The sequence below is a fragment of the Streptococcus australis ATCC 700641 genome (genome assembly GCF_000186465.1).
Classification (GTDB): Bacteria; Bacillota; Bacilli; order Lactobacillales; family Streptococcaceae; genus Streptococcus; species Streptococcus australis.
Genome location: NZ_GL636091.1, coordinates 970236 through 1027906, shown reverse-complemented (window position 1 = coordinate 1027906; position 57671 = coordinate 970236). Strand labels below are relative to the sequence as shown.

At 42.5% G+C, this 57671-nt stretch carries 50 protein-coding genes, 2 pseudogenes and 1 riboswitch (1 of these 53 only partly in view); of the genes and pseudogenes, 9 read left to right on the top strand and 43 right to left on the bottom strand.

The genetic code is table 11. The features are described from left to right. Positions 1-253, top strand: the final stretch of a protein-coding gene (ald, locus tag HMPREF9421_RS04740) for an alanine dehydrogenase (RefSeq protein ID WP_006595857.1). 860 nt of this gene lie to the left of the window's left edge; the window shows 253 of its 1113 coding nt (coding positions 861-1113); its start codon lies off the left edge, out of view; the stop codon is at positions 251-253. A gap of 499 nt (positions 254-752) precedes the next feature. Here the strand turns inward: ald and HMPREF9421_RS04735 are convergent, their stop codons facing one another. The 8 genes from HMPREF9421_RS04735 to rplK all read right to left on the bottom strand — a co-directional run bounded on the left by HMPREF9421_RS04735 (position 753) and on the right by rplK (position 9491). Then, on the bottom strand, positions 753-1751 hold the full coding sequence (locus HMPREF9421_RS04735) for a PhoH family protein (protein ID WP_040802991.1): 999 nt from the start codon (positions 1749-1751) through the stop codon (positions 753-755). A gap of 91 nt (positions 1752-1842) precedes the next feature. Beyond that, positions 1843-2058 carry a YozE family protein gene (locus tag HMPREF9421_RS04730; protein WP_006595855.1) on the bottom strand — a complete coding sequence of 72 codons (216 nt, stop codon included), beginning with the start codon at positions 2056-2058 and terminating at the stop codon, positions 1843-1845. Between the two features lie 10 nt (positions 2059-2068). After that, positions 2069-2923: an RNA-binding virulence regulatory protein CvfB gene (cvfB, locus tag HMPREF9421_RS04725; protein WP_006595854.1), complete on the bottom strand. Its 855-nt coding sequence runs from the start codon at positions 2921-2923 to the stop codon at positions 2069-2071. A gap of 106 nt (positions 2924-3029) precedes the next feature. After that, the gene (gene frr / locus HMPREF9421_RS04720; RefSeq protein WP_006595853.1) at positions 3030-3587 is read right to left on the bottom strand and encodes a ribosome recycling factor; all 558 of its coding nucleotides are present in this window, start codon (positions 3585-3587) and stop codon (positions 3030-3032) included. An 18-nt stretch (positions 3588-3605) separates the two neighbouring features. Then, positions 3606-4337: a UMP kinase gene (pyrH, locus tag HMPREF9421_RS04715; protein WP_006595852.1), complete on the bottom strand. Its 732-nt coding sequence runs from the start codon at positions 4335-4337 to the stop codon at positions 3606-3608. Between the two features lie 450 nt (positions 4338-4787). Further along, positions 4788-8123, bottom strand: coding sequence for an accessory Sec-dependent serine-rich glycoprotein adhesin (locus HMPREF9421_RS10135; RefSeq protein WP_050786736.1), 3336 nt, complete (start codon positions 8121-8123; stop codon positions 4788-4790). Between the two features lie 155 nt (positions 8124-8278). Next, positions 8279-8968, bottom strand: coding sequence for a 50S ribosomal protein L1 (rplA, locus tag HMPREF9421_RS04705; RefSeq protein WP_006595851.1), 690 nt, complete (start codon positions 8966-8968; stop codon positions 8279-8281). Positions 8969-9065: 97 nt separating this feature from the next. Beyond that, positions 9066-9491 (bottom strand): 50S ribosomal protein L11, encoded by a 426-nt coding sequence (gene rplK / locus HMPREF9421_RS04700; RefSeq protein ID WP_006595850.1) that lies wholly within the window; start codon positions 9489-9491, stop codon positions 9066-9068. A gap of 160 nt (positions 9492-9651) precedes the next feature. Between rplK and HMPREF9421_RS04695 the strand changes: the two genes are divergently transcribed. After that, positions 9652-9996: a DUF3397 family protein gene (locus tag HMPREF9421_RS04695; protein WP_006595849.1), complete on the top strand. Its 345-nt coding sequence runs from the start codon at positions 9652-9654 to the stop codon at positions 9994-9996. 53 nt (positions 9997-10049) lie between these two features. On the opposite strand, the gene HMPREF9421_RS04690 is transcribed toward HMPREF9421_RS04695, so the two are convergent. The 5 genes from HMPREF9421_RS04690 to HMPREF9421_RS11040 form a co-directional block, all read right to left on the bottom strand. After that, complete coding sequence (locus HMPREF9421_RS04690) at positions 10050-12395, bottom strand: HAD-IC family P-type ATPase (protein ID WP_006595848.1); 2346 nt, start codon at positions 12393-12395, stop codon at positions 10050-10052. 84 nt (positions 12396-12479) lie between these two features. Then, entirely contained in the window at positions 12480-12866 is a 387-nt protein-coding gene (gene gloA2 / locus HMPREF9421_RS04685) for an SMU1112c/YaeR family gloxylase I-like metalloprotein (protein WP_006595847.1), read from the bottom strand. Between the two features lie 101 nt (positions 12867-12967). After that, positions 12968-15319 carry a DNA translocase FtsK gene (locus HMPREF9421_RS04680; protein WP_006595846.1) on the bottom strand — a complete coding sequence of 784 codons (2352 nt, stop codon included), beginning with the start codon at positions 15317-15319 and terminating at the stop codon, positions 12968-12970. A gap of 100 nt (positions 15320-15419) precedes the next feature. Continuing rightward, on the bottom strand, positions 15420-15962 hold the full coding sequence (locus HMPREF9421_RS04675) for a hypothetical protein (protein WP_006597182.1): 543 nt from the start codon (positions 15960-15962) through the stop codon (positions 15420-15422). Positions 15963-16040: 78 nt separating this feature from the next. Further along, positions 16041-16391 (bottom strand): hypothetical protein, encoded by a 351-nt coding sequence (locus tag HMPREF9421_RS11040; protein WP_231911635.1) that lies wholly within the window; start codon positions 16389-16391, stop codon positions 16041-16043. 606 nt (positions 16392-16997) lie between these two features. On the opposite strand from HMPREF9421_RS11040, the gene HMPREF9421_RS04665 reads away from it, so the two are divergent. Beyond that, complete coding sequence (locus HMPREF9421_RS04665) at positions 16998-17822, top strand: peptidylprolyl isomerase (protein WP_006595843.1); 825 nt, start codon at positions 16998-17000, stop codon at positions 17820-17822. 312 nt (positions 17823-18134) lie between these two features. Here the strand turns inward: HMPREF9421_RS04665 and HMPREF9421_RS04660 are convergent, their stop codons facing one another. Further along, the gene (locus HMPREF9421_RS04660; RefSeq protein WP_006595842.1) at positions 18135-19676 is read right to left on the bottom strand and encodes an ABC-F family ATP-binding cassette domain-containing protein; all 1542 of its coding nucleotides are present in this window, start codon (positions 19674-19676) and stop codon (positions 18135-18137) included. Between the two features lie 207 nt (positions 19677-19883). Here HMPREF9421_RS04660 and HMPREF9421_RS10310 point away from each other — a divergent pair. Together HMPREF9421_RS10310 and HMPREF9421_RS04655 are read left to right on the top strand one after the other, a co-directional pair. Next, a pseudogene (locus tag HMPREF9421_RS10310) lies at positions 19884-20114 on the top strand (YkgJ family cysteine cluster protein); the annotation flags it as partial. Positions 20115-20321: 207 nt separating this feature from the next. Then, positions 20322-22157, top strand: a complete 1836-nt coding sequence (locus HMPREF9421_RS04655; protein ID WP_006595841.1) for an LPXTG cell wall anchor domain-containing protein — start codon at positions 20322-20324, stop codon at positions 22155-22157. A gap of 324 nt (positions 22158-22481) precedes the next feature. On the opposite strand, the gene HMPREF9421_RS04650 is transcribed toward HMPREF9421_RS04655, so the two are convergent. The 7 genes from HMPREF9421_RS04650 to tmk are packed head-to-tail and all read right to left on the bottom strand — an operon-like array spanning position 22482 to position 26634. After that, entirely contained in the window at positions 22482-22835 is a 354-nt protein-coding gene (locus HMPREF9421_RS04650; protein ID WP_006595840.1) for an arsenate reductase family protein, read from the bottom strand. 9 nt (positions 22836-22844) lie between these two features. Next, positions 22845-23333: a methylated-DNA--[protein]-cysteine S-methyltransferase gene (locus HMPREF9421_RS04645; protein ID WP_006595839.1), complete on the bottom strand. Its 489-nt coding sequence runs from the start codon at positions 23331-23333 to the stop codon at positions 22845-22847. Beyond that, the gene (locus HMPREF9421_RS04640; protein WP_006595838.1) at positions 23326-23898 is read right to left on the bottom strand and encodes a GNAT family N-acetyltransferase; all 573 of its coding nucleotides are present in this window, start codon (positions 23896-23898) and stop codon (positions 23326-23328) included. Before HMPREF9421_RS04640 ends, HMPREF9421_RS04645 begins: the two co-directional genes overlap by 8 nt. After that, positions 23888-24772, bottom strand: coding sequence for a 16S rRNA (cytidine(1402)-2'-O)-methyltransferase (gene rsmI, locus HMPREF9421_RS04635; RefSeq protein ID WP_006595837.1), 885 nt, complete (start codon positions 24770-24772; stop codon positions 23888-23890). Before rsmI ends, HMPREF9421_RS04640 begins: the two co-directional genes overlap by 11 nt. A 2-nt stretch (positions 24773-24774) precedes the next feature. Further along, a complete protein-coding gene (gene yabA, locus HMPREF9421_RS04630) occupies positions 24775-25095 on the bottom strand; it encodes a DNA replication initiation control protein YabA (protein WP_006595836.1) in 321 nt (106 codons plus the stop codon). A gap of 4 nt (positions 25096-25099) precedes the next feature. Further along, positions 25100-25999, bottom strand: coding sequence for a DNA polymerase III subunit delta' (locus tag HMPREF9421_RS04625; RefSeq protein WP_006595835.1), 900 nt, complete (start codon positions 25997-25999; stop codon positions 25100-25102). Next, a complete protein-coding gene (gene tmk / locus HMPREF9421_RS04620) occupies positions 25996-26634 on the bottom strand; it encodes a dTMP kinase (protein WP_006595834.1) in 639 nt (212 codons plus the stop codon). The genes HMPREF9421_RS04625 and tmk overlap by 4 nt, the downstream gene beginning before the upstream one ends. 172 nt (positions 26635-26806) lie before the next feature. On the opposite strand from tmk, the gene HMPREF9421_RS04615 reads away from it, so the two are divergent. Continuing rightward, positions 26807-27694: a YitT family protein gene (locus HMPREF9421_RS04615; protein WP_006595833.1), complete on the top strand. Its 888-nt coding sequence runs from the start codon at positions 26807-26809 to the stop codon at positions 27692-27694. A 194-nt stretch (positions 27695-27888) separates the two neighbouring features. Here HMPREF9421_RS04615 and HMPREF9421_RS04610 read toward each other — a convergent pair whose 3' ends face one another. The 13 genes from HMPREF9421_RS04610 to HMPREF9421_RS04550 all read right to left on the bottom strand — a co-directional run bounded on the left by HMPREF9421_RS04610 (position 27889) and on the right by HMPREF9421_RS04550 (position 42396). Then, complete coding sequence (locus HMPREF9421_RS04610) at positions 27889-28545, bottom strand: CBS domain-containing protein (protein WP_006597187.1); 657 nt, start codon at positions 28543-28545, stop codon at positions 27889-27891. A gap of 195 nt (positions 28546-28740) precedes the next feature. Continuing rightward, entirely contained in the window at positions 28741-29451 is a 711-nt protein-coding gene (locus HMPREF9421_RS04605; protein WP_006595831.1) for an ABC transporter ATP-binding protein, read from the bottom strand. Continuing rightward, positions 29451-30215, bottom strand: coding sequence for an ABC transporter ATP-binding protein (locus HMPREF9421_RS04600; RefSeq protein WP_006595830.1), 765 nt, complete (start codon positions 30213-30215; stop codon positions 29451-29453). Before HMPREF9421_RS04600 ends, HMPREF9421_RS04605 begins: the two co-directional genes overlap by 1 nt. Then, entirely contained in the window at positions 30215-31162 is a 948-nt protein-coding gene (locus tag HMPREF9421_RS04595) for a branched-chain amino acid ABC transporter permease (RefSeq protein ID WP_006595829.1), read from the bottom strand. Before HMPREF9421_RS04595 ends, HMPREF9421_RS04600 begins: the two co-directional genes overlap by 1 nt. A gap of 3 nt (positions 31163-31165) precedes the next feature. Next, a complete protein-coding gene (locus tag HMPREF9421_RS04590; RefSeq protein ID WP_009731472.1) occupies positions 31166-32035 on the bottom strand; it encodes a branched-chain amino acid ABC transporter permease in 870 nt (289 codons plus the stop codon). A gap of 81 nt (positions 32036-32116) precedes the next feature. Continuing rightward, positions 32117-33274 carry an ABC transporter substrate-binding protein gene (locus HMPREF9421_RS04585; protein ID WP_006595827.1) on the bottom strand — a complete coding sequence of 386 codons (1158 nt, stop codon included), beginning with the start codon at positions 33272-33274 and terminating at the stop codon, positions 32117-32119. A gap of 94 nt (positions 33275-33368) precedes the next feature. After that, positions 33369-33653 (bottom strand): DUF2129 domain-containing protein, encoded by a 285-nt coding sequence (locus tag HMPREF9421_RS04580; protein ID WP_006595826.1) that lies wholly within the window; start codon positions 33651-33653, stop codon positions 33369-33371. Positions 33654-33790: 137 nt separating this feature from the next. Then, positions 33791-34381 carry an ATP-dependent Clp protease proteolytic subunit gene (locus tag HMPREF9421_RS04575; RefSeq protein WP_006595825.1) on the bottom strand — a complete coding sequence of 197 codons (591 nt, stop codon included), beginning with the start codon at positions 34379-34381 and terminating at the stop codon, positions 33791-33793. A 164-nt stretch (positions 34382-34545) separates the two neighbouring features. Next, a complete protein-coding gene (gene upp / locus HMPREF9421_RS04570; protein ID WP_006597185.1) occupies positions 34546-35175 on the bottom strand; it encodes a uracil phosphoribosyltransferase in 630 nt (209 codons plus the stop codon). Between the two features lie 100 nt (positions 35176-35275). After that, positions 35276-37936: a magnesium-translocating P-type ATPase gene (gene mgtA / locus HMPREF9421_RS04565; RefSeq protein ID WP_006595823.1), complete on the bottom strand. Its 2661-nt coding sequence runs from the start codon at positions 37934-37936 to the stop codon at positions 35276-35278. Positions 37937-38158: 222 nt separating this feature from the next. Continuing rightward, positions 38159-38313: riboswitch (M-box (ykoK) riboswitch) on the bottom strand. A 40-nt stretch (positions 38314-38353) separates the two neighbouring features. Next, positions 38354-39523 (bottom strand): MalY/PatB family protein, encoded by a 1170-nt coding sequence (locus HMPREF9421_RS04560; RefSeq protein ID WP_006595822.1) that lies wholly within the window; start codon positions 39521-39523, stop codon positions 38354-38356. 9 nt (positions 39524-39532) lie between these two features. Then, positions 39533-40627, bottom strand: a complete 1095-nt coding sequence (locus HMPREF9421_RS04555; RefSeq protein WP_006595821.1) for a cystathionine gamma-synthase — start codon at positions 40625-40627, stop codon at positions 39533-39535. Between the two features lie 140 nt (positions 40628-40767). After that, positions 40768-42396, bottom strand: a complete 1629-nt coding sequence (locus HMPREF9421_RS04550) for a putative polysaccharide biosynthesis protein (RefSeq protein WP_006595819.1) — start codon at positions 42394-42396, stop codon at positions 40768-40770. 86 nt (positions 42397-42482) lie between these two features. Here HMPREF9421_RS04550 and HMPREF9421_RS04545 point away from each other — a divergent pair, with 86 nt between their 5' ends. Further along, on the top strand, positions 42483-43928 hold the full coding sequence (locus tag HMPREF9421_RS04545) for a UDP-N-acetylmuramoyl-L-alanyl-D-glutamate--L-lysine ligase (protein ID WP_006595818.1): 1446 nt from the start codon (positions 42483-42485) through the stop codon (positions 43926-43928). 36 nt (positions 43929-43964) lie between these two features. Here the strand turns inward: HMPREF9421_RS04545 and HMPREF9421_RS04540 are convergent, their stop codons facing one another. From HMPREF9421_RS04540 to pflA, 4 genes are all read right to left on the bottom strand, one after another. Beyond that, positions 43965-44615 (bottom strand): DUF1803 domain-containing protein, encoded by a 651-nt coding sequence (locus tag HMPREF9421_RS04540; RefSeq protein WP_006595817.1) that lies wholly within the window; start codon positions 44613-44615, stop codon positions 43965-43967. Then, positions 44599-45111: a YiiX/YebB-like N1pC/P60 family cysteine hydrolase gene (locus tag HMPREF9421_RS04535; protein ID WP_006595816.1), complete on the bottom strand. Its 513-nt coding sequence runs from the start codon at positions 45109-45111 to the stop codon at positions 44599-44601. The genes HMPREF9421_RS04540 and HMPREF9421_RS04535 overlap by 17 nt, the downstream gene beginning before the upstream one ends. A gap of 63 nt (positions 45112-45174) precedes the next feature. Continuing rightward, complete coding sequence (locus HMPREF9421_RS04530) at positions 45175-46110, bottom strand: manganese-dependent inorganic pyrophosphatase (protein ID WP_006595815.1); 936 nt, start codon at positions 46108-46110, stop codon at positions 45175-45177. Between the two features lie 127 nt (positions 46111-46237). Further along, complete coding sequence (gene pflA / locus HMPREF9421_RS04525; RefSeq protein ID WP_006595814.1) at positions 46238-47032, bottom strand: pyruvate formate-lyase-activating protein; 795 nt, start codon at positions 47030-47032, stop codon at positions 46238-46240. Between the two features lie 215 nt (positions 47033-47247). Here pflA and HMPREF9421_RS04520 point away from each other — a divergent pair. Continuing rightward, positions 47248-47433 (top strand): annotated as a pseudogene (locus HMPREF9421_RS04520) (UTRA domain-containing protein); the annotation flags it as partial. 264 nt (positions 47434-47697) lie between these two features. Continuing rightward, the gene (locus HMPREF9421_RS10130; RefSeq protein WP_081453574.1) at positions 47698-52554 is read left to right on the top strand and encodes a glycosyl hydrolase family 95 catalytic domain-containing protein; all 4857 of its coding nucleotides are present in this window, start codon (positions 47698-47700) and stop codon (positions 52552-52554) included. Between the two features lie 419 nt (positions 52555-52973). On the opposite strand, the gene HMPREF9421_RS04510 is transcribed toward HMPREF9421_RS10130, so the two are convergent. The 5 genes from HMPREF9421_RS04510 to HMPREF9421_RS10125 all read right to left on the bottom strand — a co-directional run. Next, positions 52974-53777: an ABC transporter ATP-binding protein gene (locus HMPREF9421_RS04510; RefSeq protein WP_006595811.1), complete on the bottom strand. Its 804-nt coding sequence runs from the start codon at positions 53775-53777 to the stop codon at positions 52974-52976. A gap of 13 nt (positions 53778-53790) precedes the next feature. Next, a complete protein-coding gene (locus tag HMPREF9421_RS04505; RefSeq protein ID WP_006597286.1) occupies positions 53791-54684 on the bottom strand; it encodes an ABC transporter permease in 894 nt (297 codons plus the stop codon). Between the two features lie 10 nt (positions 54685-54694). Beyond that, entirely contained in the window at positions 54695-55669 is a 975-nt protein-coding gene (locus tag HMPREF9421_RS04500) for an ABC transporter substrate-binding protein (protein ID WP_006595809.1), read from the bottom strand. Between the two features lie 427 nt (positions 55670-56096). Further along, positions 56097-57071 carry a polyadenylate binding domain-containing protein gene (locus HMPREF9421_RS04495; protein ID WP_006595808.1) on the bottom strand — a complete coding sequence of 325 codons (975 nt, stop codon included), beginning with the start codon at positions 57069-57071 and terminating at the stop codon, positions 56097-56099. A 446-nt stretch (positions 57072-57517) separates the two neighbouring features. Continuing rightward, positions 57518-57671, bottom strand: a 154-nt coding sequence (locus tag HMPREF9421_RS10125) for an IS3 family transposase (protein ID WP_006595807.1), incomplete at its 5' end; no start/stop codon positions are given.

Below are 57671 nucleotides of genomic sequence, written 5' to 3'. Positions count from 1 at the left end.
TTACGAAAAACATGGTGTGCTCCACTATGCCGTTGCTAATATCCCAGGGGCTGTCGCTCGCACTTCTACTATCGCCCTTACCAATGTAACCCTTCCTTATGTAGAAGCTTTGGCTGACAAAGGCTTCCATAAGGCCATCGCACTTGATGAAGGCTTACGCCAAGGGGTCACTACTTACCAAGGCCATATCACAAGCCAACCAGTTGCAGAAGGTCTAGAACGCGACTTCACTCCAATCGACGAATTGGTTTAAACTATCATATATTTAAAGAATTATCATCGAAAAAAATAAGCAACTTATTTTTTCATATGAACTAATAAAAAAGTTTTGAAAAAAACAAGTTGTTTTGAGTTTTTTAAATCATTTTCAGAGATTTTCCGCTGTGAGAAAAGTGTCTGAAACAATTTAGTTTCAAGCACTCGGAATAATTAAGAGTAAAACAGTTTGGGAAACTGTTTTAGCCTGAGCCCAGAAATTAAAGAGCGAAGGGGCTCAATAAAAATTGAACACGGGCTGCGGATTGTGTCAAAAAGATAAGTTTTTCTAGAATCAAAAGATTCTGCGTCAAACTTCCTATTTTGACTTTATCCGCAGACGCCCTTTGTATCTTGATTTAGTCATGGAACTTCCTGGATTGCTGAAATCATCCACTGGATAATTTCACCTAACCTCCGTTCTCACCTAAGGAAAGTCTAGAAAATGATTTTATCGTCAATTTAAGGCAAAGATCCTCTGATCTTTGCCTCTTTTTTTATTCCGTTTCTTCTTCCACATCCAGTTTTTCTTTGATTACTAGATGTGGGAGGGGCTCATAGGCCCGGATAATTTCTGCTACAACAGGATGGCGAACAACATCCTTAGCAGAGAAGTGCACAAAATCAATCTGAGAAATATTTTTTAACTTCTCCTGGGCATCAATCAAGCCGGATTTGACATTTCGAGGAAGGTCAATCTGGCTAGTGTCTCCATTGACAATCATCTTGGAGTTGAAACCAAGACGGGTCAAGAACATCTTCATCTGCATGATGGTTGTATTTTGCGCTTCATCGAGAATGACAAAGGCATCATCCAAGGTCCGGCCCCGCATATAAGCTAAGGGAGCTATCTCAATAATCTCCCGCTCCATCATACGAGTGGTCTGGTCCTTGCCCAAGATTTGATAGAGGGCATCATAGACTGGACGTAGATAAGGGTCTACCTTTTCCTTGAGATCCCCTGGAAGGAAACCAAGGCTCTCTCCTGCTTCCACGGCTGGGCGAGTCAAAATAATGCGCTTGACTTGACCACGCTTGAGGGCGGTCACGGCCAAAGTTACTGCCAAAAAGGTCTTCCCAGTCCCTGCTGGTCCAATCCCGAAGGTCACATCATGGTGCTTGACACTATCTACATAAATCTTTTGACCTAGCGTTTTTACCCGAATGGGCTTGCCGTAGCTATCCTTGATGATTTCTTCTTCATACAAGGCCACGAACTTATCCAACTCATCATTACGAACCATTTGAATAGCTGTTACAACATCCGGCGTCCCGATAGTCATGCCACGATTCACCAAGATAAGCAAAGCCTCAATAACTTGTCTGGCTTTTTCACAATCTTCTTCTTGACCGATGACCTGGACAATTTCTGTTCGGGCATGGATGATCACATCCAACTCCTGCTCCATCAAACGCAAGTGACGTTCATTGGATCCAAATAGATGGAAGAGATCATCTGGATGACTTAATTGAATATCAATTGAATGTTCTTTCAAATAAAGAACCTCTCTATTTCTGTAAGTTTTCTCTATTATAACAAAGAGACCGAGAATTGACCATCCCCGGCCCACTTTGATTCTCTTGTACTTAATGACCTAGGTATTCTTCCCAAATTGCATCAAAATCTCCTAGATTAAAGGAGAAACTGGCATGCTCTTCCAGAAAGCGACTGACTTCATCAAAATCATCTGTATGCTTTGGAAAGGCTGTCTCATGAAAGACCAGATCAGCTAGAAGAGCCTTGGGAGCATTGCTTTTGGGATTGCGCTCTGTCATCAACCAAGTATAAAATGATTTTCGCATAGGACTCCTTTTATTTTAATTCTGTACCAAAGGCATCCTGTGTGATTTTCCCTGCTTTCATCAAGCCTCCCAGAGCTTTTTTGAACTGCCCCTTGGAAATGCCAAAGGTTGCCTTAATTTCTTCTGGGGAGGACTTATCATTCAAGGTCATAAAGCCTCCATTGTTTTCTAAATATGCCAAAATCATCTGTGCATCGTTTTCCAGCATTTCAAACGAGCGTGGCTTCAAGGATAAATTCAAGGTCCGATCCACCTCTCGGAAACCAATAACCCGGGCATCTAGGACTTGTCCCAAACGAGGTTCGGCAAAGCGCTCACTTGGATGGATAAAGCCTAACATATTGTTCTCAGGTAAGTAAACAAAGGTCCCTGAAAGTTTTAAGCGATAGACGATAGCCGGCCAGTTCTGATTCTGCATATTGTTGTAGGCTGGACGAGCAATCCGTTGGAAGTCTTCTTGGTAGGCCAAGACACCCCAGATTCGATCTTTTTTATCGACTTCCAGGCGAACAAAGAGTTTATCTCCTTTTTTAGGCCATAGTTCCTTGATCTCTGGCAGAATATCCAGAGATACGACAATCTCCTTGTCTGGTAGACCAGTATCGACAAAAACACCCAGGTCCTTACGAACTTCTGTCACTGTCCCCCAACCAAATTGGTCCTGACGAGCTGTGACTTCAAGTGTGGTCAGGCGCAAACGTTGCTTCATATCCGTATAGGCAAAGCCCTTGACGGACTCTCCAAGAGCATGCTCTCCTTCAGACTTGTCCAAGGCATAGGTTTGCCCATCCTTTTGGACAAAGTAAAAACGGTCATTCTCATCCGTAACAAGGCCCACGATATCATGTGCGAGATTGGTATTCATTTCTTCCTTCTTTCTAGCTAATGATGATCAATAGCCCCTTAATGGAAATAAAACCCAGCCAGCAGTGCCAACTGAGTTCATTTCCTCTGTAAACTGCTGGAAATGATTAGACTTCAAGCAATTCTTTTTCTTTGTGAGCTGTCATTTCATCGATATGTTTCACAGCATCATCCGTTACTTTTTGTATTTCTTTTTCAAGACCCTTCAATTCATCTTCAGTGATTTCTTTTGCTTTTTCTTGTTTCTTAGCTTCATCCATAGCATCACGACGGATGTTACGGATCGCTACCTTAGCATTTTCACCAACTTTTTTCACTTCTTTGGCCAAGTCACGACGGGTTTCTTCTGTCAAAGCTGGGATGACCAAGCGAATGACCGAACCATCGTTAGCCGGAGTAATACCAAGGTCAGAAGCATTCAAAGCGTGCTCAATATCTTTCAATGAAGACTTGTCAAAAGGCGTGATCAACATCACACGGGCTTCTGGAATCGTGATAGATGCGATTTGATTCAATGGAGTATCAACTCCGTAATATTGAACATAGATACGGTCCAAGAGACTTGCGTTTGCACGACCTGCCCGGATACTTCCAAATTCACGTCCCAAACTTTGGTGAGACTGAGACATTCTTTCTTTAGCTTTTTCTACGATTGGATTTGCCATTTTATTCCTCTAACTTCCTTATTTTTCTACATTATTAGAAACGGTAGTACCGATATTTTCTCCAAAGACAACGCGTTTGATGTTACCTGGCTCATTCATGTTGAAAACGACTAAGTCAATATCATTGTCCATTGAGATGGTCGATGCTGTCGAATCCATGATACGAAGGCCTTTATTGATGACATCACGGTGAGTTAATTCTTCAAACTTCACAGCTGTCTTGTCTTTCTTTGGATCAGCATTATAAACGCCGTCAACACCATTCTTAGCCATCAAGATTGCGTCTGCTTCAATTTCAGCGGCACGAAGAGCAGCCGTTGTATCCGTTGAGAAGTATGGAGAACCAATGCCTGCACCAAAGATAACAATACGCTCTTTTTCCAAGTGACGAAGGGCGCGGCCACGGATATAAGGCTCAGCGACTTGTTGCATAGCAATCGCTGTTTGGACACGCGTATCTACTCCAACCTGTTGAAGAGAATCCGCCATCACCAAGGCATTCATAACTGTTCCAAGCATTCCAGTGTAATCTGCTTGAACGCGATCCATACCTGCTTCCGCCGCAGGTTCTCCACGCCAGAGATTTCCTCCACCGATAACGAGAGCAATTTCAATTCCAAGGTCATGAACTTCTTTGATTTCAAGGGCCATCTTTTGAACCGTTTTGATATCAATTCCGACACCCCGTTCACCGGCTAACGCTTCACCTGATAACTTAATTAAAATACGTTTATACTTAGGTTCTACCATTTTGTCACTCCTTTTATGATCTGTATTATTTTACCACAAAAAGCGTTTTTTATATAGTGATATCTATCAAAAAAATTTTATCTTGTCGTCTTAAAATTGATTATTTTACCCCATACTTTTCTATTGACCATTTCTGAGTGTGCCAGCTCGTATGGATAGGTGATTCCTCCAAAGGAGAACTTTCTTTCAACGTTCCAAATTAATGAAGTTGTATGACTTTCTTACCTATTAAAAAGAGCCTCTTGAGACAAACAGGTTGTAGCTTTCAACCTGTTTAGAACTTGAGGCTCCTATTATAAAAATCTCATTGTGATAACAAAAATGATTGACTAGTCTAAAAAAGGGGATGCATCATCCCCTTTTTCAAGGCTATAAAACCTTTTCTAGTCATCGAGTAGACCTTGCTATTTGGAATTCAGCAAAATCAATCTTTCACCAAAGAAAGAAGAATTATTTTTCGTCTCCCTCTTTACGACGTCCAAGTGCTGCCAATCCTACAAGTCCTGCAACTAGTCCGAGTACAGTTGATCCTACAGATGTAGTTTCACCAGTATTTGGAAGTTGTTCTTTAGCTGGTGTTGGATCCACCGGTTTACCTGGTGTTGGATCCACTGGTTTACCTGGTGTTGGATTCACTGGTTTACCTGGTGTTGGATCCACCGGTTTACCTGGTGTTGGATTCACTGGTTTACCTGGTGTTGGATCCACCGGTTTACCTGGTGTTGGCTCTACAGGCTTATCTGGAGTTGGCTCTACAGGCTTGTTTGGAGTTGGCTCTACAGGCTTATCTGGAGTTGGCTCTACAGGCTTGTCTGGAGTTGGTTCTACAGGTTTGTCTGGAGTTGGCTCTACAGGCTTGTCTGGAGTTGGCTCTACAGGCTTGTCTGGAGTTGGTTCTACAGGTTTGTCTGGAGTTTCTTTCAGTTTGTAAACATACGTTACATTCTTATCGCCTTCGATCACTTTACCTGTGGTAGGATCAGTAGACTTGAGGTGACCTTGGTCATCTACTCCACCAACTGTATAGTTACCTGCAGGTACCAATTCATAAGTCTTGCCTTCAAATTCAATCTCTTGTGGACGGTTGTCTACAACTGTGTCGTAGTCTTTATCCACTGGTTGAGCTTTTTCGTCGGTCACATCTGACTTGATGGTCTTACCTTCTGTATCTACATAGTGTACGTAGACGTTACCCTTAGGCTCAGCTGGGGTTTCCTTCACTTCTTTATAAACGTAAGTGATGGTTGATTTTGGTTTGTCAACTTTACCTTTAACTGGATCAGATGATTCCAAATGTCCATCTTCGTCAACTTTACCTACTGGGTAGTCACCTTTTGGTACGATCTTATAGGTCTTACCATCTGGTGTCTTGATAGTATTCGGTTTTTCACCTTCCTCAGTGGTGTTATATGGTGTGTCATATGGTGAGTTTGGTGTATCTTGACGAGGTTTTTCGATTTCCTTACCATTTTCGTCTATGTAAGTGATGATAACTTCACCCTTCTTCGGCTCAGCTGGAGTTTCCTTCAGTTTGTATACATAGGTGACGTTCTTATCTTGTTCAGCTACTTTACCAGTTGTGTCATCTGATGATGTAAGGTGGCCTTGGTCATCAACTTCACCAACTGTGTAGTTACCCGCTGGTACCAATACATAAGTCTTACCGTCTTTTTCGATTTCTTCTGGACGGTTGTCTACTACTGTGTCGTAAGCTGAATCAACTGGTTGAGCTTTTTCATCGGTTACATCTGGCTTAATAGTCTTACCTTCTGTATCTTGATAATGCACGTAAACATTACCTGTAGCATCTGTTTTACGGTAATAGTGCGTTACATCGGTAGAAATTTCTTTAATGGATGGAAGAGAATAGTTATTAAAGAATGATGGATATCCAGACGCTTTATCTCCTGGTGTGTTCCCACCAATGATATTGGAAGTATTGTTTCGAACGGGATCGACATCTGCTGAAAACTGTGGTGAATCTGTAAAGGCATCCCCAGTGGCCTTGTTGAACCAACCACTCAAGCGCACATTCCCATTTCCACCATCCGTATAAGTTGCTACTTTAAGATGGTATTTTCCATCCTTACTGTCAACATATCCGACCTCTTTAGGTTCAGTTGCTGTTCCAGCAGGTGTTGGCTTAGCTCCTGGCTTAACCGGATCTGAGGTATACAATAGTGTATAGTTGGTTAAGTCAAGCGTATTTACATCTGTAGATGGATTATACGATGCCACTTTTGATGGGTCTAAAGCGTACAATTTGACAACTGATGTACCGTCTTTATCGACTTGCTCTACAATCCGTTTGACATAGTAGTGAGCACGTCCACCTTGGAGTTCTAGGTATTTAGCTCCGACACCACCTAGAGAACCTGCCATATCCTTTTCAGCATCCGTACGTACGAACTCGTAGCCTTCAAATGAACGCGGATTAGATGCCTTGTAGTCTTGGCTTTCAATACCTGTCTGGCTGTAGGAAGCTAATTCTTTATTCGTACCTTCTACTTTATAGTGGGTAGTATGGGTTACTTTTTCAATTGGGATAACTGTTTGAACATTTGGTTTTGTTTCTCCAACATTTCCTGGTTTAACCGTATCACGAATTTGAAGAATGTGGTGTTTATATTTATCATCAGAAGTTGGACCAGCTTCACGGTTATTGGTCCAAGTTCCTAGGATTTGCGAAGATTCCCCAGTAGTATAATCAAATTGTGGGGCATAAGTAGGATTTTCTTTCACCAAGGTGCTAAATTGGAACGTTGAATTGGCAGTCATATCCAATGTTTCTACTTCTTTGCCAGTAGCTTTTTCTACTAAACGAGCGTGAACAGTTGGCGTCTGTGTCGTTCCTACAGTAGAGCGATCTACTGAGAAGGTTACATAATAGCCACCATTGTTATAGGTAACACCACCTTGATTAGCTGCACCTTGCCAGTTTTGAAGATCCCAAATAGAATAAGTATAGCGATCTGCATTTGGATCCAATTGATAATTTGTATTGTTCCATGCTGGATCCTCAATTGAAGCTCCATTTGGTTCATCCATTATTGGAGAAACAGATGGTGCTGTCAGAGTAGTTGAAGTTGAAAGAGCATCCAACTGAGCAGAAATTGCAGGTGCACCATTAACGGTTGTGTTTCCATTGAAACCTGCCGCCTTCAAGGTTTCCATCATGTCATCTACTGACTTGTTCAAGCGTGATCGTTGCTCAGCATATGATGGAGCATTCTCACCAGAATTGGTCGAAGCTTCTTTTGCTGGCAATTCAGCTTGAACTTTTGCAACAGCCTCTTTGATAGCAGCTTTCTGTTCTGCATTTTGATGATTGGAAGCATATTTTTCTGCTATCTGATTCAATAATGCAGCCTCAGAAGCATTTTGTTCCAAAATAGCTTTATCATCCGATGCTACAGCACTTTCATTTTGAGGGGCTGAGACTTCTTTAGAAGCTGCTTCAGTTGAAACGGATGGAGCACTCACTGCTGTAGAGGAAGAAACTACTTCGTTTCCTACTTCATCCGCAAACGTAGTATTTGCAACTGTAGTAGCACTTAGAACTGCTGCTGCCACTACGATCCCTTTTAAGAGGTGACGGCTCTTAGCAGAAACAGCATCTTCACGAACCTCAGCAACAACAGTCTCTTCGACTTGACCTCGGATCACTTTGAGCAAACCAAAATTTGAAGTGGCTGCACGCAACCAGTTCTTACCCGACTTGATCAATTTGAAACGAGTCACTCGATCAGTTTCACGGAATTCTCCGTTTGAACGTTTAAAAATCATTTGATTCTCCTTTTTTTAGTTTTTCAACTATATTATACCCTTTTCCTGTACTTATGCAAGCGTTTTAATATCTATTGAATTTATCATCAAGGTAGAACCTTCTAAATCATTCAAAAAAAGAAAAAAAGCTACCCGAAGGTAGCTTTGATTTCTAATTAAAGTGAGTTAACATCCACTTTGATACCAGGACCTTGAGTTGTAGTCAAAGTCAAGCTAGTTACGTAAGTACCTTTAGCTGTAGCTGGTTTTGCTTTTTGGATAACATCGTTGAAAGCTTTGAAGTTTTCAACCAATTTATCAGCGTCAAATGACACTTTACCGATGATGGCTTGAACGATACCTGCACGGTCTGCACGGTAAGTGATTTTACCACCTTTAGACTCTTCAACTGCTTTAGCAACATCCATTGTTACAGTACCAGTTTTAGGGTTTGGCATCAAGTTACGTGGTCCAAGGACACGTCCAAGACGTCCAACAAGAGCCATCATGTCAGGTGTAGCGATAACTACGTCGAAGTCCAACCAACCATCGTTGATTTTCGCAACAAGGTCATCTTCACCTACGAAGTCTGCACCAGCAGCTTTTGCTTCTTCAGCTTTTGCACCACGTGCAAATACAAGAACGCGAGCAGTTTTACCAGTTCCGTTTGGCAATACCATTGCACCACGGATTTGTTGGTCAGCTTTTTTCACGTCGATGTTCAAGTTATAAGCAACTTCTACAGTTGCGTCAAATTTTGCAAAGTTAGTTTCTTTTGCAAGAGCTACAGCTTCTTCTACGCTGTATGCTTTTGTGCTGTCGATTTTTTCAAGTGCAGCACGAAGTTGTTTGCTTTTTTTAGCCATTTTATCTTTCTCCTTGTAATGTGGTCATATCGATTTTCATCTCCCACGTCACTCGTCTCATGATCAAGTGTATTGCGGGCAAATAGGATTGTTACAATTAGTCAGTAACAGTGAATCCCATAGAACGAGCAGTACCTTCGATCATACGCATTGCAGACTCAATGTTTGCAGCGTTCAAATCTGGCATCTTAGTTTCAGCAATTTCTTGTACTTGTGCACGAGTAACTGTTGCAACTTTCGTTTTGTTAGGTGTACCTGATCCTTTTTCAACACCTGCAGCTTTTTTCAAAAGAACAGCAGCTGGTGGTGTTTTTGTAACGAAATCAAATGATTTATCTTCATAAACAGTGATCACAACTGGGATAATCATACCAGCTTGGTCAGCTGTACGAGCGTTAAACTCTTTAGTGAATCCCATGATGTTGATACCTGCTTGACCAAGTGCTGGTCCAACCGGTGGAGCTGGAGTAGCTTTACCAGCAGGGATTTGCAATTTTACAAGTTTTTCGACTTTTTTAGCCATTTCTTAAATCCTCCTTTGTGGTTTTGGCGGTAATTACAGATTTTTACCTCCCACAAGTATGCTCTGCGCATACCTTTCTATTATACACTATTTTCTTCCGAATGCAAGAAAAAATTTCATTTCCATCACACTTTTTTTACTTTTGTGATAAAATGGAGGTATGTTAATAAAAGTTGCTTCCCTTGTATTTATTTTTTTGACCCTGATTCTCAGTGGGATTATTATTCGAGTCTTTAAACTGCGTCGATATGGTTGGAATTTTGCCGACCTGGCTTTTCCTCTTTTTGCGCTAGAATACTATTTAATTTCAGATGCGGCTTACTATCATAATTTGTTGCCACAATTGTTATTGGCCTTGTCCCTTTTAGCTATTGGCTTAACCATTTATTTTTTGAAAAAGAGACGTAGTTTTTACTATCCGAAATTTTTTAAGTACTTTTGGCGAGCAGGCTTCCTCATTACCTTCTTCCTTTACCTCATTATGACGATCAGTCTCTTCATCTGATCTATAGCAACAATAAAACGGTATGAACTAAAATCATAGTTCATACCGTTTTTCTATTTGTTTCTGGACTTATGCAGATGGGTCACTATGGAATAAATAAGACGATTCATCAACCATAAGACTCCTTCCATGACCAGTCCTAGGACAAGGGTCATGATCCAGCCAGTCAGATGAAGATGGCTGAGATTAAAAATGGAAGAAAATACAAAAACCGACAGGTAAAATCCAGCTATATTCAGAAGGATGATGCCCAATTTTACATGATTAAAGGGAAGGCTGAGTTGGTATACTTTTGTAAAGCCAATCAATGCCAGCAAGTAGATAGAGATGGTCGAAATTTCTCCCTGACTTAATGCAAGGAAAGGACCCAGAACCACAAGGAAAAGGACTGATATGAGATTGGTCAAGGCAGCTGGAAGAGCTTGCTCTATCACGGTTTCAATAAAGTCTCCTTCTATCCGGGCACGATTCTTCTCCAAGGCCAGCAAGAAACCTGGGATTCCAATGGTAAATCCACTGATCAAGGACATCTGAGAAGCCTGGATGGGATAGGTGAAACTAAAGAGAATGGCCAAAATAGCCAATAAAATTGAAAAAATATTCTTGACCAAAAAGAGACTCGCAGAACGTTGAATATTGTTGACCACTCGGCGACCTTCATCCACAATAGATGGCATGTGAGAAAAGTCCGAATCTAAAAGCACAACCTGGGCCACCTTTTTGGTCGCATCATGTCCCGTATTCATGGCAATACTACAATCAGCCTTTTTCATAGCGAGGATATCATTGACCCCATCTCCTGTCATGCCAACCTTATGACCATCCGCCTGCAAGCTCTCTACGAGGATTTGTTTTTGTTCTGGACTAACTCGTCCAAAGACGGTGTAGGTCCTGGCTGCCTCTACCATCTCCTCACGCGTCTTGAGCTGACTCGCATCTACGACCCGATCCGCATCTGGAATACCTGCTTTTTGAGCAACGGCAGCAACTGTAACAGGATGATCCCCTGAAATAACCTTGATGGTCACCCCTTGTTTTTGGAAATAGGCGAAGGTTTCAGGAGCAGTCGACCGAACAGGATTCTCCAAGACTATGGCTAGAAGGGGAAGGACTGGAGCTTCTAATACTTCCGTCAACTGCTCCCCCTGGTAATGCCCCAAAATAAGGACACGCGCTCCTCGTTCAATCTCTCGTTGCCACACTTCTTGGTAAGCATGGAGATCATCTCTGAGCAAGACATCCGGCGCCCCTAACAGGTAGATCCCTTCTTGGAACTGAAGTCCCCCGAATTTCTTCTTAGATGAAAAAGGAAGGCGGTCTTGAACGGGCCATACTTGGGCGGGTTGGACGGAGTGAGACTTGCGAATGGCCGTAATGGTATCATTTTGATCTTCACTTGCTTGGAGATAGTGACTTAATATTTCTTTGCCTTCTTTTTCAGCTAGTGCCAAGGGGAGGAGCTCACTTACCTGCATCCTGTGTTCGGTAATTGTTCCCGTCTTGTCTAGACAGAGGACGTCGATACGGGATAGGGTTTCAATCCCCTTCATACTATTGAGCAGGACCTTTTGAAGGGCTAAACGGGTTGCTCCTAGCACCAAGGCCAGAGTCATTAAGAGGTAGAGTCCCTCTGGGATCATCCCAATGATGGCACCGACCATAGAGGTGATGCTAACTTTGAGGGATTCTTGATTTCCTAGATAACTCTGCAAGAACAAGAGCAAGCCAATCGGGATGAGAATCATTCCGATCATTCGGACAAGGCCGTCCACTGCATGAACCATTTCAGATTCTTCGTGTCCCTTGACTCTTTTTGCGGAGATACTCAGCTGATTAATATAAGACGAATCTCCTACTTGTTCCAAGACAGCAACTGCCTGGCCTGAAATGACAAAACTTCCTGACATGAGTTTCTGATTCTCTCCTTTAGGGATTTCATCTGCTTCACCTGTTAATTGAGACTCATCGACCATGATCGAACCGTCTAGAACTTTGGCATCTGCATAGATCTGATCCCCTGCTTGGAACAAGACGACATCCCCCTCTACCACCTGGTCGACAGGAAGGTCCAGTCGTTCTCCCTCACGAATCACTCGAGCTTTCTCCACTTGAAGAAGGCGCATCTTATTCAAAATCCGACGGGACCGCAATTCTTGAACAATCCCGATCAAGGAGTTGACGACGACAATAGGAACAAATAACATATTGTTCCAAGACCGTACTAATACCAATAAGATAGCTAAAATACCAAAGACCAGGTTGAAATAAGTAAAGACATTTGAATAAACAATCTCTCTCGTCGACTTTTCAGCCGTGATGGTTACTCGATTTTGTTTGCCTTGTCTGATTCGGCTTTGGACTTGCTCATTCGTTAGCCCGCTATATCGCTTCTCTTCCATATATACTTCTTTCTTTTATCTATATCCAGTTTAGCAAAAAGGCTGTCTTCTTGCTTGGAACTAGAGACCGAAGATTTTTTATACCTACTCGTGGAGTTCCAGAGGCAAGCCATCTGGATCAAAGAAGAAGGCCATTTTGCGCCCATCAAAATCATCCACTCGTAGCTCTGTATGGGGGATTCCTAATTGGTCAAACTCTACTAAACAGGCTTGAACATCTTCTACTCGAAAAGCCAGATGACGAAGACCTGTATGCTCTGGATGAGGGAGAAAGGGTCTCTTTGGGGCATCTGGTTTGATAAATATTTCCAAGGTCAGATTTCCCTTTCGAATATTAAAGAGAATATCCTGCTTTTCTGGCCGATGGTGTTCGTCTAAAGGTTCAAAGCCCAATTTATCTACATAAAATTCTCTGGTTTTGTCATAATCGTGGCCAATAATGGCAATATGGTGAATGGTATCGAGATGCATCTGGCTATCCTTTCCTTTTTATCGTAAAGAAAACCTGCCCCTTGTACAGGCAGGTTTTTGCTATTGTCAAATATCTCATTCCTTCTTCGTTTAAAGAAAGATTAATTGGTCTGCAAGACCTTTCTTGGCTTGGTTCCTTCAGCTGGTCCGATGACACCTGCTGCTTCCAAGTCTTCCATGAGGCGAGTGGCCCGGTTGAAACCAACTGATAAGCGACGCTGAATCATCGACGCACTGGCTTTTTGGGTCTCGATCACGAGCGCTTTGGCCTCTTCAAAGAGAGGATCGCCTTCATCAGAGCCACCCATACCACCATCAAAGTCCGACTCGGATACTTCGCCTGGATCAAAGGCATCATCATAATCGGCTTCTGCCTGCTCCTTGACAAAGTTGACAATCCGTTCCACATCGTCATCTGAGATAAAGGACCCTTGTAGACGAATCGGGTGGTTTTCATCAATCGGTTTAAAGAGCATGTCTCCGCGACCGAGTAGTTTCTCTGCCCCATTTTCATCCAAGATGGTCCGTGAGTCGGTCCCAGATGAAACCGCAAAAGCGACACGGGAAGGTACATTGGCCTTGATCAAACCTGAAATAACATCAACCGATGGCCGTTGGGTCGCAAGGATCATGTGGATCCCTGCCGCACGCGCCTTCTGTCCAAGACGAATAATAGCATCTTCCACTTCTTTACTTGCCACCATCATCAAGTCTGCCAACTCATCGACAATGACCACAATCAATGGAAGTGGTACTTGCTTCATCTCAGACTGGGTATTGTACTCCGCAACCTTGGCATTAAAGCCAGCAATATTCCGAGCACCCACTTTCGAGAAGAGTTCGTAGCGATTTTCCATCTCATCGACAACCTTTTGTAGGGCCCGACTGGCCTTGCGTGGGTTAGTCACAACTGGAATCAAGAGGTGAGGAATATCATTATAGACAGAAAGCTCCACCATCTTTGGATCGACCATCATAAATTTGACTTCGTCCGGACGGGCCTTCATCAAGATACTCGAAATGATCCCATTAACCGCAACCGATTTACCAGATCCGGTAGAACCAGCTACCAAGAGGTGGGGCATCCGGGCCAAATCAAAGGTCCGAGCTGAACCATCTACAGCCTTCCCAAGAGGAATCTCAAGGAGTTTAGCTGGGTCTGTTTTGGACTGCTCCCACAATTCACGGAAGGAAACGGTCGCAATCTCTGAGTTGGGCACTTCAATCCCGACCAGAGACTTCCCTGGAATCGGTGCTTCGATCCGCACATCCTTGGCCGCAAGGGCTAAGGCCAAATCATCTGCTAGGTTGGAGATGCGGTTGACCCGCACACCGACAGCCGGCTTGACCTCATATTTGGTGACAGAAGGACCGATTTCCGCCCGTTCCACTGTCGCCTTGATGTTAAAGCTTGCAAAGGTTTCTTCCAAAATGCGGATATTTTTGCGAACGATGTTCTTCTCTTTGGATTGGTTTTTCGGTTTGTCAGGTGCGAAGAGATCAATCGTTGGAAGTTTGTACTGAAGGAGTTCCTTAGGTGTGAAGTCCACAGTGACTTCTTCATCCACATCCTCCTCAGGAAGTTCTTCCATTTCCTCTGGATTGTCTTCTGGCCAGTCTTCCGAATAACCTTCCTCTTCATTTGGTAGATAGATTTGAGGGTAGGACTCCTCTACAAGCTCTTCTGCTTCGATCACAGGTTCCATGACCTCACCTGTCTCAAGATCTACAGGATAGCCTTCTGTGCTCATGGGACTAGCTTCTGCAAGTTGCTCGATGCGGGCAGCTTCCTCTGCTTCTGCTTGAAGGGCCTTCTTCTCTTCACGCTCGACAAAGCGCTCTTGACGACGAATTTCCCGTTTTTCCATAAAGGAGTGAAAAGCTGCGACAGCCTGCTCATACAAGTCATAAACCGAATAAGAGCTCATCAAGAGAAGCCCTAGTACGATCAAGAGACCTCCAATAAAGTAAGTCCCAATGTTCGAAAGCAAGAAGGCAATCGGCGTGTACAGGATGGCACCAAGCAAACCTCCTCCTGCAAAAGAAGAGACGCGAAGATGTACAAGGTCCCCTAAGATACGTGATAAGGTTGGCCCCACAGAAGAGCCTTCAAGTTTCAAGAGGGAGACAAAGTAAGCTTGATAGATCAATAGTAAGCCTGCAAAAAGACTTAAAAAGCCAGACAAGGTTCCCTCATGCTTCTCAATCCATTTGAAAAAGAAGAGGTAGACAATAACAGCCGTCATTGCGACGTAAGCCAGACTACCTACCAAGAGCCGGATAAGGTTGTAGGTCACTAAGCCTAAGGCTCCTAATCGTAAAAAGGCGAAAATGAAGACGAGAGTTAAGACAATCGTCATGATCATTCGGCGAATTGCTTTTTTTCTTTCTATTTCTGCTTTAGACAGTCGTCTCGTCGACCGTGTTTTTTTTGATTGATTATTGTTTGCCATAACCCTTATTATACCACATTTCTAGACTAGTTCTCTAGTAAAATCCTTTTCTGCGATTTACGAAAGCAACAAGAAAACAGTACCACTCAGATACTGTTACTTATAGATTTTTCTTGGGATGGCGGTCGATGATGGCTTGATGCTCTTCCAACGCTTGCTTTCCTTTCTCCGTCAACTGATAGCCCCGAACCGAGAACTCTTGTGCCAACTCTTCTTCGGTAAAGTGATTAGCCAGAGCTTGGTTCAAATCGGCCGCTTTCATCTTGGACAAGCCAGCGACTCCTTTCTTTTTGAGAATGGCTTTTTTCATGGTCGCATTGATGTGGTCCAGCGAATCAAAAGCTGATTCGATATAAGCATACCCCTTATCCACCAAAACTTTCACATGTTCCGGCGCATGAATCCCATAGGTGTATTCAAAGTACTTGGGAAACCAAGTCTCAGTCGTAAATGTTCCAAAATGGATCCGCCACAAGAGAATGATATCCCCCGCAAGTAATCCGTCTTTGAGGAGCTCCATGTTTCTCTTCGAAACGGGCTTAGGGTCCAACAACCAAGCTCCCAAATCCCTATCAGGCGAAATATAGGGATTCACCTCATGATTTACATAATATTTTTCTAATATATCTGAAATAGTAGGCATCTGTTTCTCCATTTTAATCCTATCTCTCTTGAACTATTTATACCTTCATTTGGAAAAATTCTGTTTTGATTGGAGGATTTACAGATAATTCCCCTCATCCTTCAAGTATTGTTGAGCCTTTTGAACAATATAGAGCGACTCATCTTCTAAAATCAACTTGCGAAAAAGCTCCTTCACTCTATGCTTATCTCCTTTAAGATTAGCATTCAAGGCTTGGTAGTAAATAATTTCCAACTGCTGGTACTTGAAGTCATTGCTTAAGTCTTCAAAATAATCATTGCTTTGGTGGGCAATGGTTAAATCATAAAGAGCGAGACAGACCATTTTTGTTTTCTCAGCCAGTGTAGGGTCTGTAATGGTCAATCCATTTAACTGAGCCTCTAGCTCTTCTCTAGACAAATCAGGATCTGTCAGGACCGTTGATCGCATGAGATAACTCTCAAAAAAGTTCTTATATTTCTGCGGTAGTTCCTTCTGACTAAGTGCCTCCCTAGCTTCCTTTATGACAGTATCGAAATCTCCCACCATAAAAGAATAGGCGACCGATGTCAACTTAATATCTATCTGTGAAATGGCCTTTTTCACATTCTTGTTCAACTGAAGGTATTGCTGCCAAAAAGCTAAATCTAAGTCTACATGCAGCAAGGTGTTGCATTTGTTCGTGTAGCTCTTCTTGAGCCATTGGATAAATAAGAATAAGCCTGCAAGGACCAAAAAGAGGGCAGTAGTCTGAAGAAGAGTATATCTGACCACTAACGCAATGCAAACAATCAGAAGCATTGCCAAAAGGCCAGCAGATCTAATATAGAGTCTATAGTTTTTGCGTAGAGTTTTATACTCCAATTTGTAACCTCCATTCGTAGACTTTAATTTCACTTAAAAACAAATCAATTTCCAACAAGTAATTCACCACTCATGATACCTTATTTTCTATAGGTCCGCAAGTTGAACATAGGCCCCTCCTATGACTAGATTTGAATCAAATGAAAAATTAAGGTACAATAGAGGATAGACTAATGTGTTGAAAGGATTAATATGAAAAAATTAATTGCCCTACTTGTATTTTCCGGTTTAGCTTTGGCAGGATGTGGCTCTAATCAATCAGATACAAAGACATCCTCTAGCTCGGCTTCAGAAACTAAGCAAACAACTACTTCTAGCGTAGATGCTAGTGAACAAAAGAAATTAGATCAGCTTCGTAAGGATATCCAAGATGCGATGACCAATGAAAATGCGGTCTTTCCTCAGCTCTCCAAAGAAGTTGCTGAAGATGAAGCTGTCGTTAAAATCACGACCAACAAAGGGGACATTACCGTTAAGCTCTTTCCGAAATACGCACCTTTAGCCGTTGAGAATTTCTTGACCCACGCTAAGGAAGGTTATTATGACGGCCTCCTCTTCCACCGCGTCATTAATAACTTTATGATCCAAACAGGAGATCCTAAAGGAGACGGTACAGGTGGCGAATCTATTTGGAAAGGAAAAGATACCTCTAAAGATTCGGGAGCAGGCTTTGAAAATGAATACTCCCCTTACCTCTACAATCTTCGTGGTGCTTTAGCCATGGCCAATTCTGGACCAAATACAAATGGTAGCCAATTCTATATTAACCAAAATAAAGAAGACTGGTCCAGCAAGCTTCCAACTGAGCGCTTCCCTGCTAAAATCATCGAAGCCTATAAGAATGGTGGAAACCCTACTCTTGATGGTGGGAACTACACTGTCTTTGGACAAGTCATCGACGGCATGGATATTGTCGATAAAATTGCCGAAGCTGAAACGGACGATAAAGACAAACCAAAAGAAGATGTCAAAATTGAAAAGATGGAAGTCATAAAAGACTATGATTTCAAGAAATAATCAAAAGAGAACCGCCAGGTTCTCTTTTTAAGATATTGATAAACATTTTACATTATATTATCAAATAGATTCTTCGATACATAAAATGAATTCTAATTATTTGAGATATTCATCTACTGCAACTTTCCGCAGTGAGAAAAATGCTAGAAACATTAATGTTTCTAGCATTCGGGAGTTTTGGAACCTTAGGTCCAAAACTAAGTCATGGAACTTACTTCGAAGTTCGCTGACGTCCGTACTCACATAAGGAAAGTTTCTAAGAAGATTTCAACCTCAATCTAAAAAGAGAACCACACGGTTCTCTTTTTGTGTTTACGTCAATTCATTAAAGTCCCAGATTTGGTCCATCCAGCCTTCATAGAAATCTGGCTCGTGGCAAACCATGAGAATCGATCCCTTGTATTCTTTAAGGGCCCGTTTCAATTCATCTTTGGCATCCACATCCAAGTGGTTGGTCGGCTCGTCCAGTACCAAGACATTGTTTTCACGATTCATCAAAAGACAGAAACGCACCTTGGCTTGCTCCCCACCAGATAGTACCTGAATTTGACTCTCGATATGCTTGGTGGTCAAACCACAGCGGGCAAGGGCTGCACGGACTTCTGCTTGGTTGAGAGCTGGAAAGGCATTCCAAACTGCTTCAAGTGGTGTCTGACGATTGCCACCTTCAACCTCTTGCTCAAAGTAGCCAAGTTCAAGATAATCTCCACGCTCTACTTCTCCAGCAATCGGCGGGATGATTCCTAGCAAGCTCTTTAAGAGAGTGGTTTTCCCGATTCCGTTAGCTCCGATGATGGCCACCTTTTGATTGCGTTCAAAGGTTAGGTTCAAAGGCTTGGTTAAAGGACGGTCATACCCGATTTGAAGGTCCTTGGCTTGGAAAATGAAGCGTCCAGGAGTCCGGGCATTTTTAAATTCAAAGGATGGTTTTGGTTTCTCACTTTGCAACTCAATGAGTTCCATCTTGTCCAGCTTCTTCTGACGAGACATGGCCATATTCCGTGTAGCCACACGCGCTTTATTGCGGGCTACGAAATCCTTCAAATCAGCAATCTCTTTTTGCTGGCGCTCATAAGCCGCTTCCAATTGCGATTTCTTCATTTCATAGACTTCAAGGAATTGGTAGTAGTCTCCGGAATAGCGGGTCAACTGTTGATTTTCCACATGGTAGACGATGTTGATCACATCATTCAAGAAAGGAATATCGTGGGAAATAAGGATAAAGGCATTTTCATAATTCTGCAAGTAGCGTTTGAGCCAATCGATGTGCTCCGCATCCAAGTAGTTGGTCGGCTCGTCTAGTAGCAAGATATCAGGTTTTTCTAGCAAGAGTTTTGCCAAGAGGACCTTGGTCCGCTGCCCACCTGAAAGGGCCGTGACATCTGTCTCCATGCCAAAGTCCATGACCCCTAGAGCCCGTGCCACCTCATCAATCTTAGCATCCAAGGTATAGAAATCCCGACTCTCTAATCGATCCTGGAGCTCTCCGACTTCTTCCATGAGGGCATCCATATCTGCTCCATCTTCAGCCATTTCCATATAGAGGTCATTGATGCGAGCCTCTGCTTTAAAAAGTTCATCAAAGGCTGTCCGCAAAACATCACGCACAGTTTGTCCTTCTTTTAGAACAGCGTGCTGATCCAGATACCCAGCGGTCACATACTTAGACCACTCAACTTTTCCTTCGTCAGGCAACATCTTCCCAGTCACGATGCTCATGAAGGTCGATTTCCCTTCACCATTGGCTCCGACTAATCCGATATGCTCACCCTTTAACAAACGGAAGGACACATCCTCAAAAATAGCCCGGTCTCCAAAGCCGTGGCTTAAATTTTTCACCTCTAAAATACTCATGATTGACTCTCTTTCATTGATTTCACTCGTATGATTATATCATCTTCACAGCAAAAATTAAAGGGACTTCAACTTCCTTTAGAAATTTAAAAAAATAATTTTTAAGTAAAATATGTTAAACGATTTTGTAAAGAAATCAACATAAGATCTAACTTTTAAATTTGATTAAGAATATACCGAAATTTTCCGCCGTGAAAAAAATCAGAGTTTTTGCAGGTAGACGAGGATGGGGATAAGATCTTCAAATCTATGCCCTGTCCATTTTTAGGAGGTGACAATCCCTGATCTATCTATGATATCCGTTCCAAATCCTGTCATGTGTTCTCACATACAGATTGTTAAAAAATCTATCAAATTAATAATCTGATGATCAAAAACACTTTAACCTGTCCAGTAGCCTATCTCTTTGTTGAGAAATTAAAAGAAAATATTGAATAAAAGAGTCTTAATTCGGTTTTTTCTATATTTTATGATAGATTATTTGTGGTTTTTACGCGTTTTTTCAATAAAATATGAAAGAATTCTTAATTTGTTAGGAAATTGTTTGCAAACTAAACGCTTACATAGTACAATGTATGTGAAAATAATATCTATGAATAGGATTTTGCTTATGCATGATCCCTTTCATATAAGGAGAAAAAGTGTATGAAAAAACTCACTAAATTTGGCATCATTACAATGTCTGTCGTTGTTCTAAATTTGGTTTCACAGTCAGTAGTTCAAGCTGATGAAACTAATAGCGAACCAGCAAATGTGTCAGTGAAACTAGGTGTCACTAATTCAACTGATGCTGAGAACACGTCTTTAGGGGACAATAGGGTTGAAGCGGACACTACTAGTGACACTTCACCAAAATCAGACGAAGAGGATGCCAATGCTTCCTCACCTAAAGCTGAAGAAATCTCAACTAATATCGAAGCTACAACTGGCGGGAAAGAAGATTCAACCTGTCCTTCTGGGACTTCAACAGGCTCTGCCCCAGGCGCTAATTGCGAACCAGATGGTAGCAATATCATTGATGAAGGCGGTTACGTCAATGTTGAAGGACTTCCAGCACATTTTAGTGAGGACGGTAAAAGTGTAGTCTACAATTACACTGTAGCCTTCAAAGGAATGCACTCAAGCGATCGTGGGCAAACAGTCCGTGACATTCGTGTTCGTATACCAGAAATAGTTGGTTCTAAAGTTGATTTCACTTTAATCGGAACACGTGATGCTAATGAAAATCCTGTAGATGTCAATGTTCCAATGAAAGAGCTTTCGTACAATGAATATGCTGAGTCTACTGATGGAGAGGCGATTGTTCCAACTTCAGAAGAACTAGCAGCTGGTAAGAAACCTTCCGTTGTTAATATGAAGGAATATGAAGATTCTGCCTTTGTTCCAGGCTATTCTGACTATTATGAAGCTTATAATGATAGAGTTAGTACATATGCTGTTAGTTCACAAACATTGAGATCAACAGCTCTTCGAGTATCTGTGACCGTACCTTTGGAGGAAGCTAAGAAGATCAAGTACTTACCAATCGACGTGAGATTTGCTTGGAAATGCTCTCAAGAAGGTGGGATTGGCTCATATGAAGAAGGTTGCCAAAGTCTAGAAGAATATCATCAAATTCAACCATATTATCAAGACAGCAATGGGAAAGCGACTTATGGCGCCCTAGCTAATCCAAGTTTAGTAGATGATACTTATGTTCAGAATGACCATCTAATTAGGTCAGTTTCAAACCCAACTACTCATATCACACCAAATAACGGTGACTGGAAAACTATTCCTCATGATGTTAATATTAATCCTGAGACCTTCTTTAATTATGTTAAAATTTTTAATTTGAAATACAATCGTGCTGTTAAATATTATGCTTCAGAGTTTGAAGATATGGCTGACCAGGATGTTTCTACGCTTCACTATGGAGATGTAGTAGTAGATTATGTGATCAAGGGAACAAATCAGTCTATCAAGGAAACATATAAAGACACACCATTAACTTCTATTTACGGATCTGATGGAAATCTTGTGACCTATAATGCTGCTGAAAACGCAGATGAGCGTCCGTCTTCTATCACTGTAGATGGTAAAAAATACAATCTAGTTGGTGTTTCTTCAACATCTGCACCTGAAACAGGTCAGTTAAAAGAAGGTACAACTCATGTTATCTATGAGTATGAGAAAGAATCGGATCCAAAACCAACTCCGGATCCTAAACCTACTCCAGATCCTAATCCAACTCCAGATCCTAAACCTACTCCAGATCCTAAACCAACTCCAGATCCTAAACCAACTCCAAATCCAGAGCCAGCTCCAAAACCTGTTCAACAAGAAAACGTTCAATCTTCTGAGCAAAAATCAGCCCCGGAAAAAGCTCAGTTACCAAATACAGGAACTTCTGATTCGCCATTAGCTATGAATCTTCTTGCTATTTTAGCTGGAATCTTTGGTATTTCACTTTTCAAAAAAAGTAAAAAATCAGAGAGCTAAGTAAATAGTTTTATACAAGAATCTGGGATAATAATCTCTTGGCCCCCAAAAAAGCAACTGATTGTACTGCATCCCAAAAGTTAGACAGAAAAAATCAAACTTTGGCACTGCACCTATAAAACGAGACACAAGAAAACACTCCTGTTGAAATCTGGTAAACTAGAAACAGGAGTGTTTTGTTATGGTCAAAAAAGCATATTCAGTAGAAACTAAACTAACCTGTATCGAAATGACCAGTCTCCTGTAGAGTACAGAAAACTGGTCGCATAAGAGGGGGGCTCTTGTCCCATTATTGGGGTGCAGTGCCTCCAACTCCCTTTTCTCTTACAAACCTAAGTCTGAGTAGGGTTTCCGATAGCCCACTTGAACAACTTTTCCATCTTTCACTAAGAGAGGGCGTTTGATCAGCATGCCATCGCTAGCTAAAAGAGCCACTGCTTCTTCTATCGAAAGCTGGTCCACCTTGTCTTTCAAGCCCAATTCTCGATACTTCATCCCACTGGTGTTAAAGAAGGATTTGATCGGTAGGGAAGACTCCGTGATCCAGGTTTGCAGTTGCTCACTGGTCGGTGTGTCTACCACGATATCTTGGCTATCAAACTCACAGCCTAAGCTCGTTAATTCCGATTTCGCCTTGCGGCAGGTCGAGCATTTTGGGTATTCAATAAATGATAACATCTTTTCTCCTTATTCTTTCCAAGATATGGACTCATGTTGCAACAGCCAACGTTTGCGATTTAGACCAGCAGCATAGCCTGTCAACTTTTTCTCTGTCCCCAGTACTCGGTGACACGGGATGAGGATGAGTAAGGGATTCCGACCTACTGCTTGACCAACTGCTTGGGCCGATCTGCAAGACAGGGCTCGGGCAATCTCTCCATAAGTCCGACTCTCCCCATAGGGAATCTGAGTTAGGTAGGTCCAGACTCTTTGTTGAAAGTCTGTCCCTTTAGGAGATAGAGGAAAGGGCATGGAAGGATTTTCCCCTAAAAAGTATTGATCCAGCCATTCAAAGACAGCTTCATGAAGAGGCTGACAAGCTTCCTTGATATGATCAAGCCCTTGTTCACAATTTGCTTGGTCACAAAACCAGATCCCAACTAGGCTTTCCTCATCCACCACAACAGATAGAGATCCCAAAGGACTCTGATAGAGTTGCCGATAGAACCTAGTCATTTTGAGACTGTTCTGCACGGTAGTCCCAGCGATCGTCTTCACTGATCACTTGGAAGAGACTGGTTTCTGCCTTTCGCTTGATCTTCTGATAAGCGAGACGAACCCCATCGATGGGTACCTTTCCACAGTAATGGAAGCCTAACTTCTCTAAAAGATGTTGCATGACCTTGTTGTCAGGATGGGTATCACAGCGAAAATCTGGGCCTTTCTCTCCTTCGATCAAGCCTTGAAGGAAGGTTTGGGCTACCCCTCGACCAGTAGCTTCTTTGGCAACAGCGATCCGGTGGAAACTGATATAGAGATAGTTATCATGTTCCCATTTTCCATCATAAATGTCATTATAAGCAGCTTCATTTCCCTTATAGAGAGCAGCATAGGCAACGATTTCTTGATTCTCTACAGCTACATAACCACGGCTTTCTAGTATATCCTCAAAAATGATTTCTTGATCCGGATAACCATCCTGCCATTGATCCACGCCAGCTGCAGCTAAGCTGTCCTTGCCATCTTGGATGATTTCCATAATCCGATTGATTTCATTGGGATAGGCCATTCTAATTTCCATCAGACTCTCCTTTTTCTTCCTCTTGGTGGTAACGGGCATAGAGATCACTCTTTTGCAGCCCAAATTGTTTGGCAACCTGTTTAATTGCCTGGTTCTTTTTCATGCCAGACTGGACCAGTATATCAATCTCTCGGATCAGATCCACTTCTTCTAGATCTGGCTCCTGCTCACAGGCCCCCTCCACAATTAGAAGGCACTCCCCCTTGAGGGGATTTTCCTCTAGGTAAGGCACTAACTCTGCGATGGTCCCTCGCGTGTACTCTTCATAGATCTTGGTCAGTTCTCGGACCAGCACAACCGGACGGTCTCCATAGACTGTCAGCATATTTTGAAGCGTCGCACGAACCCGGTGCGGGGACTCATAAAAAATCTGAGTCTCAGGATAGTCTCGTTTCTCCTGGAAAAAGGACTTTTGCTGCCCTTCTTTTCGCGGGAGAAATCCATAAAAGATATGTGGCTGGGGAGCCAAGCCACTCGCAATTAGACCCGTAATCCCGGCGCTCGGACCAGGAACTGCCACAACAGGGATCTCTCGCTCAATAGCCGCCTTGACCAGGTCGTGACCTGGATCCGAAATACTAGGCAGTCCTGCATCCGATACCTGGGCCAGGTCCTTTCCAGACTCTAAATGAGCTAGCAAATCAGGGATTTTCTCCATGGCATTGTGCTCGTGAAAGCTGGTTTGTGGCGTCCTAATCTCAAAATGCTTGAGCAAGAGTCCTGTATTGCGTGTATCTTCCGCTGCTATCAGATCCACCTCTTTTAGAGTTTGGATCATGCGGTAGCTCATGTCATCCCGATTGCCAATTGGAGTTGGCACTAAAAAGAGAGTCCCTGTCGCTTTATCCCCTTTAAAACTTCGTTGAATCTGCATGTTTACTCCCTAAATAACAATTCATCACAGAAAATACACTCTTCATCATTTTCACGACGTTGACCATAGGAGTCTGTACAAACATGAAATCCATCATTGTAAATTCTTTGTAAATTTTCACGACCATTGCGATGGAATTTAGGGGAGCTGGTTTTCTCCACTTCTCCTAAGCGCTCTCTCAATTTATCATTTTCAAGACGCAGAGCAGTATTTTCCTCGACAATGAGCTTGAGATTTTTCTTTATGGCTTCAACCTCTGCTAAGGTGATTAATAATTCCTGGGAGAAGCCATCCAAAGCATCAAATAATTCTTTTTTATTCATCTCTTTACCTTCTATTTTTCAACTGCAAAACCATATACTCAAGAGAATTTTGGAAACTTACATTGCGTTCCCACATTTGTTTAGCCAAGACCAAATGTTCTAGATAATCTCTTCCTAGAGCAAGACTGATGGAGCGGGCAAAGAGCAACTCCAACAAGCGGAAGGCCTGGGCCTGTTTTTCTTTATCATCTGTCTCTTGTACTAAGCGAGATACAAGTAGGTAAACATGAGGATCCACTTTTAGACAGGCCGTGACAAAGTGCTCACACTCCCTTGCCAAATCGAAAAAGGCTGAACTCTGAGCAAGGGTTTGTGCTTCTTGAAAACCTTGACTAAAGTCGGCTAACAGATTTGCCTGTTGAAGGAGCAGACCTTCCTGAAGGAGATACTCTTTTAGGAAATCCTGGTTTTTCGGAAAATGGACCTGCTGCGCCCGACTTTTTATGGTCGGGAGAACCAATTGCTCATCTGCTGTCAGCAGAAAGATATGAACTTCACTCTGAGGTTCTTCAATGACCTTGAGAAGAGAGTTGGCCGCATTGACATGCATCCGGTCTGCATCGCAAACGATAAAGACTTGCTTGGATCCTTCGTAGCCTGACTGAGAAAAATGCTGAATCAAATCCCGGATCCGATCCGTTTTGATGATTTGATTGACCGGTCGGATAACCGTTACATCTGAGAATTCATCCTCTTCAATCAAGCGACAAGCACGACAAGTCCCACAGGGCCAAACACCCTTCTTATCTGTACAAAAGAGACTTTGGGACAAAAGCTGGGCCATCTCAAAACTGCCAAAATCTCCTGTAAAGAGATAGGCATGGCTCAAGCGGTCTTGTTCTAAAATAGCTTGGAAGCGATCGACTAACTGAGGTTGAAGTTTTTGCACTTGTTCTACCTTCATTCACTGATCTCCAAGACTTCTTTGACTAGAATCCAAGTATCCTCGACCACCTTATCAAAAGGTTGACTGGCATCAATTTTCACCACCCGTTGTGGTTCTTTTTCGAGGATGACCAGATAACCTTGGCGAACTTTCTGATGGAGACTGAGTCCTTCTAGATCCAGGCGATTGACTTCGCGGCTAGCACTCTTAGCAATTCGAGCCAATCCTTCTTCTACATCGATGTCAAAATAGAAAGTCCGGTTTGGCTTGAGACCATCAGTCGCAAACTGGTTCAACCATTCAATATCCGTTACTGCTAATCCACGGCCAAAGCCTTGGTAAGCTACCGAACTATCGATAAAGCGATCCATGATGACGAGCTTCCCAGCTTCCAAAGCTGGAAGGACACGTTCTGCCAAGTGTTGGCGACGACTGGCGATGTAAAGAAGCAACTCTGTCTTTGGATCCATTTCTGTATGGGAGGGATCTAAGATGACTTCTCGTATTTTTTCTGCAATTGTGACCCCTCCCGGTTCCCGCGTAGTGATATAGGCGATTCCTGCCTTTTCCAAGCGTGGTAACAAGGCTTCTAAAACGGAGGATTTTCCTGCGCCTTCTGGTCCTTCAATTGAAATTAATGTTCCTTGCTTCATTCTCTCTTCTTAACTTTCTATGATTATTTCTCTTGCTTGTTTTACTTCCTCCTATTTTACCAAAAATAGGGGTAAAAATCCTGTCCCAATCAGTGAAAATTGATGAAAATAATTTCCTATTTTTCATTTTTTTTGGTAAAATGTATGGTGAAAAACGATTAGGAGAACGAGCATGTTTAAGGTAAAAAATATTCTAACCATTATTTTTGGGGCTGGCATTTTTTCTTTTGGAATCTTTTTCCTCGTGATTCCATTCCACTTTTATGAGGGAGGGGCTACAGGGATTACCCTGATCACCTACTACCTCTTTAAAATTCCCGTTTCAGTCATGAACTTGGCCATTAATATTCCCCTCTTTTTCCTGGCCTGGAAACTACTGGGTCTCCGATCCCTCTATCTCAGTTTGATTGGAACTTTTTCGGTCTCTACTTGGATGGCCATCTTCGAGCTGATTCCTGGAAGTCATCATCTTCAAAATGCAGTCTTCACTGCTCTTGACGGAGACATCCTCCTAGCCTGTATCGGATCAGGGGTTATCCTTGGAACTGGGCTGGGGATTATCTTCAACGCTGGAGGAACAACAGGTGGAACCGATATTGTCGCACGTATCTTTAACAAGTACACGACACTTTCTATGGGACGCCTTATGTTGATTGTGGATGCCATCGTCTTGGCAACTGTTTTGATCGTCTTTAAGGACTTCCGAATTGCGGCCTACACCCTCCTCTTTATCCTGATTGACACCGTCGTCATTGATATCGTTGGTGAAGGAGGCTTTGCAGGGAAAGGATTCCTCGTGGTGACTTCTAAACCGGATGAAATTGCCAAACAAATCACGACTGATTTGGGCCGAGGGGTCACATTCATGAACGGCATGGGCTATTATAGCCAACAAGAAATGAAGATTATCTACTGCGTAGTCTCTCGGAATGAAATGAAACAAATGAAAGACTTGATTAATAAAATTGATCCATTTGCCTTCATTACCATTACAGAAGCCCACGAAATCCTAGGAGAAGGATTTACATTGGATACCAACAAGCAACCCATTGCTCGCTAAAACAAAGAGAGAGTGGGACAGAAATCGGTAATTCGATAGAATTCGATTTCGTCGTCCCACCTCCGCACAGTTGAGTAGGGCTGTAAAAGCTGATGAAATCAGCGTAGTAGAGCCCACTCAACCACTGCGTCTTACTCGACAATCAAAAAACAATTGAGAGGCTAGGACTTTTGTCCCAGCCTCTCTTTGTTTATTTAAAATGCTTTTGCAGATGTGCGACTAATTTCATCCACACCAATACCATTTTCTTCAAATTTCTTCTTGATGACTTCTGTATCGGTAATGCCGTCAATTTGAACTTCAATGACCACACGATCATCCTTGGTTGGGATATTGACCGTATTGGAGATATTCAACCCTTCTTCTACGATCAAATGGATGATTTTTTCAAGAACGCCCACCTTGTCTTCTGTCACAAAACGAACACGAACTCCTTCTTCTCCATAACCGGATACTTCGAGGAAGGCACGAAAAATATCACGGTCGGTAATCACACCAGAAACTTGTTCATTGTCTACAACCGGAAGAATCCCCACCTTGTTCTTATACATGAGATAGGTCGCATCTTCAAGGCTGGCAAATTTTGAGACAGTAATGACATCACGAAGCATGACGTCCTTAACTTTGGTTTTATTGAGCAGGTAGTTCATTTCAAAAATAGAAAGACTCGTTGCTTTTGATGGACTCGCTTCTGCAATCGTACCTTCTGTCACCAAACCGACCAATTTGTCATTTTCAATGACCGGCAAGCGGTGCAAGCCTTGTTCCCGCATCAAATCTGCCGCATGAGCAATTGTTGTATCTGGACTAATATAGACTACTTTACGGGTCATAAAATCTTTAACAGCCATAACCATTCTCCTATGCTTTTGTTAGTTTTATTATACTTGATTTTTAGTGCTATTTCAAACGCTTTCAGCAGTTTTCTCTTGTTTTCAAAATTCAGAATTGCCTAATAATCCTTGCATTCAGCCCTATGAAAACTAAATTCTCTAATTGCAGATAAACTATTTTTAAAAAAGAGCCCAAGGGCTCTTTTTTATCCGTTATCCACCAAGGTAGGCCTTGCGGACATCTTCTGAGGCTAAGAGTTCTTTTCCTGTTCCGGAAAGAACCACTTTTCCTGTTTCCAAAACATAACCGCGGTCTGCGATGGCAAGGGCCTTGTTGGCATTTTGCTCAATCAAGAGAACAGTTGTCCCTTGTTTTTGAATATCTTGGATGATATCAAAGATTTCTTGGATAAAGATTGGGGCCAATCCCATAGAAGGTTCATCCAACAGCAAGAGTTTTGGCGTCGACATGAGTGCACGACCCATTGCGAGCATTTGTTGTTCCCCACCAGATAGAGTAGCGGCATCTTGGTTCTTCCGTTCTTCCAAACGTGGGAAACGTGAGAAGACTTTCTTCAAGTTAGCTTGATTTTCTTCTCGATCTTTCTTCAAGAAAGCTCCCATTTCCAAGTTTTCCATAACGGTCAAGCCTGGAAAGACGTGGCGACCTTCTGGAACTTGAGAGAGTCCAGCAGCTACAATTTTTTGAGCCGGAACCTTTTGAATCTCCTGACCCAAAAACTCGATTTTCCCAGCACTTGGACGCACCAAACCTGAAATGGTACGAAGAATAGATGTTTTCCCAGCACCATTGGCACCGATAAGAGAAACAACTTCTCCTTCATTGACTTCGAAACTGACATCACGGACAGCCTGGATCATGCCATAGTGTACAGAAAGATTTTCAACTTTTAACATAGACATTAGGCTTCACCTCCTAGATATGCTTCGATTACGCGTTTGTTATTCTTAATTTCTTCTGGCGTACCATGGGCAATCAAACGACCATATTCCAATACATAAATCCGTTCGGTTACTTCCATGACCAAGCTCATATCGTGTTCGATCAGCATGATCGTAATATTAAATTCTTTTTGAATGCGACGGATAAGTTGGGTTAATTCTGCAGTTTCTTGAGGATTCATCCCTGCAGCAGGCTCATCCAAGAAGAGGATCTTTGGCTCTGTAGCGAGGGCACGAACGATCTCTAAGTGGCGTTGTTGTCCGTAAGCTAAGTTCTTAGCCAAGGTTTCTGCTTCTTTTTCCAAACCAAATATCGCTAACAATTCAAGGGCTTTTGCTTTCAACGCTTCTTCATTTTTGTAATAGCTTGGCAAACGGAACAGACTAGCAAAGACATGTGGTTTGTGGTGATTGGCAAATGCAATTAAGACATTGTCCAAAACGCTCAAGTCTTTAAAGAGACGGATATTTTGGAAGGTCCGTCCAAGACCACCAGAAGCGATTTTATAAGGTGCTTTACCGTTTAATAGGTGCCCATCTAAAGTAATGGTTCCTTCACTTGGTTCATATACCCCTGTTAGGAGGTTGAAGAGAGTTGTTTTACCGGCACCGTTGGGTCCGATCAAACCAACTAATTCCCCTTCATTGAGTTCCATGGTCACATCCCCAACGGCTGTCAAACCACCAAAGTTTTTTGTTAAATTTTTTACTTCAAGAAGTGCCATTAGTTAGCCTCCTTTTTTGAGAGTAGTTTTTTCAAGCTAAATTCCCATGTTCCTAGAAGACCACCTGGACGGAAGATCATGACGAGAATCAAGGCAAGAGAGTAAATGATCATACGTACGCTTGAGAAGTCTTGAAGCACCATGTTCAAGATCCCCAAGACGATGGCTGCCACAACTGTTCCTGACATCGATCCCAAACCACCGAAAACGACAATGATCAAGACATTAATGGTATTGGTGAAAGAGTAATCTTTAGGAACAACGGAACCGATAAAGCCAGCTTGAAGAGATCCAGCAATCGCTGCTGTGATCGCACCAAATACAAAGGCAATGACTTTGACTTTTGTCGTATTGATCCCAACAGATTCTGCTGCGATTTCATCTTCACGAACAGAAAGGGTAGAACGCCCAATTGGACTGCGTAAGAAGTTAATCGTAAAGATCGTTGTAATCACGACAAAGAGGTAAACCAATTGCCAGGTTGTAAAGGCTGGCAAACCAAGGATACCTGCGGCACCATTTGTTAGAGTACCACCATTGACAATCAAGATCCGGATAATTTCTGAAACCCCAAGTGTTGCAATCGCCAGGTAGTCTCCTTTCAACCGAAGGGTTGGAACCCCAACGATCAAGGCAACGAGACCTGCAATCAAGGCTCCTAAAACCATAGCGCCAAAGAAAGCTCCGTAGGTTGGCGATTTAGAACCGAGAATAGCTGCAGAGTAGGCACCAATGGCCATAAATCCGGCATGACCGAGTGAGAATTGACCTGAAAAACCAACGATGAGGTTCAAACCAACTGCAAGGATGATATTAATCCCGATTTGTTCCAAAATTTGGATATAGAAGAGGTTGAGGACACCTGCTGCAACCAAGACTTGGATCAAGGCAAAACCTGCAATCAAAAGACCAAGCCAGACTAAATTCACTTTTAAATTTTGTTTCATGGCTTACACCTTCTCTTTCACATTTTTACCGAGGATACCTGCAGGACGGATAAGCAAGATCACAATCAAGATGGCATATACAATAGCATCACGGAAGTCTGAAAGACCAATCGCTGTAGCGAAAGTTTCCAATAAACCGATGACAAAGCCACCTAGGGCCGCGCCTGGAATGATTCCGATTCCTCCAAGAACGGCTGCGACAAAGGCTTTGATCCCTGGTGTCATCCCCATCAAAGGTTCGATTGAGTTGTAATACAAACCGATTAAAACCCCACCAGCACCCGCTAAGGCTGATCCCAAAGCAAAGGTAAAGCTGATGGTCCGGTTTACGTTAATCCCCATCAATTGAGCGGCATCGCTATCAACAGAAACGGCACGCATGGCTTTCCCCATCTTTGTCTTTTGGATAATAAATTGAAGAGCGACCATCAAGAAAATAGACACTCCTAAGATCATCAACTGAATGTTAGAGATCGAAATGGGACCAAAATTGTAACGAACAGTTTCAATGACTTGTGGGAAGGAACGGGTATTGGCCCCTACAAAGAAGACCATCCCGTATTCGAGCAAGAAGGAAACCCCGATGGCTGTAATCAAGGCTGCAATCCGAGTTGAATGGCGAAGCGGACGATAAGCCAGATATTCAATCACAACCCCTAAAATAGCTGTCCCGACCATAGCCAGAAGCAAGGCTACAAAGAAGTTAACCTTCAATGAGTTTAATAAGAAATATCCCATAAAGGCACCTACCATGTAGATATCCCCATGGGCAAAGTTGATCAATTTGATAATTCCATACACCATAGTATAACCAAGGGCCAAGAGTGCATAGACACTTCCCAAGATTAGACCGTTCACTAATTGCTGGAGCATTTGAACCATCCTTTCTAATAATAAAGAGCGAGGCTAGGAATTTTCATTCTCCCAGCCTCTTGTACAAACAACAAATGATAATTAAGGTTTAACCGACTCAACTGACTCAACTTTACCATCTTTTAAGCCAATCATAAGTGCAGATTTAACCGGATTATGGTCTTTGTCAATAGACATTGTACCAGTAACACCTTCCAAGTCTTTCAACTTCGCAAGGTTGTCTTTCAATTCGACAGAGTTCTTAGCACCTTTAGATGCTTCTGCAACCATGTAAACTGAATCATACGCCAAAGCTGCAAACATTGAAGGTTCTTCGTTGTATTTTGCTTTATAAGCTTCTACGAATTTCTTGGCTTTATCAGTCATTTCACCTTCAGTAGAGAATCCAGCTACGTAGTAGATGTCTGTAGCTGCAGCAGGTGTTGCTTGTTCAACGAATTTAGCATCGCTAAATCCATCACCACCAATGATTGGTTGTTTGATTCCCATACCACGTGCTTGGTTTACGATTTTACCAGTTTCAGTGTAGTACCCTGGAAGGACAATCGCATCGAAGTCTTTGTCTTTGATTTTTGTAAGAGCAGCTTGGAAGTCTGTATCCTTAGATTGGAAAGTTTCTGTTGCTACGATTTCACCTTTATAAGATTTCTTAAAGGCTTCAGCAATCCCTTTAGCATAGTCAGATGAATTATCGTAATAAAGAACAACTTTCTTCGCTTTCAAGTTATCCGTTGTATATTTAGCAATGATTTGTCCTTGGAAGCTATCGATGAAGGTTGCACGGAAAAGGTAATCTTGACCTTTTGTCAAATTATCTTGTGTTGCTGATGGTGTTACCAATGGAACACCTGCTTTACCAGCATTCGCAACAGCTGCGGCAGTGGCACCTGAAGTAGCAGGCCCTACAAGAGCGTTCACTTTTGATTGAGTGACAAGGTTTGTAGTGATTGTAGCTGCTTCAGCTGTTTCAGATTTGTTATCTTTGTCTGTGACAACAATCTTCTTACCATCAGCTCCACCATTAGCATTGATTTCATCAACGGCTAATTGAGCACCTTTTTGTTCAGCACTACCATATGCTGCTACTTCACCAGTTTTTTCAAAGTTAAAACCGATTTTTAGTTCTTTGCCGATTTCGTTACCAGTTGTGTTTGAACCTGAAGTTGAAACTTCTCCACAGGCCGCAAGAAGAGCGACACTTGCAATTGTTAAAAATGAAAGAGCAAATTTTTTCTTCATTTGTAATAATCTCCTTAAATAAATCTAAAAATTAAATATATATTAAGAATATACCGAATTATCTGAAAATTGTCAACATAAAAAACGCAATCCTCTAAATGATTGCGTTTTCTACTCGTATTTCATCCTGTTGACGATGCAAACTTCCTACAAAATCACGATCCAATTCTTGAATATGGCAAATTTGAACCTTCTTCACGAAGCGTTCCTTTTTTAATTGCTGCACGATTTCAAGGACTTGAGAACTATCGATATAGACTTGTACATAGCGCATTTTTTTGGAATGATAAATCACATCCCCAATTGCCTGTAATTTTTTTGCATCACGATTATAGTACAACTTAACAATTAAACCTGTTCTTGCTTGTTTCTCAAACATACATTGTCCCTTTCTGGTTCTTCTACCAGTATAGCAAATTTCAAGTAAAAATACTATATTTTTCAAAAAACTCTCTTGAAATAAGAAAATCTCCTCTATATTATTTTAGAGGAGATTTTTGCTCTGCAAAAGCTTGATTAGCCTAAATTGTTATTGGACATGATTTCATCGATAAAACCATAGGCCAATGTTTCTTCAGCAGTCATCCAGTTATCGCGTTCCGCATCTGCGTGGATTTTCTTGAGGGTTTGCCCAGAATTTTCCGCCAAGATTTTTTCCAATCTGTGACGTGTTTTCAAGAGGTGTTCTGCTGCAATCGCCATATCTGTTTGTTGGGTACCACCGCCAGTTCCACCCATTGGTTGGTGAATCATGTACTCCGCGTTTGGCAACATGAAGCGTTTGCCTTTAGCACCACTTGACGCAATCACAGTCCCCATGGAAGCCGCCATTCCCATAACAATGGTTTGGACATCTGATTTGATAAAGTTCATGGTATCTACAATGGCCAGCCCTGCTGAAACAGACCCACCCGGTGTATTAACATACATGTAGATATCTTTGGTATTATCTTGAGCATCCAAGAAAAGCAATTGGGCAATAATGGAATTGGCCATTTGATCTTCTACTGGTCCTGTTACCATGATAATCCGGTCTTTTAAGAGGCGAGAATAAATGTCGTATGAGCGTTCCCCACGACTAGTTTGTTCAATTACTACTGGAATCATTGATTCATCTCCTTTTATCCAATTTCACCAGTCCCCTTCTTCTTTGGGGACCGGCTTTCTTTCGAGAGGTTCTTCACCTTCGATCTTTTCTAAAAGCTATTATATCCCATTGGTCAACAAAGGTCAAATTTTTACTTTCTTTCAAAGACTTTCAGGAGATGTAATTATTTTGTACCAAAGAGACGGTCCCCTGCATCTCCCAAACCTGGAACGATATAGCCGTTTTCGTTCAGGCGTTCATCCAAGGCTGCTGCAAAGATTTCGACATCTGGATGAGAGTCTTGGAAAGCTTTCACTCCTTCTGGAGCTGCAACCAAGCAGACAAATGTAATATGGCTGGCACCACGTTTCTTCAAGGAATCAACAGCCAAGATAGCTGAACCACCTGTAGCCAACATTGGATCCACGACAAAGATATGGCGTTGGTCGATATCTTCTGGCAATTTCACCAAGTATTCGACCGGTTTCAAGGTTTCTTCATCGCGATACATTCCGATATGCCCAACTTTGGCAGCTGGTACTAAACTCAAGAGTCCGTCTACCATCCCGATTCCCGCACGAAGGATTGGGACAATCGCTAGTTTTTTACCAGCAATTTGTTTTTGAATTGTTTTGGTAATCGGTGTTTCGATTTCTACATCTTCTAGTGGAAGATCACGCAACACTTCATACCCCATCAACATGGCAATTTCATCTACTAATTCACGAAAAGCCTTTGTAGAGGTATCAGTCCGACGCAAAATAGACAATTTATGCTGAATCAGTGGATGTTTAATAACTTCAAGTTTTCCCATTGTGGTTCCTTCTTTCTCTATATTCATCTTATTATATCAAAAAGGAAGAAAAAGGCCTACAAATATGCAAACCTTTTCTTTTCTTATTTTAATGTCTATCTTATAGCCACTCTTTGTACTTGCCAATATAATAGTGTTTGACCAGGGTGACACTTGCCATATAAAGGAAAAGGATTCCCGCAAGTAATAGGAAGTAAAGACTATTTAGTGGCGCTACTTTCAACAAGGAAGCCAATGGGCCATATGGTAGGAAGGTCACAAAGAGGGCGCCCAATAAGGTCGTTGCCATGACAGCAAGGGCTGGCCGACTTTGAACAAAGGGCAATTTTGGAGACCGCAGCATATAGATGACCATGGTTTGGGACCACATGGACTCGATAAACCAGCCGGTTTGAAAGAGCATGATGAAGAGTCCTGCACTACCAGCACCATGGACATAGCCATAGCCTGTAATCATGGGTACAATGACAAAGTAGAGAATGATGAAGGTCAGGATGTCAAAGATAGAGGAAATAGGACCGAACCAGGCCATAAAGCGGGTAATGGATTTGGCTTCCCAGATTCGTGGTTTCTTCAAGAAGTCCTTATCCACTCGGTCAAAAGGCAAGGCAATACAGGAAAGATCGTAAACCAAGTTCAAGACGATGAGATGGATAGGGGCCATTGGAAGGAAAGGAAGAAAAATACTGGCAAAGAGAAGGGAGAAGATATTCCCGAAATTAGAAGAAACGGTCATCTTGATGTATTTGGTCATATTGGCATAAACCTTGCGTCCTTCTACCAAGCCTTTTTCGAGGACCATCAAGTCCTTATCCAGAAGGATAACATCTGCTGTTTCTTTGGCAATATCGACAGCTGTATCAACCGAAATACCCACATCTGCTACTTTCATAGAAGGTGCATCATTGATGCCATCTCCCATATACCCCACCTTGTGCCCATTCGCTTTGAGCTGCAAGATAATGCGTGCTTTTTGGTCTGGAGATAATTTTGCAAAAACGGTGGTTGTTTCGACTGCTTGAGCCAACTCTGAATCAGAGAGACTGTCGATATCGCTACCCAGCAAAATGCGGTCAACATCCAGTCCCACCTTTTCACAAACCGCTTGGGTCACTTTCTCATTATCACCCGTAAGAATTTTAGTAGCAACTCCGTATTCCGCAAGGGTATTGATGGCTGGTGCTGCGGATGGTTTTGGTGGATCCAAGAAGGCTAGATAGCCCGTCAAGATCATGTCTGCTTCATCCCCTACTTCAAAGGCATAGCCTTCCTCAAGATTTGATTTGTAACTAACCCCTAGCACGCGCAAACCTTGTTCATTCAGTTGAGCCACTTCTGCCAAGACGTCTTCCCGCACTTGGTCTGTTAGGGGGATAATCTCATCCTTGTATTCCACATAGTTAGAGACTGTTAGCATTTCTTCCAAGGCTCCCTTGGTGACCATGCTCACGATTCCCAGCTCATCCTTGACAATGACACTCATCCGACGGCGTTCAAAGTCAAAAGGCAATTCATCAATTTTTTGGAAGCTTTGGTCCAAGCCTCTGACAATTTCGTGTTTCTTAGCTTCTCTTTCTGTCCGACTGATAATGGCGCGGTCCATCAAGTTTTTGAGGCCGGTTTGGAAGTAAGAGTTGAGATATGCCCGACGTAGGACGGATAAATCCAAGTCCCCACGAATGTCGAGTGGGTATTCGAGTACAATTTCATCTTGGGTCAAGGTTCCTGTCTTGTCCGTACAGAGGATATCAATAGCGCCTAGATCTTGAATAGCGTTGAGCTTTTTGATAACCACTTTTTCTTTGGCCATGATAATGGAACCCTTAGCCAAGCTAGCTGTGATAATCATTGGAAGCATTTCCGGAGTCAAACCCACTCCTACACTGAGGGCAAAGACGCCTGCTTCCAGCCAGTCCCCGTCTGTCAAACCATTGATAAAGAAGACGATGGGCACCATCACCATCATGAGTCGGATCAACAACCAAGAGATGGTGTTCATTTCTCGTTCAAAAGAGGTTGGTTCATCATAAGTATTGATGGTTTGCTCAATCGCTCCCATCATGGTTTCATCCCCGACTACTAAGACCAAGGCAGTTGCTCGGCCTGAGATGACGTTGGTCCCCATGAAAGCTAGACTCTCACTCTCCAGGAGACTATCCAGATTTTGGCCACTTGCTTTTTTTAAACAAACTTTTTCGACAGCATCACTCTCACCAGTCAAACCGGATTGTTGGACGAAGAAGTCTCGAGAATCTAACAAGACCACATCCGCTGGAATCATGTCGCCTGCACTCAGTTTGATCAAGTCTCCCACAACGATCTCATCAATGGGAATTTCTTCTTCCTTGCCTTCTCGAATCACTGTTGCTGTATTAACAATCATGCGAGAAAGGTTACTAGCAGCCTTGTCACTGCGTAATTCTTGGATAAAGCGAATCCCCCCTGAGAGAAGAACGAGGACGACGATAATAAGAGAGGTCGTTGGATCTTCCTCACCCGGCTTGGCTAACCAAACATTGGTCACCAAAGAAACAAGGGCAATGAGAAGCAGGATGACTGTGAAGGGATTGATGATCGATTCAACAATCCGTTTCCAGATAGAGCTTTCTTGTCCTTTGGTAAGGACATTTTCTCCATAACTTTCCCGGTTTTCTTCTACTTGGTCTTCCGTCAATCCAGACCAGCTAGATTGATAGTTGGATAAGGTTCTTGTTTCTGCATCTTGCAATGCAGCAATGAGTCTTTCTTTTGTTGTTTGCATTGAAATCTCCTTTTTTATCAGGAGCCAAACGCTTATAGAGTCCCGATGACACAAATCAGCGATTGGCTGGCTATGTGCGGTTCGGGATGATCGTCGATTTGTATCATAGTGTTCTCCTTTTCTACTTGATAGGTGAAAGGCTTCTTAAGCATAAGAAAAGAGCCCTCCCTCTAACAGGTAGGACTCATTAAACTCGTCGTTTATTTTTTAATGAAAATTCTCAAAAAATAGACCGTCCAAGCTTTAGCTCCGCAAGGCAATGAAATGAGCTTAGTCTTGACCTTTGCGATCAGGACTGTTGACCAACGAGTAGTGTCTCCACTGCTTTGCGGTAGTCATCCGTATCCTTGTGGTAGCCTCACCTACCGTTATTCCCCTTGAGTATACTCCTCCCCTATAGAAAAGTCAACCCTCACATTAAACTTTTTTAGGAAAGGCAGTTACGATCCGAGCAACAATCTCTTGGACTAGGGTTTTCGGAGCCGCCACATTTAGACGAGCATGTTGCTTCCCTTCTACTCCAAAGTCTGTTCCTTTATTGAGGATGACCTTGGCCTGATCATGAAGACGAGCATGGAGTTCTTCCTCAGACAATCCGTAGTCAGAAAAATCTAGCCAAAGAAGGTAGGTCCCCTGAGGCTTCATCACCTGGATATCGGTCCGCTCTCGTATAGTATCCACAGCATAATCGATATTTTCTTCCAAGACAGTTTTTAAGTCTTCCAACCAATCCTTTCCCTTCTGATAGGCAACTTCTGTTGCCATATAACCAAGGGCAGAGATTTCATGCTGGTTGTTTCGCAATTGCTGGGCTAAGAAGGACTTCCGCAAGCCTTCATTCTCAATGATGGCATAGGAATTTTTTGTCCCTGCAATATTGAAAGTTTTTGTCGCACTAGATAAGACAAGTGTGAATTCTTTAAAGCTGGGATCTACTGTATTAAAAGACACATGTTTGTGCCCAAACAGCGCCAAGTCTTGGTGAATTTCATCTGAAATAAGTAAGACTCCATATTTTTGGCAAAGTCGACCGATTTTTTCTAAGACTTCCTTCTCCCAAACTCTCCCACCCGGGTTATGAGGATTGCACAAGATATAGAGTTTTACCTGATGTTGGACTAGATCTTTTTCCAATTGCTCAAAATCAATTTGGAAGAGTCCCTCCTCTTCAAGAAGAGAATTGGTCACTAATTTGCGTTGATTGAGACGAACACTACGAGCAAAAGGTGGATAGACTGGTGTATTGATGAGGACAGAGTCCCCTTCCTTGGTGAAAGCTTGAATAGCCGTTGAAATGGAAGGAACAACCCCTCCCATAAAGACAATGGCTTCCTTAGCAAACTCATAGCCATGCTCGGTTTTTTCCCAATTCTGAATGGCTTGGTAGAGCTCCTCGCTTGGATAGGTATAGCCGTAGACCAATTGATCCGCATAGTCTCGAATGGCTTGTCGAACAGCAGGTAAGGATTCAAAATCCATATCGGCAATCCAAGCAGGAAGAAGCTCAGGATCTTGTTCTGACTCCTTCCACTTACTAGTGTGGTGCCCCAAACGATCAGGGGCGGTCAAAAATTGTTCTTTTCCCATGATGGACTCCTATCTAGTCAATGCTTGTTCTAAATCCTCTATCAAATCCCTTGCGTCTTCAATTCCGATGGAGAGGCGAAGCAAGTCGTCCGTTAACCCATAGGAATGACGAACCTCTGCAGGAATATCTGCATGAGTCTGGGTCGTTGGATAAGTAATCAAACTTTCCACACCACCTAAACTCTCTGCAAAGGTAAAGACTTGCAAGTGGTTCAAAATGGTTGGAATTTTTTCTTCCTTCCTTACTTTAAAGGAAACCATGCCTCCCTTGCCGGTATACAAGACTTCCTTAACAGCTGGATGCCCCTTCAAGAATTCCACTACCTTCTGCGCATTTTCTGTAGAGCGCTCCATACGAAGAGCCAAGGTTTTTAAACCACGAATCAATTGGTAGCTGTCAAAAGGTGAAAGAACAGCTCCAGTTGTGTTAAGGTTATAAAAAAGTTGCTCATAGAGACCTTCGTCATCTGTGACAACAACACCCGCTAAGACATCATTGTGCCCCGCTAGATACTTGGTCGCTGAGTGGAGGACAATATCTGCTCCTTCTTCAATTGGACGTTGGTAGATAGGGCTATAGAAGGTATTGTCTACAATCACTTTTGCCCCTTTTTCATGAGCTAAGGTAGCCAGTTTCTGGATATCAAACTCCAGCATGAGAGGATTGGTTGGCGTTTCAATATAGAGAATATCCACTTCTTCCTTCAGACCCTCTATCAATTCTTCCTCTGAATTCGCATAGGTAAAGAAGAAGCGGCCTTCTTTTTCCATCTGGTTGAACCAGCGAAAAGAGCCTCCATAAAGGTCCCGTACTGCTAAGACCTTGCTTCCCACTGGAAAAATACTAAAGGCTAAGACAATGGCAGACATACCTGAACTCGTCACCAATGCATGCTTTGCGCTCTCAATAGCTGCTAAAGTCTTCTCAGCATTTACCCGAGTTGGATTCTTTGTACGGATATAGTCGTATCCAGTAGATTGACCAAACTCTGGATGCTGGTAAGTAGTTGAAAAATGAAGCGGAGTAATCAAAGCCCCCGTTGCTTGATCCGATTTAATTCCAGCTTGCGCTAGGATAGTATTAATATTCTTTTTGCGACTCATACAAACCTCCAATGGACGTAAATTCAGTTGTCTCTATTGTATCACTTCTTCGGATGATACGGTTTTTCCTTTTTCAAGAGCTAGATATAGCTTCAAACTATAATGAAAAAGAGGTGGGCGCTAAACCCAACCTCCATAGTTTATGAGATGTGAAATTTATTTCGAAGACTAGCTGCTTTGTTCCCAATAAAACGATCTAAGAAACGAAGACGAAGACCAAGACCACCATAAACGATGATTCCCACACCACCAATCAGAGCTACATAAATCATACTCATCACTCGACCATTTGGTTTGATGACAAAGCCGAGGATAAAGACTGAAAGTAAAACCACTAATAGCATAATTAAGGTTAAAATAGCTGTTAATAAGCTCCGTTTGAAGACTATTTTGCGATTAAAATGAGTCACTCGATGAATTTCTTTGTACATGAGGACGATTGGAATCATGAGACCAATAGTAGTAGAAAGAAGAGGGCCATAGGCTCTAAAGAGATAAATAAAAGGCACTTGTAGAATCAGTTTCACCAATACCCCATAACCAAAGTAAAGAATCGCCTTCCTATTTTGGAAAAGAGCCTGAATCATTGGGGATAGGACTGTATACAAGCCTAGAATGACCGTTTGCAACATCGCTAGGATAAAGAGCCCCAAAGCAAGGGAATCTGGTTTCCCGTAAAAGACGGTATAGAGAGGCTCTGCAATGGCTACTGCACCAATCGTAGCTGGAAGCAAGAAGGCTACTAGCATGGTCAGGTTATCCTGAACTAGCTTACCAGCAGCTCGAAAATCCCCCTTGACATAGTTTTCTGTTAAAAGCGGAATCCCCACTCCTCCAATCGAGGTCGCTACCGCAATCAAAATCATGGTGATTTTATTTGGATTTGCTGAGAAGTAGCTGAATTGAACCAAGAGCTCAGAGCGAGTATAGTTTGTAAACCAAGACATGACATTGCTATAGGTCATCTGGTCGATAATCTGGAAGAGCTGAATGGCTGATCCTGTTACAATGAACGGAATCGCTTCACGAATGGTATCCCACAAGAGAGCCTTGGTATCAATCTCATTGTCAGACTCTGGTCGATGAATAATATGTTTCAAAAGGCCTGTCTTCCAAAGATAATAGAAGAGGACCAGAAGACTTGCCCCCATCCCAATAAAGGCTGCAAAGGTCGACTGGGTCACCGCCTCCACATAATTACCCGAACCCACCTTCATAATAAAGTAGGCCGTTAAGAGCATCCAGATAACCCGAATCACCTGCTCAGCGATTTGGCTAATGGCATATGGTTTTAAATTGTTATGTCCTTGGAAGAAGCCTCGAATGACACTCATGGAAGGGAAAATGAGGACCGCCCAAGACAGGCTCTGCATGACAGGGATTAAGTCCTTCCCACCTCCAGACAGCTTTGCAAAGACTGGAGAAAGCAAATACATGATAATGGCAAAAATTAGTCCCAACAAGGACATGAACTTGAGAAAACCTCGAATCATGGCATAGCTATGTTCTTCTTGCCTCTTAGTATTGTATTTAGCCACCTGCTTAGCGACTGCTACCGGGACGCCCGCTGTTGAAATCAGCAAAAACCAGGCGTATATATTATACCCCATAGTAAAGAGGCCATTTGCTTCTGCCCCATGTTTCCCCATCCAGATATACCAAGGGATGATATAGGCCGCTCCTAAGAGACGACTAATGAAATTACTGGCTGTTAACCAGACTGTTCCTCGAAGCATCTGGGCCTGTTGATTACTTGTTTCGTTACTCATATCTTTCCTCTACTTTATAGTCTTCTTTCATTATAAACTTTTCCTTTACACTTGTAAAATAAGGTCTTTCAGTTTAAAATAGGATTATGATGAAGATAGAAACTGTACTAAACATTTTAAAAGAGGATCACAACTTTCGTGAGATCCTACAAGACGGAGAATACCACTATTCTGCAAGTGGTGTTTCTTTTAATCAAATTAGCTACGATAGTCGAAAGGTCAACGCTGAGACCCTCTTTTTTGTGAAGGGGGCAAATTTCAAGAAGGAATTTTTGGAACAAGCGATCGAACAAGGCCTTCAGTGGTATGTCGCTGAGCAAGACTTTGAGGTTAGCATCCCAGCCATTATCGTTACGGATATCAAGCAAGCCATGAGCTTAATTGCCATGGAATTCTATGGCCACCCTGAGCGCCAGCTAAAACTCTTAGCTTTTACAGGGACCAAGGGCAAAACCACTTCTGCTTACTATGCCTACAAGATTCTTGAACAAGGCCACCGTCCAGCTATGCTATCGACCATGAACACAACACTGGATGGCAAGACCTTCTTCAAATCAACCTTGACGACCCCAGAAAGTATTGACCTTTTTGAGATGATGGCCCAGGCAGTTGCCAATGATCGGACCCACCTGATTATGGAAGTTTCTAGCCAAGCTTATTTGGTGAAACGGGTTTACGGTCTGATCTTTGATGTCGGTGTCTTCCTCAACATCAGCCCTGACCATATTGGACCGATTGAGCATCCAACCTTTGAGGACTACTTCTACCATAAACGTCTCTTGATGGAAAATAGTCGTGCTGTTGTCGTCAATAGCGATATGGATCATTTTGACATTCTTGCAGAAGAGGTCGCTGAGCAAGACCACGACTTCTACGGTAGTCAATCAGGCAACCAAGTCCAAAATTCAAAAGCCTTTAGCTTTTCTGTCACTGGCAAGTTAGCCGGCGACTACCAGACCCAACTGATTGGTCGCTTCAACCAAGAAAATGCTGTGGCTGCAGGTCTTGCCTGCCTTCGTCTAGGGGCGAGTCTCGAAGACATCCAAAAAGGAATTGCCAAGACGCGCGTCCCTGGCCGAATGGAAGTCTTGACTCAAAAGAATGGGGCCAAGGTCTTCATCGACTATGCCCATAATGGAGATAGCTTGAAAAAACTGCTCTCAGTTGTCGAAACCCATCAAACCGGAACCATTTCGCTGGTCCTTGGATCAACTGGGAATAAAGGAGAGAGCCGCCGCAAGGACTTTGGCTTGCTCTTAGAAGACCATCCTGAGATCCAAGTCTTCCTCACAGCGGATGACCCTAACTATGAAGATCCTTTGGCCATCGCTGAAGAGATTAGCAGTTTCATCACGCGCCCTGTCGAAAAAATCGCAGACCGCGAACAAGCCATTCAACAGGCTATGGCAACTACCAGCAAGCCTGAGGATACTGTTATTATCGCCGGAAAAGGAGCTGACTGTTACCAAATCGTCAATGGCGTAAAAGAAGAGTATCCAGGTGATGCCGCCATTGCTGAACGTTACCTATAATCAAACGAAAGAAGGCTAGGAAATTTTCCTAGCCTTTTATTGTTTGATAAACATCAATCTTTCCTTGTCCAACTCCACTACTAATTCATATTTGCCTTCATCATTTTTTCGGATATAGCCTAAGATTTCTAAACTGTCTACAAAGATGTCTCTGCGCTTTTGCTGGACTTCTTCTTTCTTGAGGAACTTGAGCAAAAAGCTAGTCATATACTTGAGAGCATACTCTGGATTGACGTCTCCCAAAATAGCATAGAGCTTCTCTTGCTCCTCTGTCAATGGATATTGCTGAGCCACCTTGTAGAAGTAATTGGAAAGAGTCTGTGCATTTCGCTCGAAGTCAGTCTCCTCTACGAGAATCGCTGCATTGGTCGTGTTGCGAAGTTCCGTTTGGAAAACTTTGTTTTTTAGTTCCTGATAAAATTCACTATCCTCTCGGACAAAGACTTCTTGATCCAAATCAACAAGATCAGCTGACTCCAAAAAAGGAAGGTTGAGGGTGTAGCGTTTATTTTCTCGAAGGACCAAGCCCGCTTTGATATACTCCTCCATCAGTTTATCCACTGGTTGATCTGGAAATTGGGCCTTGATTTGCCGCAGGATGACATCATCCTGCTGGTCCAGATAGTTGATCAAGTCCTTAAAAAATGGCTGACGCGTCAAACGTGTGGGATTAATGATTGTAATCATCCAAATACCTTTCTTTAAACTGTAGATGGGGTGATTGGGCTAGTTGACTCGGGTTGGTCCCAGGCTGATCTAGAGGAACGACTAGACCTAGCTCCTTATAGTAATCTATCCAGAACGGACTAATCTCCTCTTCCTCATCTCCAAACTTCATGGGAATGGTTTCAAAAATAGGGAGAATGTCTGCGATATATTGGGAACAATAGAGACCCTCCCCATCAGGATAAAAGGACGCATTGTAGGGAGCTCCTAAATGACTCTCTGCTCGCTTTTTGACCTCTGTACAATCAATCTGCTCATAGCGATAAATGTCATAGACTTTTCCAGCTTCAAAGAAGTCCTCAGGGACCTGGGCAAGGACGCCACCTTCCACCGTAGCATGATAGACATGTCCGTCCAAAAAGATAGCCACGTGGCTATAGTTACCAGTAGATTCCTGGATGGCCTGTCCTATATCCGAATCATCTTTCACAAAAATCAAATCGCCATTTTCTAACATACTTCTCTCCTAGCAAAAAAGGAGCCGAAACTCCTTTTTAACAATGGGCTTCCCCATCTATGATTATGCATTAAAGCTTTCAGTCAGTTGAGGTACCACTTGTTTCTTACGTGAAACAGCACCTGGAAGGAAAGCGTGGTTGTTTTCAAGTTTGAAGTTGAAAGCTGCCTCTACCTTGTCCATATTAGCACCAAGAGCCAAAATTTCTGAGTTTGAGTTGACGATGTCTGTAATCATCAAGACAAAGTCAGAGTAGCCGTTAGCTGCATTTGTGGCTTGGATAGCTGCTTCGATTTCAGCTTGGCGTTCCAAGACTTCAGCAATATCAACTGTGTTCACTTGAGCCACACGAACATTGTTTCCGTTGAGTTCAAATGTCTTAGCATCGATATCAATCAATTCTTCAGCAGATTTGCTTGCCAAGTTTGTACCAGCCTTAAGCATGGAAAGACCGTATTCTTCCAAGTTTACACCAGCCAATTCAGCCAATTCAGGAGCAATGACTTTATCTGATGGATGAGTGGTTGGTGATTTCAAAAGAAGAGTATCTGAAATCAAACCTGAAAGCATCAAACCTGCAATTTCTTTTGGCACTGCTACACCGTGCTCTTTGAACATGCGGTAAACGATAGAGGATGATGACCCAACTGGTTCCAAACGCATGTAAAGTGGGCTGGCAGTTTCAAAGTTAGCCACACGGTGGTGGTCCACCACACCGTAAACTTCTACTTCAGCGATATCTGATACAGACTGTTGGAATTCATTGTGGTCTGTTAAGATGACTTGCTCTGCACCTTCTGCTTTAGCAGATGTGATCACACGTGGCGCTTCCACACCAAAATAATCCAATACAAAGGCTGTTTCTTCATTTGGCGTTCCAAGGGCCACCGCCTCTGTATCCAAACCATATGCTTCTTTTGCAAGATAAGCAAAGGCTACAGATGATCCGATGGCATCTGAGTCAGGGTTTTGGTGACCAAAAACAAGAATTTTTGACATGTTTCTACCTCTTCATTTTCATTTGTCTATTGACTCTATTTTAGCACGTTTTTCCGTTTAAAGAAAGGGAATAGTTGTGCATTTCATCAGAAAAGACAGCTGGAAGAATCAACTGTCTCGATTTATTTTATCCTTTAACCCGTTTCAGGTAATCTTGATAACTTTCAGTTTCCATCAAGTTCTTAGCATTTTGAACCCGTTCTTTTGTTGGAGGTTTCACTCCTTCTAAAGAATAAGGAATCCCTAATTCTCGCCACTTGAACTCACCCATGGTATGATAGGGCAGAATTTCAAATTTATCAACATTTTTAAGGGTTTTGACGAATTTCCCAAGTTCGATCAAGTCGTCGTCTCGGTCTGTCAGACCTGGCACCAAGACGTGGCGAATCCAAACGGGCTTGCCAATATCAGACAAATACTTGGCACAAGCCAAAATATTCTTATTCGTTTGACTAGTTACAAATCTGTGCCGTTCATCGTTAATTTCCTTGATATCAAGAAGCACCAAATCGGTTACTGCCATCAGTTTGTCAAATTTTTCCAGGTAGCGAGGGGTATTGCGGAAAGGTAAAGCACAGGTATCGAGCGTGCAGTGAATGCCCAACTCTTGAGCCTTGGTGAAGAGGGCAATCAAGAAATCTATCTGTAAGAGAGCTTCTCCCCCACTGACAGTGATCCCACCTTTTTGACCCCAAAATCCACGATAGCGGAGGGCTTCTTCTAGGACATCATCCACTGTTCGTTCTCTAGACATGTTGGTTTCCATAGCCCAAGTATCCGGGTTATGGCAATACTGACACCTCATTTGACAGCCTTGAAGGAAGACAATAAAACGGATCCCTGGTCCATCCACTGCACCGAAGCTTTCCGTAGAGTGTACCATTCCTGTTACTTTTCCATAGTCAACTGTTTCATTTTCCATGTCTTATCCTTCTCTCTTGAAAACGTTTTATGACTTTATTATAACACGATTCCTTGTGAATAAAAGGATTTTAATGATTTTTTAGAAAATAAACTGTTTTTCAATTTCATTCCATTGTATTAGTACAGGCCATTCCAGTAGCTGTTACTCTTACCTATTCTCTATGGCAAAAAAAAGAAAACGAAGAGCCGTTTTCTTTTTTTTTAATATCTTAAGAAATCTTGATTTCACCAATCGATAATCGCGATAAGATCTTACTGGATCTTGGAAAAGACCAACACGTTGTAACGGTCCGCTCCCAAGTTTACTTAGCAGACGGTCGGCAATTCCAGTTCACCGAAAGCCGTCACAAATTAGACAAGTTTCATTTTGTCGACTATGCAAAAAGAAATCAAAAATAGAGTACTCCGCTGACAGTTGAGAATGGACTCAACTGTTTTTTTACGATATCCGAAAATGAAAACTGTTTTCAGCCCAAAATAATAGCTTATTCATCTCTTATTTCTCTACTATTTCAAGAAATAACACTCTCAAATATGCATCTTACCTAAAAGCTATTGACATTTTTCTGTTTGCCTATTAAATTGGATATGATAGAAATAAATATGAAGGGACTGTCTTTAACTAAAAATGTAAGCGGTCTCAAAAAACTAGAGGAGAGTTCTATGGACCATAGATTTTTGGAAAAATCCTGCCGTTATAGTATCCGCAAACTAACAGTCGGTACGGCTTCTGTTTTACTAGGTGCATTTTTTCTCAGCTCACATCAGGTATTGGCTGATAGTATTACGGGAAGTCAAAATGAAAGCAACCTTACTGAATCTGCCCCAACAATAGGGAGTCCGACTGACGGAACTGGAGGATCCAAGCCAGAAAATCCACCTATTGCTCCTATTTCTGAAGAAAGAGACTCAACTCCTGATAGAACTGTTGAAAGTAATCATACAGACGGTTCGACTAGTTCGATTGAGCCGAATAAAGATAAGGAAACTAGGAAAGTTGAGACTCCCGTGGCCAAACAAACTGATTATCAATTGACCTACAATCAACCAGCTACTCCTTCCTATGATGGTTGGGAAAAACAAGCCCTTCCAGTCGGAAACGGTGAAATGGGAGCCAAGGTTTTCGGACTCATCGGTGAGGAAAGAATTCAATACAATGAAAAAACTCTTTGGTCTGGTGGACCACAACCGGATAGCACCGACTATAACGGGGGAAACTACGAAGACCGCCACAAAGTCTTAGCAGAAATCCGTAAGGCCCTTGAAGCTGGAGACCGCCAAAAAGCGAAACAGTTAGCTGAAGAAAATCTAGTAGGACCAAACAATGCTCAGTATGGTCGTTATTTATCTTTTGGTGATATCTTTATGGTCTTTAACAACCAAAAGAAAGGCTTGGAAAATGTTACCGACTATCATCGTGCCTTAGATATTACCCAAGCTATTACGACTACTGCTTATAGCCAAGATGGAACCACTTTTAAACGCGAAACCTTCTCTAGCTATCCTGACGATGTTACTGTAACCCATTTGAGTAAAAAAGGGGATAAGACCCTCGATTTTACCCTTTGGAATAGCTTAACAGAAGATTTACTTGCTAATGGCGATTACTCTTGGGAATATTCGAATTATAAACAAGGGGCGGTTACGACTGATTCGAATGGTATTTTACTCAAGGGAACTGTCAAAGACAATGGTCTACAATTTGCCTCTTATCTTGGAATCAAGACAGACGGACAAGTCACTGCCCAAGATGGCTATTTGACTGTCACTGGAGCTAGCTATGCGACCCTTTTACTCAGTGCCAAGACCAACTTTGCTCAAAATCCAAAAACCAATTATCGCAAGGATATTGACGTAGAAAATACTGTTAAGTCTATCGTTGAAGCTGCTAAGGCCAAAGATTATGAAACTCTAAAACATGACCACATCGAGGACTATCAAAGTCTCTTCAACCGTGTTCAACTAAATCTTGGCGGTAGCAAGTCTACTCAAACGACAAAAGAAGCTCTCCAAACCTATAATCCGGAAAAAGGACAACAACTAGAAGAACTCTTCTTCCAATACGGACGTTACCTCATCATCAGTTCGTCTCGTGATCGTACTGATGCACTTCCTGCTAACTTGCAAGGAGTCTGGAACGCTGTAGACAATCCACCTTGGAACTCAGATTACCACCTCAATGTCAACCTTCAGATGAACTACTGGCCTGCCTATATGAGCAATCTCGCAGAAACTGCTAGGCCAATGGTCAATTATATTGATGACCTGCGCTACTATGGTCGTATCGCAGCTAAAGAATATGCCGGTATCGAATCCAAAGAAGGCCAAGAAAATGGTTGGCTGGTCCACACCCAAGCGACACCGTTTGGCTGGACCACTCCAGGTTGGGACTATTATTGGGGTTGGTCTCCGGCTGCCAATGCCTGGATGATGCAGAATGTCTATGACTACTACAAATTCACCAAGGATGAGACCTATCTCAAAGAAAAGATTTATCCAATGCTCAAGGAAACTGCTAAGTTCTGGAACTCCTTCTTGCACTACGACCAGACAAGTGACCGTTGGGTATCTTCTCCATCTTACTCGCCAGAGCATGGAACCATCACAATCGGGAATACCTTTGACCAATCCCTAGTTTGGCAGTTATTCCACGACTATATGGAAGCAGCCAATCATCTAAATGTCGACCAAGACTTGGTTACCGAAGTGAAGACTAAATTTGACAAGCTTAAACCACTTCATATCAACCAAGAGGGCCGAATCAAGGAATGGTACGAAGAAGACAGTCCTCAATTCACTAATGAAGGAATTGAAAACCATCACCGTCACGTCTCCCATCTAGTTGGGCTCTTCCCAGGAACTCTATTTAGCAAGGATCAGCCGGAATACCTGGAGGCTGCACGCGCAACCTTAAACCATCGTGGAGATGGGGGGACTGGTTGGTCCAAGGCCAATAAAATCAACCTCTGGGCTCGTCTACTTGATGGAAATCGTGCCCATCGTTTGTTAGCTGAACAGCTTAAATCTTCAACTCTAGAAAACCTCTGGGATACACACGCGCCTTTCCAAATCGATGGGAACTTTGGTGCAACCAGTGGGATGGCAGAAATGCTCCTTCAATCTCACACAGGCTACATTGCTCCATTACCAGCTCTTCCGGATGCCTGGAAAGATGGGCAAATTTCAGGTCTAGTCGCTCGTGGCAACTTCGAAGTCAGCATGAAATGGAAAGAAAAAAATCTTGAGTCATTAGCTTTCCTTTCCCATGCTGGGGGAGATTTAGTGGTCGATTATCCAGACATCGAATCGAGTATTGTCAAGATTAACGGGAAAGAAATCAAGCCAACTCTTCTGAAGGGCAATCGAATTCAGATTGCCACTCAAAAAGGGGATCAGATTACCTTTGAGAAGTTGCCAGAGCAGGTTACTCGCCTATCTGCTGTGAGAAAAGATGCTGTAACAGCTGAACTCGATTTCAATCCGGTTACAGATGCGACCCACTATGTCATCCGTCGAGAAAGCAAAGATGAAAGCAATGACGCTTCTTCTGTCAAGGAATTCCTAACCAATGTCACTCATTTCATCGACCGCTCCATTGATTCTCTTCACAGCTATAGCTATACTGTTAGAGCCATGATTGGGGAGCGCTCAAGGCAATCATCAGAAGCTGCGTCAATCCAGCCAGTTGTCGAATTGATGGACGACAGAGATCCCCGTGTTCAATACGGTCCTGCCTTCCATAACTGGGAGGATGCTGACCTATTTGCAGGAACTGAAAAATACGCTGACCTAACTGTCGATAGCTATTCTGACAAAGATGCTACTGCTAGGATCTCTTTCAAGGGGAGAGGAATTGAAATCTATGGTCTCAAATCATCTAAATTAGGCCTGGCAGAAGTCCAAATCGATGGCAAAAAAATAGGAGACCTAGATTTCCACACATCTGGAGAGACGGAGAAAAGTGCTCTAATCGGTCGTTTTACAGGACTTCCTGATGGAGATCACCTCCTAACTCTAACCGTGAAGAAGGAGCACTTGAACCGAGGGGATGAACGCTCAAAAATTTCCATAGATTACTTTAAAATCTATCCGGGTCAAGGTGCGACTGTTGAAAAGATGGATGATAGAGATTCTCGTATCCACTATGGCTCCTTGTTCAAGGACTGGAGCGAATCAGGCTTATATCAAACGACAGAAAAATACGCGACTCTCCAAGACGTGGATCCATCTCAGTATTCAGAGGCCAAAGCAACCATTCCCTTCACTGGTACAGGTATTCGTATTTACGGCTTAAAATCTTCTGATTATGGAAAAGCCTTAGTCACCATAGATGGAAAAGAAATGCCAAGTTTGGACTTCTACTCAAGTGCTGACTATGAAAAAAATGTGTTGATTGGCGAGTATACAAACTTAAGCAATGGAGATCATATCCTCACCCTGACAGTGGATCCTAACTCTCCTGATGACAGAAAGATGATTTCTCTGGATTCATTTGACATCTTGAAGCCACCAACAGTATCCCTGGATACTCCAAGCCTAGCCCCAATAAAAGCAGGCGATCAGACGATTACCCTCACACTTCCGTCTGGGGAGTGGGATGCCATTGCCCTTCATTTCCCTGGCGAAAAAGATCCTATTTTCCTCAAAAAAAGGGACGAACAGCACGTTACTCTATCAGATGGAAATCGAGTGTTAGCGATTAAGGACCAGCAGATTGAACTACCGATCCCAGAAACTTCTCACCAAAAACAAAATCAGATCATCTCAGCCTATGCCATCCGAGGAAAGACCATCACTAGTCCGGTCGTCTCTCTCTTACCTGCTATAGTGACAAGTTTGGGAAACCAAAAACCACCTGTAGTGACCCTTCCTGAGTATACAGAGCCAATCGGCACTGCTGGGCAGGAGGCAGCTATCCACTCTCTACCTGAATATGTCCTTCGAGTACTGAAAGACCAAGCAAGCAAGGTAGAGGTCATTAGCGGAGAGAATGAGATTGGTAGTGACAGTCATTTAGAGATTCAAAAGGTCCTTGACCAAGGTCTCTTTGGCAAAACCTACGATGCTTTCAACCTTCAACTCAAGGATAAAGAAGGGAATCCAGTTCCAGTGAAAGGAAGTGTACTGGTACGACTTCCACTATCAAAAGAAGTGAAGCAACTCTATGTCCTGACTCCTAATCAAGGACTCCAATCATTAGAATTCACACTCCGAGAGGGCATGATTGAATTCATGGCACAAGAGTTAGGAACCTATGCCATTGTCTACCAGTCAGACTCCAGTGAAAAAGTTGAGCCGACTGCATCAGAAAGAAGGGAGCCATACAAGCCAATTTCAGAGAGCACGAGTCCAAGGAAGGCTGGTGATGCTTTGATGAGTGTTCCCAACTCTAAACAAGACCAGGCTTCGCAAAGACAACTTCCAAAAACGAATACTGGACACAGTTCATACCTACTCTTCTTAGCAGGACTCAGCCTTGTTCTCGCAGCTAGCTTCCTAGAGAAAAAGGAACAGGATTAGCTTGATGTTGTTAGCTACATCAATAAAAGAACATTAGTGATTCTTCAATAAAAAAATAAATTTCATCTTTTTAGCATTAAGCTAAGCATTGAAACTTTCCGCAGTGAGAAAAATGCTTGAAACACTGTTTTTTTCAAGCATTCGGGAGTTTTGAAACCTTAGATTCAAAACTAAGTCATGGAACTTCCTGGATTGCTGAAATCATCCACTGGATAATTTCACCTAACGTCCGCACTCACCTAAGGAAAGTTACTAGGATTACTTTTTCTTCAATATAAAAGAGGCTGGGACAAAAGTCCTAGCCTCTCAATTGTCTTTGGATTATCGAGCAAGACGCAGTGGTTGAGTGGGCTCTACTACGCTGATTTCATCAGCTTTTACAGCCTTACTCAACTGTTCTGTCCCAATCTCTTTTTCGTTTATCCTAAAACCAATTCGTCACTCACCAATGTTTCACCACTGTTCTGATGGAAAAGGCGTATCAAGTCTTCAACTGTCAGGTTCTTCTTTTCTTCCCCTTTAACATCGACTACAATCTTGCCTTGGTAGAGCATGATCAAGCGATTGCCATATGCGATGGCATGGTTCATATCATGCGTAATCATCAAGGTTGTCAAATCATGGCTTTCGACGATCTTTTGCGTTAGTTCCATGACCATTTCACTGGTCTTGGGGTCGAGCGCCGCGGTATGTTCATCCAGTAGCAAGAGTTTTGGTTTGACCAAGGCAGCCATGACCAAGGTAAGGGCTTGCCGTTGTCCCCCTGATAAGTATTGCGTATCCACTTTGAGGCGATTTTCCAAACCAATATTGAGTTCCTTCAAAGCCGTTTTAAATTCCGCACGGTCTTTTTCTCTGACCCCCCAACTGAGGCCCCGTCTTGCTCCACGTTTTTTAGCAATGGCCATGTTTTCTTCAATGGTCAAGCGGGAAGCCGTCCCCATCTTAGGATCCTGGAAAACACGCGCAATATCTTTAGCACGCTTCCGAACACTGGTCTGCTTAATGGATTTCCCTTCCAAGAGGATATCTCCTTGATCCACTTGCAATCCACCTGCCAGAATATTCATCAATGTCGATTTACCAGCTCCATTTCCTCCGATGACGGAGATGAAATCCCCTTCTTCTACTGTTAGGTCCAAGCCTTTGAGAACATGGTTTTCATTGACCGTGCCTGCTTCGAATGTCTTATGGATGTCTTCAATTTTCAACAATGTTGCCATTTATCTTCTCCTTCTAGTTGCTGCTTAATTTTAATCCACGAATCTTGAGACGTTTCTGTACTTCTGGTGCGAACAAGACCAAAGCCAAGAGAATGGCGTTAAACAAACGGACTAAGTTTTGGTCTAGGTTTGGAATTTCGTAAATATTGAGGATAATGAGGCGGTAGACAATTGCCCCCACTCCAATCGAAAGCAAGCGTCCTCCAATGGTCAAATCATGGATTAAGACTTCTGCTAAAATAACAGCACTGAGACCTACGACGATGGTCCCTGTACCAGAAGTCACATCGGAGAAGCCGTCTGTCTGAGCGAAAAGAGCCCCACACAATGCAACCAGTCCATTGGAAATCATGTAACCAAAAATCTTCATGGTGTCCACATTCACCCCATTGGCCTCACTCATCGGGATATTGTCCCCAGTCGAACGAAGAACCAAACCAATCTGGGTTTTCATCAAGAGGGTCAAAATCAGACAAACCAATAACAAACAAGAAATACTAACAGCAAAGACAGCTGCCTCATTGGATAAACCAAGCCCCATCACAGACTTGAAAATGGTACTAGAATCACCAATGGATAAATTAGGGACGCCCCCCATGATTTTAATATTGATCGAATAGAGACCTGTCAGAGTCACAATCCCTGTTAAGAGGGCGGGGATCTTCATCTTAGTATGAAGTAGGCCAGAAACTAGACCTGCTAGCATCCCTGCTAAAATCGAAAAGAGAGTCGCTAGCCAAGGGTTTTGCCCTGCTTGAATTTGGGACGCAACGACTGCAGCCCCAAGCGGGAAAGCCCCTTCTGCTGTCATATCCGCTATATCTAAAATGCGGAATGTTAAGAAAATACCAATGGCCATAATCGACCACAATAAACCTTCAGATAAACTTGATAATACTAAATCCATCATCCATCTCCTATTTCTTTTCGTTCATACCAGAGAGATCAATTCCTAATTTCTTAGCCATCTCTTTGTTAACATACAATTCTAGATTCTTAGGGGCCTCCACTGGCAGTTCGGCTGCCTTTTCCCCTTTCAGGATACGAATCGCCATCCGGGCAGATTGACGCCCTAACTCGGTGTAGTCTGTCCCATAGGTATAGAGCCCTCCTACTTGGGCCATTTCAATCGAGCCTCCAATAACTGGAACTTTATGTTTCAAAGACACTTGCTTAATGGTTTCCATTGTGGAAGAAATGATGTTGTCTGTTGGAATAAAGACCAGATCGACCTCTGACATCAAACTGTCCGCTGCTGCTTTCACATTATTGCTATCCAAAATAGTCTTCTCTACGACACGGTAGCCTTTGGCCTCAAGGACCTTCCTGGCTTCATCTTTTTGAACGACTGAGTTGGGCTCACTTTGCGTATAGAGAATCCCGACTGTCTTAGCTGTTGGCAAAACCTTTTGAATCAGGTCGACTTGCGTAGCAATGGCATCTGAAGATTGGTCACTCGTTCCTGTCACATTGCCACCAGGCTGATCCAAGTTCTTGACCAACTTAGCAGCCAGAGGGTCTGTCACTGCAGAAAAGACTACAGGGGTCCTTTTGCTTGTATTAGAGATACTTTGTGCTGATGGAGTCGCAATGGCAAATACAAGATCACTTTCCTGTGACAATTGATTTGAAATATTTTTCAAATTTCGCTGCTCCCCTTGGGCATTTTGATAATCAATTTCAATCTCTTCTCCATCCACATAACCTTGTTTGGCTAACTCTTCCACAAAGCCTTTACGAGTCGCATCTAAAGACTTATGGGTAATATACTGGGAAATCCCAATCTTGATCTTTTCATGCTTAGAGGTCTTCAAGTGGTGGAGGGTCAAGAGGGAGGTCATCAGTAGACCAACTACCAGAACCGGGGCAATTAACTTCTTTACAATTTTCATGAAACATGTCTCCTTCTCTAAAACATTCAAACAGAATACAAAAAACCGTTTAGATGATTCTAAACGGTTGGTATCATTCCTCACAAACTTAAAAGTATGCCAGCATTGCCGTCCATTTAGATATCATCTATATGGACCACAATCAAAAATCTTAGCCACATAGATACAAACAAATTGCTCGTTTCGTTTGCATCCATGAGTTCATGTCTACAAACACTATCTAAAGTAGCTAAAGTAAAAGTTTTGATTCAACAATGTGGAGTTCGTGTTTTTCATAAGATTCTGCTTTCGTTTTTTTATGTTGACTATCTTACCGAAAATATTTCAAGCTGTCAAGCCTAAATTCAGAATTTTTTTAATTATCTTATTTTTTCTACGTATAGTAACAAAAAAAGCGCCCGATTAGGGCACTAAATAAGCGAATATCTTATTTTTTAAAGGTGTATTTAAAATCATCCTCTTCATTCTGATAAACCGTTAACGTTCCGTTTACCAATTTATATTTGAGATTGTATTGCATTACAAAGTTTCCACCACTATCTACAAGAAATTCATGAGTTTTTTCAGATAACTCGCCTTCAAATAGCACCATATCAATGGTTCCTTTTCTAACATCAATTTCAACTCCTATTTCCTTCAAGTAACCCCATTTGCTTCGTTCCTCAATGTACTCCAAGGCATTTTCCATAGAATATAAATAACTTTTATCGCCTTCAAGGAGTTTTTTTGCTGCTCCTTTAAAATCAACTTTTCCTGATGTAGAAATTTTTACTTTGTTACCCTCTACTTCCACAATCATTTCGACATCTTTAAAAAATTCACTAGAGATATCTAAAGTCGAGGTGAAACTTTCTTTAAAACCAGCTGTCATTTCTTTCTTCAGTTCAGGAGTAGCTGACCATTTCCCTTGAATACTATTAGGATTTTTAGTAAATAAGAAAAAGGCAAGCACAGCTAAAACTGCAACGGCGACAAGACTACATAATCCAATAATCAGTCCTTTCTTAGACTTCTTACCGGGGATTGGGGCTTGTCCCATATATTGGGGATTAGTCTGGTAATTCAGTTGCCCATTGTTTGGATAACCTCCCTGCATCTGAGCATTGTTATAGGATGTGAAGGGCGCTCCTGCTTGAGCCGACTCCTGAACAGGAGCTTGTGGCTGAGTTCCACCTTGGCCAAAAGCTTGTCCTTGATGTTGAAACGGACTTGTTCCACCTTGGTATTGATTTGGAGCTGGGCTTGCACCTCCAAACGGAGATTGAATTGGATTTACCAGCGTATCCTGTATCGCTTGTGTTTCTGGACTTTCAAACTGGCCAAAAACCTGTTGGATTTCCTCCTGATTGGCCGGTCGACCATGGACTCTCTCGAACTCTGCTAACCATTCTTCTTGTTTCATTACTATATCCTTCTAACCTTTACTTATTTTATTATAAAAGAAATTCATAGGAGAAGCAAATCCGACTAAAATGAGCATAAAAAATCAGGGAAAATCCCTGATTTCATGGCTATATGATTTCTGTAGTGGGTAAAATCACCATAGGAATTATGGAGCCTATTTTGTTGTAGAAAACAAGAACATCAAAAAGAGGCTGGCACAAAAGTCCTAGCCTCTCAATTGTCTTTGGATTTTCGAGCAAGACGCAGTGGTTGAGTGGGCTCTACTACGCTGATTTCATCAGCTTTTACAGCCCTACTCAACTGTGCGGAGGTGGGACGACGAAATCGAATTCTAACGAATTACCGATTTCTGTCCCACTCTCAGGGTATAACTTTTCATCAACCCACTACAGTTGACAAAGAGCCTAAAATAATGTACTGACCCCAAAAAGTTAGACAATTAATTTAAGCAAAGGATTTAATTCTGTATTGTACAGGACTAAGTCCTTTTAGTTTTACCTTAATTCGTTTGTTATTGTAGTAATCAATATAGTCGACAATAGCTTGTTCCAAGTGCTCAAGCGACTGAAAAGTATTCTCATAACCATAAAACATTTCC

What these genes read in the sequence shown, in the direction of transcription:
- HMPREF9421_RS04730 (WP_006595855.1), bottom strand. Translation starts at nt 2,058, where the DNA reads ATGCGAAAATCATTTTATACTTGGTTGATGACAGAGCGCAATCCCAAA.
- cvfB (WP_006595854.1), bottom strand. Translation starts at nt 2,923, where the DNA reads ATGAATACCAATCTCGCACATGATATCGTGGGCCTTGTTACGGATGAG.
- frr (WP_006595853.1), bottom strand. Translation starts at nt 3,587, where the DNA reads ATGGCAAATCCAATCGTAGAAAAAGCTAAAGAAAGAATGTCTCAGTCT.
- pyrH (WP_006595852.1), bottom strand. Translation starts at nt 4,337, where the DNA reads ATGGTAGAACCTAAGTATAAACGTATTTTAATTAAGTTATCAGGTGAA.
- HMPREF9421_RS10135 (WP_050786736.1), bottom strand. Translation starts at nt 8,123, where the DNA reads ATGATTTTTAAACGTTCAAACGGAGAATTCCGTGAAACTGATCGAGTG.
- rplA (WP_006595851.1), bottom strand. Translation starts at nt 8,968, where the DNA reads ATGGCTAAAAAAAGCAAACAACTTCGTGCTGCACTTGAAAAAATCGAC.
- rplK (WP_006595850.1), bottom strand. Translation starts at nt 9,491, where the DNA reads ATGGCTAAAAAAGTCGAAAAACTTGTAAAATTGCAAATCCCTGCTGGT.
- HMPREF9421_RS04695 (WP_006595849.1), top strand. Translation starts at nt 9,652, where the DNA reads ATGTTAATAAAAGTTGCTTCCCTTGTATTTATTTTTTTGACCCTGATT.
- HMPREF9421_RS04690 (WP_006595848.1), bottom strand. Translation starts at nt 12,395, where the DNA reads ATGGAAGAGAAGCGATATAGCGGGCTAACGAATGAGCAAGTCCAAAGC.
- gloA2 (WP_006595847.1), bottom strand. Translation starts at nt 12,866, where the DNA reads ATGCATCTCGATACCATTCACCATATTGCCATTATTGGCCACGATTAT.
- HMPREF9421_RS04680 (WP_006595846.1), bottom strand. Translation starts at nt 15,319, where the DNA reads ATGGCAAACAATAATCAATCAAAAAAAACACGGTCGACGAGACGACTG.
- HMPREF9421_RS04675 (WP_006597182.1), bottom strand. Translation starts at nt 15,962, where the DNA reads ATGCCTACTATTTCAGATATATTAGAAAAATATTATGTAAATCATGAG.
- HMPREF9421_RS11040 (WP_231911635.1), bottom strand. Translation starts at nt 16,391, where the DNA reads ATGCGATCAACGGTCCTGACAGATCCTGATTTGTCTAGAGAAGAGCTA.
- HMPREF9421_RS04665 (WP_006595843.1), top strand. Translation starts at nt 16,998, where the DNA reads ATGAAAAAATTAATTGCCCTACTTGTATTTTCCGGTTTAGCTTTGGCA.
- HMPREF9421_RS04660 (WP_006595842.1), bottom strand. Translation starts at nt 19,676, where the DNA reads ATGAGTATTTTAGAGGTGAAAAATTTAAGCCACGGCTTTGGAGACCGG.
- HMPREF9421_RS04655 (WP_006595841.1), top strand. Translation starts at nt 20,322, where the DNA reads ATGAAAAAACTCACTAAATTTGGCATCATTACAATGTCTGTCGTTGTT.
- HMPREF9421_RS04650 (WP_006595840.1), bottom strand. Translation starts at nt 22,835, where the DNA reads ATGTTATCATTTATTGAATACCCAAAATGCTCGACCTGCCGCAAGGCG.
- HMPREF9421_RS04645 (WP_006595839.1), bottom strand. Translation starts at nt 23,333, where the DNA reads ATGACTAGGTTCTATCGGCAACTCTATCAGAGTCCTTTGGGATCTCTA.
- HMPREF9421_RS04640 (WP_006595838.1), bottom strand. Translation starts at nt 23,898, where the DNA reads ATGGAAATTAGAATGGCCTATCCCAATGAAATCAATCGGATTATGGAA.
- rsmI (WP_006595837.1), bottom strand. Translation starts at nt 24,772, where the DNA reads ATGCAGATTCAACGAAGTTTTAAAGGGGATAAAGCGACAGGGACTCTC.
- yabA (WP_006595836.1), bottom strand. Translation starts at nt 25,095, where the DNA reads ATGAATAAAAAAGAATTATTTGATGCTTTGGATGGCTTCTCCCAGGAA.
- HMPREF9421_RS04625 (WP_006595835.1), bottom strand. Translation starts at nt 25,999, where the DNA reads ATGAAGGTAGAACAAGTGCAAAAACTTCAACCTCAGTTAGTCGATCGC.
- tmk (WP_006595834.1), bottom strand. Translation starts at nt 26,634, where the DNA reads ATGAAGCAAGGAACATTAATTTCAATTGAAGGACCAGAAGGCGCAGGA.
- HMPREF9421_RS04615 (WP_006595833.1), top strand. Translation starts at nt 26,807, where the DNA reads ATGTTTAAGGTAAAAAATATTCTAACCATTATTTTTGGGGCTGGCATT.
- HMPREF9421_RS04610 (WP_006597187.1), bottom strand. Translation starts at nt 28,545, where the DNA reads ATGGCTGTTAAAGATTTTATGACCCGTAAAGTAGTCTATATTAGTCCA.
- HMPREF9421_RS04605 (WP_006595831.1), bottom strand. Translation starts at nt 29,451, where the DNA reads ATGTCTATGTTAAAAGTTGAAAATCTTTCTGTACACTATGGCATGATC.
- HMPREF9421_RS04600 (WP_006595830.1), bottom strand. Translation starts at nt 30,215, where the DNA reads ATGGCACTTCTTGAAGTAAAAAATTTAACAAAAAACTTTGGTGGTTTG.
- HMPREF9421_RS04595 (WP_006595829.1), bottom strand. Translation starts at nt 31,162, where the DNA reads ATGAAACAAAATTTAAAAGTGAATTTAGTCTGGCTTGGTCTTTTGATT.
- HMPREF9421_RS04590 (WP_009731472.1), bottom strand. Translation starts at nt 32,035, where the DNA reads ATGCTCCAGCAATTAGTGAACGGTCTAATCTTGGGAAGTGTCTATGCA.
- HMPREF9421_RS04585 (WP_006595827.1), bottom strand. Translation starts at nt 33,274, where the DNA reads ATGAAGAAAAAATTTGCTCTTTCATTTTTAACAATTGCAAGTGTCGCT.
- HMPREF9421_RS04580 (WP_006595826.1), bottom strand. Translation starts at nt 33,653, where the DNA reads ATGTTTGAGAAACAAGCAAGAACAGGTTTAATTGTTAAGTTGTACTAT.
- HMPREF9421_RS04575 (WP_006595825.1), bottom strand. Translation starts at nt 34,381, where the DNA reads ATGATTCCAGTAGTAATTGAACAAACTAGTCGTGGGGAACGCTCATAC.
- upp (WP_006597185.1), bottom strand. Translation starts at nt 35,175, where the DNA reads ATGGGAAAACTTGAAGTTATTAAACATCCACTGATTCAGCATAAATTG.
- mgtA (WP_006595823.1), bottom strand. Translation starts at nt 37,936, where the DNA reads ATGCAAACAACAAAAGAAAGACTCATTGCTGCATTGCAAGATGCAGAA.
- HMPREF9421_RS04560 (WP_006595822.1), bottom strand. Translation starts at nt 39,523, where the DNA reads ATGGGAAAAGAACAATTTTTGACCGCCCCTGATCGTTTGGGGCACCAC.
- HMPREF9421_RS04555 (WP_006595821.1), bottom strand. Translation starts at nt 40,627, where the DNA reads ATGAGTCGCAAAAAGAATATTAATACTATCCTAGCGCAAGCTGGAATT.
- HMPREF9421_RS04550 (WP_006595819.1), bottom strand. Translation starts at nt 42,396, where the DNA reads ATGAGTAACGAAACAAGTAATCAACAGGCCCAGATGCTTCGAGGAACA.
- HMPREF9421_RS04545 (WP_006595818.1), top strand. Translation starts at nt 42,483, where the DNA reads ATGATGAAGATAGAAACTGTACTAAACATTTTAAAAGAGGATCACAAC.
- HMPREF9421_RS04540 (WP_006595817.1), bottom strand. Translation starts at nt 44,615, where the DNA reads ATGATTACAATCATTAATCCCACACGTTTGACGCGTCAGCCATTTTTT.
- HMPREF9421_RS04535 (WP_006595816.1), bottom strand. Translation starts at nt 45,111, where the DNA reads ATGTTAGAAAATGGCGATTTGATTTTTGTGAAAGATGATTCGGATATA.
- HMPREF9421_RS04530 (WP_006595815.1), bottom strand. Translation starts at nt 46,110, where the DNA reads ATGTCAAAAATTCTTGTTTTTGGTCACCAAAACCCTGACTCAGATGCC.
- pflA (WP_006595814.1), bottom strand. Translation starts at nt 47,032, where the DNA reads ATGGAAAATGAAACAGTTGACTATGGAAAAGTAACAGGAATGGTACAC.
- HMPREF9421_RS10130 (WP_081453574.1), top strand. Translation starts at nt 47,698, where the DNA reads ATGGACCATAGATTTTTGGAAAAATCCTGCCGTTATAGTATCCGCAAA.
- HMPREF9421_RS04510 (WP_006595811.1), bottom strand. Translation starts at nt 53,777, where the DNA reads ATGGCAACATTGTTGAAAATTGAAGACATCCATAAGACATTCGAAGCA.
- HMPREF9421_RS04505 (WP_006597286.1), bottom strand. Translation starts at nt 54,684, where the DNA reads ATGGATTTAGTATTATCAAGTTTATCTGAAGGTTTATTGTGGTCGATT.
- HMPREF9421_RS04500 (WP_006595809.1), bottom strand. Translation starts at nt 55,669, where the DNA reads ATGAAAATTGTAAAGAAGTTAATTGCCCCGGTTCTGGTAGTTGGTCTA.
- HMPREF9421_RS04495 (WP_006595808.1), bottom strand. Translation starts at nt 57,071, where the DNA reads ATGAAACAAGAAGAATGGTTAGCAGAGTTCGAGAGAGTCCATGGTCGA.